The sequence below is a fragment of the Bacillus sp. F2HM genome (assembly GCF_019266135.1).
GTDB lineage: Bacteria > Bacillota > Bacilli > Bacillales > Bacillaceae > Bacillus > Bacillus safensis.
Genome location: NZ_LRMO01000022.1, coordinates 57,672 through 112,464, shown reverse-complemented (window position 1 = coordinate 112,464; position 54,793 = coordinate 57,672). Strand labels below are relative to the sequence as shown.

Annotated in this window: 67 protein-coding genes, 1 tRNA gene and 2 riboswitches (2 of these 70 only partly in view); of the genes, 18 read left to right on the top strand and 50 right to left on the bottom strand. The window is 41.1% G+C overall.

Annotation, left to right across the window (positions count from 1 at the left end; translation table 11 throughout):
* Together mntR and AWT60_RS14580 are read right to left on the bottom strand one after the other, a co-directional pair.
* Window positions 1-196 carry the 5' end (the start) of a transcriptional regulator MntR gene (mntR, locus tag AWT60_RS14585; RefSeq protein WP_024422961.1) on the bottom strand. Its footprint begins 239 nt before the window's first position, so only the first 196 of its 435 coding nucleotides appear in the window; it begins with the start codon at window positions 194-196; its stop codon lies off the left edge, out of view.
* An 85-nt stretch (window positions 197-281) separates the two neighbouring features.
* On the bottom strand, window positions 282-1,118 hold the full coding sequence (locus tag AWT60_RS14580) for a lipoate--protein ligase family protein (protein ID WP_034280239.1): 837 nt from the start codon (window positions 1,116-1,118) through the stop codon (window positions 282-284).
* A gap of 219 nt (window positions 1,119-1,337) precedes the next feature.
* Here AWT60_RS14580 and AWT60_RS14575 point away from each other — a divergent pair, with 219 nt between their 5' ends.
* Window positions 1,338-1,718: a rhodanese-like domain-containing protein gene (locus AWT60_RS14575; protein WP_024422963.1), complete on the top strand. Its 381-nt coding sequence runs from the start codon at window positions 1,338-1,340 to the stop codon at window positions 1,716-1,718.
* Window positions 1,719-1,762: 44 nt separating this feature from the next.
* Here AWT60_RS14575 and gcvPB read toward each other — a convergent pair whose 3' ends face one another.
* From gcvPB to gcvT, 3 genes are read right to left on the bottom strand one after another with little or no spacing between them, the layout of a single operon-like run.
* Entirely contained in the window at window positions 1,763-3,223 is a 1,461-nt protein-coding gene (gene gcvPB / locus AWT60_RS14570; RefSeq protein ID WP_041106844.1) for an aminomethyl-transferring glycine dehydrogenase subunit GcvPB, read from the bottom strand.
* Entirely contained in the window at window positions 3,216-4,562 is a 1,347-nt protein-coding gene (gene gcvPA / locus AWT60_RS14565; RefSeq protein WP_024427996.1) for an aminomethyl-transferring glycine dehydrogenase subunit GcvPA, read from the bottom strand. Before gcvPA ends, gcvPB begins: the two co-directional genes overlap by 8 nt.
* A 16-nt stretch (window positions 4,563-4,578) precedes the next feature.
* A complete protein-coding gene (gene gcvT / locus AWT60_RS14560; protein WP_218677404.1) occupies window positions 4,579-5,676 on the bottom strand; it encodes a glycine cleavage system aminomethyltransferase GcvT in 1,098 nt (365 codons plus the stop codon).
* Window positions 5,677-5,779: 103 nt separating this feature from the next.
* Window positions 5,780-5,874, bottom strand: a riboswitch (glycine riboswitch).
* A gap of 3 nt (window positions 5,875-5,877) precedes the next feature.
* A riboswitch (glycine riboswitch) is annotated at window positions 5,878-5,983 on the bottom strand.
* Between the two features lie 253 nt (window positions 5,984-6,236).
* On the opposite strand from gcvT, the gene AWT60_RS14555 reads away from it, so the two are divergent.
* The 4 genes from AWT60_RS14555 (at window position 6,237) to sinR (ending at window position 9,436) form a co-directional block, all read left to right on the top strand.
* A complete protein-coding gene (locus AWT60_RS14555) occupies window positions 6,237-7,907 on the top strand; it encodes a DEAD/DEAH box helicase (protein WP_218677403.1) in 1,671 nt (556 codons plus the stop codon).
* Between the two features lie 14 nt (window positions 7,908-7,921).
* The gene (locus tag AWT60_RS14550) at window positions 7,922-8,719 is read left to right on the top strand and encodes a YqhG family protein (protein WP_218677402.1); all 798 of its coding nucleotides are present in this window, start codon (window positions 7,922-7,924) and stop codon (window positions 8,717-8,719) included.
* 183 nt (window positions 8,720-8,902) lie between these two features.
* A complete protein-coding gene (locus tag AWT60_RS14545) occupies window positions 8,903-9,067 on the top strand; it encodes an anti-repressor SinI family protein (protein ID WP_075623492.1) in 165 nt (54 codons plus the stop codon).
* A 33-nt stretch (window positions 9,068-9,100) separates the two neighbouring features.
* The gene (gene sinR / locus AWT60_RS14540) at window positions 9,101-9,436 is read left to right on the top strand and encodes a transcriptional regulator SinR (RefSeq protein ID WP_087975811.1); all 336 of its coding nucleotides are present in this window, start codon (window positions 9,101-9,103) and stop codon (window positions 9,434-9,436) included.
* Window positions 9,437-9,503: 67 nt separating this feature from the next.
* Here the strand turns inward: sinR and tasA are convergent, their stop codons facing one another.
* The 3 genes from tasA to tapA are packed head-to-tail and all read right to left on the bottom strand — an operon-like array spanning window position 9,504 to window position 11,514.
* Window positions 9,504-10,304, bottom strand: coding sequence for a biofilm matrix protein TasA (gene tasA, locus AWT60_RS14535; RefSeq protein WP_218677401.1), 801 nt, complete (start codon window positions 10,302-10,304; stop codon window positions 9,504-9,506).
* Window positions 10,305-10,361: 57 nt separating this feature from the next.
* On the bottom strand, window positions 10,362-10,934 hold the full coding sequence (sipW, locus tag AWT60_RS14530; RefSeq protein ID WP_075623494.1) for a signal peptidase I SipW: 573 nt from the start codon (window positions 10,932-10,934) through the stop codon (window positions 10,362-10,364).
* Window positions 10,935-10,986: 52 nt separating this feature from the next.
* Entirely contained in the window at window positions 10,987-11,514 is a 528-nt protein-coding gene (gene tapA / locus AWT60_RS14525; protein ID WP_075623495.1) for an amyloid fiber anchoring/assembly protein TapA, read from the bottom strand.
* A 300-nt stretch (window positions 11,515-11,814) separates the two neighbouring features.
* Here tapA and AWT60_RS14520 point away from each other — a divergent pair, with 300 nt between their 5' ends.
* Window positions 11,815-12,093 (top strand): DUF3889 domain-containing protein, encoded by a 279-nt coding sequence (locus AWT60_RS14520; RefSeq protein WP_226014770.1) that lies wholly within the window; start codon window positions 11,815-11,817, stop codon window positions 12,091-12,093.
* Between the two features lie 34 nt (window positions 12,094-12,127).
* Here AWT60_RS14520 and AWT60_RS14515 read toward each other — a convergent pair whose 3' ends face one another.
* The 9 genes from AWT60_RS14515 to AWT60_RS14480 form a co-directional block, all read right to left on the bottom strand.
* Entirely contained in the window at window positions 12,128-12,322 is a 195-nt protein-coding gene (locus tag AWT60_RS14515) for a YqzE family protein (RefSeq protein ID WP_024718846.1), read from the bottom strand.
* Between the two features lie 63 nt (window positions 12,323-12,385).
* Window positions 12,386-12,766 (bottom strand): competence type IV pilus minor pilin ComGG, encoded by a 381-nt coding sequence (locus AWT60_RS14510; RefSeq protein ID WP_218677400.1) that lies wholly within the window; start codon window positions 12,764-12,766, stop codon window positions 12,386-12,388.
* A complete protein-coding gene (gene comGF, locus AWT60_RS14505) occupies window positions 12,763-13,215 on the bottom strand; it encodes a competence type IV pilus minor pilin ComGF (RefSeq protein ID WP_218677409.1) in 453 nt (150 codons plus the stop codon). The genes AWT60_RS14510 and comGF overlap by 4 nt, the downstream gene beginning before the upstream one ends.
* A complete protein-coding gene (gene comGE, locus AWT60_RS18565; RefSeq protein WP_041106865.1) occupies window positions 13,202-13,516 on the bottom strand; it encodes a competence type IV pilus minor pilin ComGE in 315 nt (104 codons plus the stop codon). The genes comGF and comGE overlap by 14 nt, the downstream gene beginning before the upstream one ends.
* Window positions 13,500-13,946, bottom strand: coding sequence for a competence type IV pilus minor pilin ComGD (gene comGD, locus AWT60_RS14500; RefSeq protein ID WP_075623497.1), 447 nt, complete (start codon window positions 13,944-13,946; stop codon window positions 13,500-13,502). The genes comGE and comGD overlap by 17 nt, the downstream gene beginning before the upstream one ends.
* Window positions 13,939-14,232, bottom strand: coding sequence for a competence type IV pilus major pilin ComGC (comGC, locus tag AWT60_RS14495; RefSeq protein ID WP_218677399.1), 294 nt, complete (start codon window positions 14,230-14,232; stop codon window positions 13,939-13,941). Before comGC ends, comGD begins: the two co-directional genes overlap by 8 nt.
* 16 nt (window positions 14,233-14,248) lie before the next feature.
* Window positions 14,249-15,289, bottom strand: a complete 1,041-nt coding sequence (gene comGB / locus AWT60_RS14490; protein WP_218677398.1) for a competence type IV pilus assembly protein ComGB — start codon at window positions 15,287-15,289, stop codon at window positions 14,249-14,251.
* Window positions 15,270-16,340, bottom strand: a complete 1,071-nt coding sequence (comGA, locus tag AWT60_RS14485; protein WP_087975807.1) for a competence type IV pilus ATPase ComGA — start codon at window positions 16,338-16,340, stop codon at window positions 15,270-15,272. Before comGA ends, comGB begins: the two co-directional genes overlap by 20 nt.
* Before the next feature lie 177 nt (window positions 16,341-16,517).
* A complete protein-coding gene (locus tag AWT60_RS14480; RefSeq protein ID WP_056767330.1) occupies window positions 16,518-17,393 on the bottom strand; it encodes an STAS domain-containing protein in 876 nt (291 codons plus the stop codon).
* A gap of 97 nt (window positions 17,394-17,490) precedes the next feature.
* Here AWT60_RS14480 and AWT60_RS14475 point away from each other — a divergent pair.
* A tRNA-Gln gene (locus AWT60_RS14475) sits at window positions 17,491-17,561 on the top strand.
* Window positions 17,562-17,616: 55 nt separating this feature from the next.
* Here AWT60_RS14475 and AWT60_RS14470 read toward each other — a convergent pair.
* Complete coding sequence (locus AWT60_RS14470) at window positions 17,617-17,997, bottom strand: Spx/MgsR family RNA polymerase-binding regulatory protein (protein ID WP_007501232.1); 381 nt, start codon at window positions 17,995-17,997, stop codon at window positions 17,617-17,619.
* A 212-nt stretch (window positions 17,998-18,209) separates the two neighbouring features.
* On the opposite strand from AWT60_RS14470, the gene AWT60_RS14465 reads away from it, so the two are divergent.
* Window positions 18,210-18,452 (top strand): DUF2626 domain-containing protein, encoded by a 243-nt coding sequence (locus tag AWT60_RS14465; protein WP_003217440.1) that lies wholly within the window; start codon window positions 18,210-18,212, stop codon window positions 18,450-18,452.
* A 46-nt stretch (window positions 18,453-18,498) separates the two neighbouring features.
* Here the strand turns inward: AWT60_RS14465 and AWT60_RS14460 are convergent, their stop codons facing one another.
* Window positions 18,499-19,137 carry an MBL fold metallo-hydrolase gene (locus AWT60_RS14460; RefSeq protein ID WP_076840972.1) on the bottom strand — a complete coding sequence of 213 codons (639 nt, stop codon included), beginning with the start codon at window positions 19,135-19,137 and terminating at the stop codon, window positions 18,499-18,501.
* A gap of 157 nt (window positions 19,138-19,294) precedes the next feature.
* Here AWT60_RS14460 and AWT60_RS14455 point away from each other — a divergent pair, with 157 nt between their 5' ends.
* Window positions 19,295-19,468, top strand: coding sequence for a DUF2759 domain-containing protein (locus AWT60_RS14455; protein WP_003217333.1), 174 nt, complete (start codon window positions 19,295-19,297; stop codon window positions 19,466-19,468).
* 24 nt (window positions 19,469-19,492) lie between these two features.
* Here the strand turns inward: AWT60_RS14455 and AWT60_RS14450 are convergent, their stop codons facing one another.
* The 11 genes from AWT60_RS14450 to rpmG form a co-directional block, all read right to left on the bottom strand.
* Entirely contained in the window at window positions 19,493-19,807 is a 315-nt protein-coding gene (locus AWT60_RS14450) for an MTH1187 family thiamine-binding protein (RefSeq protein ID WP_076841038.1), read from the bottom strand.
* A 76-nt stretch (window positions 19,808-19,883) separates the two neighbouring features.
* Window positions 19,884-21,137 carry an MFS transporter gene (locus AWT60_RS14445; protein WP_163114805.1) on the bottom strand — a complete coding sequence of 418 codons (1,254 nt, stop codon included), beginning with the start codon at window positions 21,135-21,137 and terminating at the stop codon, window positions 19,884-19,886.
* Between the two features lie 156 nt (window positions 21,138-21,293).
* Window positions 21,294-22,418, bottom strand: a complete 1,125-nt coding sequence (locus tag AWT60_RS14440; RefSeq protein ID WP_218677397.1) for a M14 family metallopeptidase — start codon at window positions 22,416-22,418, stop codon at window positions 21,294-21,296.
* Between the two features lie 85 nt (window positions 22,419-22,503).
* Window positions 22,504-24,423 carry an LTA synthase family protein gene (locus AWT60_RS14435; protein ID WP_218677396.1) on the bottom strand — a complete coding sequence of 640 codons (1,920 nt, stop codon included), beginning with the start codon at window positions 24,421-24,423 and terminating at the stop codon, window positions 22,504-22,506.
* Between the two features lie 213 nt (window positions 24,424-24,636).
* Entirely contained in the window at window positions 24,637-25,590 is a 954-nt protein-coding gene (locus AWT60_RS14430) for an ROK family glucokinase (RefSeq protein WP_218677395.1), read from the bottom strand.
* 13 nt (window positions 25,591-25,603) lie between these two features.
* On the bottom strand, window positions 25,604-25,807 hold the full coding sequence (locus AWT60_RS14425; RefSeq protein ID WP_008342322.1) for a YqgQ family protein: 204 nt from the start codon (window positions 25,805-25,807) through the stop codon (window positions 25,604-25,606).
* A 70-nt stretch (window positions 25,808-25,877) separates the two neighbouring features.
* On the bottom strand, window positions 25,878-27,416 hold the full coding sequence (locus AWT60_RS14420) for a rhomboid family intramembrane serine protease (RefSeq protein ID WP_218677394.1): 1,539 nt from the start codon (window positions 27,414-27,416) through the stop codon (window positions 25,878-25,880).
* Between the two features lie 86 nt (window positions 27,417-27,502).
* A complete protein-coding gene (locus tag AWT60_RS14415) occupies window positions 27,503-27,676 on the bottom strand; it encodes a hypothetical protein (protein WP_162176177.1) in 174 nt (57 codons plus the stop codon).
* 381 nt (window positions 27,677-28,057) lie between these two features.
* Window positions 28,058-28,315: a hypothetical protein gene (locus tag AWT60_RS18560; protein WP_241770461.1), complete on the bottom strand. Its 258-nt coding sequence runs from the start codon at window positions 28,313-28,315 to the stop codon at window positions 28,058-28,060.
* A gap of 57 nt (window positions 28,316-28,372) precedes the next feature.
* Complete coding sequence (locus tag AWT60_RS14405) at window positions 28,373-28,933, bottom strand: 5-formyltetrahydrofolate cyclo-ligase (RefSeq protein ID WP_041106883.1); 561 nt, start codon at window positions 28,931-28,933, stop codon at window positions 28,373-28,375.
* Between the two features lie 48 nt (window positions 28,934-28,981).
* The gene (gene rpmG / locus AWT60_RS14400; RefSeq protein ID WP_008360061.1) at window positions 28,982-29,131 is read right to left on the bottom strand and encodes a 50S ribosomal protein L33; all 150 of its coding nucleotides are present in this window, start codon (window positions 29,129-29,131) and stop codon (window positions 28,982-28,984) included.
* A 413-nt stretch (window positions 29,132-29,544) separates the two neighbouring features.
* Here rpmG and AWT60_RS14395 point away from each other — a divergent pair, with 413 nt between their 5' ends.
* Window positions 29,545-29,892 (top strand): hypothetical protein, encoded by a 348-nt coding sequence (locus tag AWT60_RS14395; protein WP_024422989.1) that lies wholly within the window; start codon window positions 29,545-29,547, stop codon window positions 29,890-29,892.
* Window positions 29,889-30,389, top strand: coding sequence for an endolytic transglycosylase MltG (locus tag AWT60_RS14390; RefSeq protein WP_024422990.1), 501 nt, complete (start codon window positions 29,889-29,891; stop codon window positions 30,387-30,389). The genes AWT60_RS14395 and AWT60_RS14390 overlap by 4 nt, the downstream gene beginning before the upstream one ends.
* Before the next feature lie 43 nt (window positions 30,390-30,432).
* On the opposite strand, the gene pstB (AWT60_RS14385) is transcribed toward AWT60_RS14390, so the two are convergent.
* The 9 genes from pstB (AWT60_RS14385) to AWT60_RS14345 form a co-directional block, all read right to left on the bottom strand.
* Window positions 30,433-31,215: a phosphate ABC transporter ATP-binding protein PstB gene (gene pstB, locus AWT60_RS14385; protein WP_041106885.1), complete on the bottom strand. Its 783-nt coding sequence runs from the start codon at window positions 31,213-31,215 to the stop codon at window positions 30,433-30,435.
* 15 nt (window positions 31,216-31,230) lie between these two features.
* Window positions 31,231-32,043 carry a phosphate ABC transporter ATP-binding protein PstB gene (gene pstB / locus AWT60_RS14380; RefSeq protein ID WP_034280171.1) on the bottom strand — a complete coding sequence of 271 codons (813 nt, stop codon included), beginning with the start codon at window positions 32,041-32,043 and terminating at the stop codon, window positions 31,231-31,233.
* Between the two features lie 23 nt (window positions 32,044-32,066).
* Window positions 32,067-32,951 (bottom strand): phosphate ABC transporter permease PstA, encoded by an 885-nt coding sequence (gene pstA / locus AWT60_RS14375; RefSeq protein ID WP_025092964.1) that lies wholly within the window; start codon window positions 32,949-32,951, stop codon window positions 32,067-32,069.
* Window positions 32,951-33,877, bottom strand: a complete 927-nt coding sequence (pstC, locus tag AWT60_RS14370) for a phosphate ABC transporter permease subunit PstC (RefSeq protein ID WP_218677393.1) — start codon at window positions 33,875-33,877, stop codon at window positions 32,951-32,953. Before pstC ends, pstA begins: the two co-directional genes overlap by 1 nt.
* 79 nt (window positions 33,878-33,956) lie before the next feature.
* On the bottom strand, window positions 33,957-34,874 hold the full coding sequence (locus AWT60_RS14365) for a phosphate ABC transporter substrate-binding protein (protein ID WP_075623509.1): 918 nt from the start codon (window positions 34,872-34,874) through the stop codon (window positions 33,957-33,959).
* Window positions 34,875-35,088: 214 nt separating this feature from the next.
* Entirely contained in the window at window positions 35,089-37,224 is a 2,136-nt protein-coding gene (locus tag AWT60_RS14360; RefSeq protein ID WP_041106887.1) for a peptidoglycan D,D-transpeptidase FtsI family protein, read from the bottom strand.
* 122 nt (window positions 37,225-37,346) lie between these two features.
* Window positions 37,347-38,633 carry an MFS transporter gene (locus AWT60_RS14355; protein ID WP_041106889.1) on the bottom strand — a complete coding sequence of 429 codons (1,287 nt, stop codon included), beginning with the start codon at window positions 38,631-38,633 and terminating at the stop codon, window positions 37,347-37,349.
* A 122-nt stretch (window positions 38,634-38,755) separates the two neighbouring features.
* Window positions 38,756-39,364 (bottom strand): superoxide dismutase SodA, encoded by a 609-nt coding sequence (gene sodA / locus AWT60_RS14350; RefSeq protein ID WP_007501264.1) that lies wholly within the window; start codon window positions 39,362-39,364, stop codon window positions 38,756-38,758.
* A gap of 181 nt (window positions 39,365-39,545) precedes the next feature.
* The gene (locus AWT60_RS14345) at window positions 39,546-40,031 is read right to left on the bottom strand and encodes a DUF456 domain-containing protein (RefSeq protein ID WP_024427974.1); all 486 of its coding nucleotides are present in this window, start codon (window positions 40,029-40,031) and stop codon (window positions 39,546-39,548) included.
* 145 nt (window positions 40,032-40,176) lie between these two features.
* On the opposite strand from AWT60_RS14345, the gene AWT60_RS14340 reads away from it, so the two are divergent.
* The gene (locus AWT60_RS14340; protein WP_025092961.1) at window positions 40,177-40,935 is read left to right on the top strand and encodes a DUF1189 domain-containing protein; all 759 of its coding nucleotides are present in this window, start codon (window positions 40,177-40,179) and stop codon (window positions 40,933-40,935) included.
* 56 nt (window positions 40,936-40,991) lie between these two features.
* Here AWT60_RS14340 and AWT60_RS14335 read toward each other — a convergent pair whose 3' ends face one another.
* Window positions 40,992-41,537 (bottom strand): GNAT family N-acetyltransferase, encoded by a 546-nt coding sequence (locus AWT60_RS14335; RefSeq protein ID WP_218677392.1) that lies wholly within the window; start codon window positions 41,535-41,537, stop codon window positions 40,992-40,994.
* A gap of 197 nt (window positions 41,538-41,734) precedes the next feature.
* On the opposite strand from AWT60_RS14335, the gene AWT60_RS14330 reads away from it, so the two are divergent.
* Together AWT60_RS14330 and ispG are read left to right on the top strand one after the other, a co-directional pair.
* On the top strand, window positions 41,735-42,037 hold the full coding sequence (locus AWT60_RS14330; RefSeq protein WP_056767356.1) for a hypothetical protein: 303 nt from the start codon (window positions 41,735-41,737) through the stop codon (window positions 42,035-42,037).
* Between the two features lie 105 nt (window positions 42,038-42,142).
* Window positions 42,143-43,258, top strand: coding sequence for a flavodoxin-dependent (E)-4-hydroxy-3-methylbut-2-enyl-diphosphate synthase (gene ispG / locus AWT60_RS14325; protein WP_024423001.1), 1,116 nt, complete (start codon window positions 42,143-42,145; stop codon window positions 43,256-43,258).
* Window positions 43,259-43,301: 43 nt separating this feature from the next.
* On the opposite strand, the gene AWT60_RS14320 is transcribed toward ispG, so the two are convergent.
* Window positions 43,302-43,664 carry a DUF308 domain-containing protein gene (locus tag AWT60_RS14320; protein ID WP_025092959.1) on the bottom strand — a complete coding sequence of 121 codons (363 nt, stop codon included), beginning with the start codon at window positions 43,662-43,664 and terminating at the stop codon, window positions 43,302-43,304.
* A 139-nt stretch (window positions 43,665-43,803) separates the two neighbouring features.
* Here AWT60_RS14320 and AWT60_RS14315 point away from each other — a divergent pair, with 139 nt between their 5' ends.
* A complete protein-coding gene (locus AWT60_RS14315; RefSeq protein ID WP_056767359.1) occupies window positions 43,804-44,382 on the top strand; it encodes a 5' nucleotidase, NT5C type in 579 nt (192 codons plus the stop codon).
* Between the two features lie 66 nt (window positions 44,383-44,448).
* Here the strand turns inward: AWT60_RS14315 and AWT60_RS14310 are convergent, their stop codons facing one another.
* The 5 genes from AWT60_RS14310 to AWT60_RS14290 form a co-directional block, all read right to left on the bottom strand.
* The gene (locus AWT60_RS14310) at window positions 44,449-45,366 is read right to left on the bottom strand and encodes an ROK family protein (RefSeq protein ID WP_056767362.1); all 918 of its coding nucleotides are present in this window, start codon (window positions 45,364-45,366) and stop codon (window positions 44,449-44,451) included.
* A 119-nt stretch (window positions 45,367-45,485) separates the two neighbouring features.
* On the bottom strand, window positions 45,486-45,914 hold the full coding sequence (gene zur, locus AWT60_RS14305; RefSeq protein ID WP_003217433.1) for a zinc uptake transcriptional repressor Zur: 429 nt from the start codon (window positions 45,912-45,914) through the stop codon (window positions 45,486-45,488).
* Window positions 45,892-46,752: a metal ABC transporter permease gene (locus tag AWT60_RS14300; protein WP_034280150.1), complete on the bottom strand. Its 861-nt coding sequence runs from the start codon at window positions 46,750-46,752 to the stop codon at window positions 45,892-45,894. Before AWT60_RS14300 ends, zur begins: the two co-directional genes overlap by 23 nt.
* On the bottom strand, window positions 46,752-47,528 hold the full coding sequence (locus AWT60_RS14295) for a metal ABC transporter ATP-binding protein (protein WP_024423006.1): 777 nt from the start codon (window positions 47,526-47,528) through the stop codon (window positions 46,752-46,754). The genes AWT60_RS14300 and AWT60_RS14295 overlap by 1 nt, the downstream gene beginning before the upstream one ends.
* Window positions 47,529-47,663: 135 nt before the next feature.
* Window positions 47,664-48,545, bottom strand: coding sequence for a YitT family protein (locus tag AWT60_RS14290; protein ID WP_075623517.1), 882 nt, complete (start codon window positions 48,543-48,545; stop codon window positions 47,664-47,666).
* Window positions 48,546-48,685: 140 nt separating this feature from the next.
* On the opposite strand from AWT60_RS14290, the gene AWT60_RS14285 reads away from it, so the two are divergent.
* A complete protein-coding gene (locus AWT60_RS14285) occupies window positions 48,686-48,940 on the top strand; it encodes a DUF2624 domain-containing protein (protein ID WP_024423008.1) in 255 nt (84 codons plus the stop codon).
* Between the two features lie 48 nt (window positions 48,941-48,988).
* Here AWT60_RS14285 and AWT60_RS14280 read toward each other — a convergent pair whose 3' ends face one another.
* Both AWT60_RS14280 and AWT60_RS14275 read right to left on the bottom strand, forming a co-directional pair.
* Window positions 48,989-49,882: a deoxyribonuclease IV gene (locus AWT60_RS14280; RefSeq protein ID WP_024427965.1), complete on the bottom strand. Its 894-nt coding sequence runs from the start codon at window positions 49,880-49,882 to the stop codon at window positions 48,989-48,991.
* 9 nt (window positions 49,883-49,891) lie between these two features.
* Window positions 49,892-51,211 (bottom strand): DEAD/DEAH box helicase, encoded by a 1,320-nt coding sequence (locus AWT60_RS14275; protein WP_034280145.1) that lies wholly within the window; start codon window positions 51,209-51,211, stop codon window positions 49,892-49,894.
* Window positions 51,212-51,366: 155 nt separating this feature from the next.
* On the opposite strand from AWT60_RS14275, the gene vrrA reads away from it, so the two are divergent.
* Together vrrA and AWT60_RS14265 are read left to right on the top strand one after the other, a co-directional pair.
* Window positions 51,367-52,071: a VrrA/YqfQ family protein gene (gene vrrA, locus AWT60_RS14270; RefSeq protein WP_087975794.1), complete on the top strand. Its 705-nt coding sequence runs from the start codon at window positions 51,367-51,369 to the stop codon at window positions 52,069-52,071.
* Window positions 52,072-52,228: 157 nt separating this feature from the next.
* Entirely contained in the window at window positions 52,229-53,173 is a 945-nt protein-coding gene (locus tag AWT60_RS14265; protein WP_024423011.1) for a 4-hydroxy-3-methylbut-2-enyl diphosphate reductase, read from the top strand.
* A 37-nt stretch (window positions 53,174-53,210) separates the two neighbouring features.
* On the opposite strand, the gene AWT60_RS14260 is transcribed toward AWT60_RS14265, so the two are convergent.
* The gene (locus AWT60_RS14260) at window positions 53,211-54,332 is read right to left on the bottom strand and encodes a Nif3-like dinuclear metal center hexameric protein (protein ID WP_087975793.1); all 1,122 of its coding nucleotides are present in this window, start codon (window positions 54,330-54,332) and stop codon (window positions 53,211-53,213) included.
* Window positions 54,325-54,793, bottom strand: partial view of a tRNA (adenine(22)-N(1))-methyltransferase gene (locus AWT60_RS14255; protein WP_041106903.1) — the 3' portion only. It continues 248 nt past the right edge of the window; only the last 469 of its 717 coding nucleotides appear in the window; its start codon lies beyond the right edge, outside the window; the stop codon is at window positions 54,325-54,327. Before AWT60_RS14255 ends, AWT60_RS14260 begins: the two co-directional genes overlap by 8 nt.

The following is a 54,793-nucleotide window of genomic DNA, read 5'->3' as shown; positions in this document are numbered from 1 at the left end:
CTTTCGGGGTTAAAATTAGACCACGATACTTCTCATAAATGAGGTATTCATCTTTATCTAGCTTCTGAACCATTTTTGTTACAGAGGAGGGATGGACAGCGAGTGCTTCTGCAATATCAGAGACTCTGGCATATCCTTTATCTTCTATCAGCATATAAATTTGTTCAATGTAATCTTCCATACTAGGTGTAGTCATAAAACCCCTCCATAATGCACCTTTACTTAATAATCAACCCAATTCTACACCATCGTTCATTAAAAAACAAGGAGTGTCCTTCGGCTTAACGCTTGTAATTCCAATCATCTGAGGCATATTTCGTTTTTGCGAGATGATGGACAAACGCTAATTCTTCATCTGTCAGCTCATAAGGTTCAAGCTCAATATTTAATCCTTTTTCAAACCCTCTTTTAAACGCAGCACGCGCATCGTCTATTGTACATGTTCGGTCTGAGATTTCATTGATGGCAACCGCTTTGTTTTTAAAGCTTCGCTGCATCCGTTCTCTCACCCGGTCGTTTGGATAAAGGAACAAATCGAACAATTTGTCCTCATCAAGGTCAATTAAAATAGATCCATGCTGGAGAATGACACCTTTTTGTCTCGTCTGAGCACTGCCCGCTACCTTTCTGCCTTCTACAACAAGCTCGTACCAAGAAGGGGCATCAAAGCATACAGATGATCTTGGGTTCTTTAAGCTTTCCTTTTCTTTATCTGTACGAGGAATGGCAAAATACGCATCGAGTCCCAGCTCTTTAAAGCCCTCTAAAATGCCTTCTGAAATAACGCGGTACGCCTCTGTCACCGTCGCTGGCATTTCTGGATGTTCCTCTGACACAATCACGCTGTAGGTCAGCTCCTGGTCATGAAGTACTCCCCGTCCTCCGGTTGGTCTGCGGACAAATCCAAGACCATATCGCTTGACGGCTTCTAGGTTGATTTCTTTTTCAACGTTCTGAAAATACCCAACAGATAATGTCGCCGGATCCCATCCATAAAAACGGATAACAGGCGGGATGAGCTTCTCACTATGCCAATAAAGCAAGGCTTCGTCCATTGCCATGTTAAAGGCAGGGTCTTGGTTTCCTGAATCAATGAAACACCATTTCTCTTTTTGCATATAAAATCCCTTCTCTTTTACGTAGTCAATGTTAGATGATGGTGGTGACCACCGGTTTTCTCTCTTCATCAGTCTATCAAATAGGGACGGAATTGAAAATAATTCTTACCATTTATGATGACAAGTTTCTTATGCTTTACTATAATAGTATTTGTCTAAAACGTACCATCAGACAGGCTACTGTGCTGATGCTCAAGAAGGAGTCGAGTTGTATTGTCAATATTCAACTATATCGTCCTCTCACTTTGTGGACTTTTCGTTCTTTATTCCATCGGCAGCTACATTTATCAGCAGCGCATTATGAAAACGCTGACGGAAGAAGAATTTATTAAAGGTTACCGCAAAGCCCAGCTCATTGATGTGAGAGAGCCAAATGAGTTTGAAGGCGGACATATTTTAGGGGCTAGAAATATTCCCCTTTCCCAGCTAAAGCAGCGCAAAAATGAAATACGTCCTGACAAGCCTGTTTATCTCTATTGTCAAAATAATTTTAGAAGCGGAAAAGCAGCCCAAACTTTACGTAAAAACGGCTGCCGTGAGATTTATAATTTAAAAGGCGGCTTTAAAAAATGGGGCGGCCGCATTAAAACGAAAAACTAACAAAAAAGACTCTGGGAGCATGATTCCCCCTGAGTCTTTTTTCTTTATTTTCTTTCAAAAACGAGAACTGGATTCCGTGCGGCCTTTGTTTCGTCCATACGTTTGACGACCGTTGTATGCGGCGCTTCCTGCACCACTTCAGGATTCTCTTCTGCTTCTTTCGCAATTTGAATCATTGCTTCGATGAATGCATCAAGTGTTTCTTTTGATTCTGTTTCAGTCGGTTCAATCATGATACATTCCTCTACATTGAGCGGGAAGTAAATCGTTGGCGGATGATAGCCAAAATCAAGTAATCGTTTGGCAATATCCAGTGTCCGCACACCTAATTTTTTCTGACGTTTACCTGAAAGGACAAATTCATGCTTACAATGACGATCAAACGGCAAATCATAATGAGCACTTAAGCGGCGCATCATATAATTCGCATTTAACACAGCATTATCGGTTACAGCCTTTAAGCCGTCTGGCCCCATCGAGCGGATGTACGCATAGGCTCTGACGTTAATGCCAAAGTTGCCATAGAATGGCTTCACGCGCCCAATTGATTCTGGACGGTCATGATCAAAGTAAAAACGGCCTTCCTTCTTCACAAGCACCGGCTTTGGCAAATAAGGAATTAATTCCTTTTTAACGCCAACAGGACCTGAGCCAGGACCTCCGCCTCCGTGCGGGCCTGTAAAGGTTTTATGAAGATTTAAGTGGACAACATCAAATCCCATATCTCCTGGTCTTGCTCTGCTTAAAACAGCGTTCAAGTTGGCTCCGTCATAATAAAGCTTACCACCCGCTCCGTGAACGATTTCAGCCATTTCTAAAATATTTTCTTCAAAGAGGCCTAGTGTATTCGGGTTAGTAAGCATTAAAGCAGCTGTTTCTTCATTAACAACGCGGCGTAAATCTTCTAAATCAACAAGCCCGTTTTCGTCAGATGCGACGGTAATGGTTTCAAATCCAGCGACTGTCGCAGATGCCGGGTTCGTTCCATGAGCAGAATCAGGCACAATGACTTTTGTACGCTGATGATCTCCTCTTGCTTCATGGTACGCACGGATCATCATGAGTCCCGTCCACTCGCCGTGTGCTCCTGCCGCAGGCTGTAATGTCACAGCGTCCATTCCCGTAATTTCTTCAAGATGTTCACCTAGATCGTATAGTAATTCTAATGCACCTTGTACAGTGTCTGCCTCTTGTAGCGGATGAACCTGCGAGAACCCTGCAAGGCGTGCAACCTTTTCATTAATCTTTGGATTATATTTCATCGTGCAAGAGCCAAGAGGATAAAATCCGGAATCAACCCCATGATTGCGTCTTGATAATGCTGTATAATGACGCATAATATCAAGCTCAGATACTTCAGGAAGCTCAGCATCCTCATCACGGATGTACGTCTCATCAAATAAAGACGGGATCTCCTGTTCAGGTACATCTAAATCAGGCAGGCTGTACCCTATTCTTCCTTCTTTAGATAATTCAAAAATAAGCGGCTGATCTTGTTTATTCATGGCGATCCCCCAATTCCTTGATAAACGTATCAATTTCTTCTTTTGTTCTTAACTCTGTCACGGCTACAAGCATGTGCTGCTGAAGCTCTGGGTAGTCTAGCCCTAAGTCGTAGCCGCCGATGATTCCTTTTTCAAGCAATCGTTTATTGGCTTCTTTCACAGGCTCCTGTAACTTGATCACAAATTCATTAAAATGAGCTCCTTCTACATCCGCCTGCAGTCCATATTTTTCTGCTTGCGTCTTGGCATAATGGGCTTTTTGCACGTTTTGATAGGCGATGTCTTTTATGCCTGTTTTCCCTAGTGCCGTCATGGCAACAGAAGCAGCTAACGCATTTAATGCTTGGTTTGAGCAAATATTTGACGTCGCTTTATCTCTTCGAATGTGCTGTTCACGCGCTTGAAGGGTCAGAACAAATCCACGAACACCATTTTCATCTTCTGTCTGCCCGACTAAACGACCTGGCACTTTTCTCATCAACTTTTTCGTCACGGCAAAATATCCGCAGTGAGGTCCGCCAAATGCAGCCGGGATGCCGAACGGCTGCGCATCACCAACGACAATATCTGCCCCGAGTTTTCCAGGAGGCGTCAATAGTCCGAGTGCGAGGGGATTGCTAGAGACAATGAATAGGCTTTTTCCTTTATGTGCAATGGGTTCAATGTCTTTTAACGGCTCGACTACACCAAAAAAGTTTGGATATTGCACGAGAACTGCTGCTGTATCATCGCAGACCGCCTTTTCCAATGCAGCTAGATCTGTCTGCCCTTTTTTCGCAGGCACTTCAACAACTTCAATGTTTTGTCCTTTGGCGTATGTTTTCAGCACCGCTCTTGATTCAGGGTGAACCGTTTCAGAAACAACCACTTTTTTCTTCTTTGTGTGTCCCGCAGCGAGCATTGCCGCTTCAGCCAGTGCCGTCCCGCCATCATACATCGAGGAGTTGGCAAGATCCATACCAGTCAGCTCAGCAATCATTGTTTGAAATTCAAAGATTGCTTGCAATTCACCTTGCGAAATCTCAGGTTGATAAGGTGTATACGCTGTATAAAATTCAGAGCGTGAGATGACATGATCGACAATGACAGGCTGGTAATGATCATATACACCAGCTCCAAGAAACGATGCATAGGAAACTGTATCCTTATTCTTTGCAGCTAGTCGGGATAATTCCCTGACAAGTGCTGTTTCAGATGCGGCTTCTTTGATGTTGTATGCTCCTTTGAATCTAACTTTCTCTGGGATATCTGAAAAAAGCTCATCAATCGACTGAACGCCGATGACATCCAGCATTTCTTTTTGATCTTGCTCTGTTTGCGGCAAATACCTGTGCTTCATCCTCTATTCCCCCTCGTTATTTGGCTCTTTTATAAAATGGTGTTGCGACGATTTTGGCTTTTAGACGTTTTTTGCGAACTTGTACCTCCACCTCTGCCCCAAGCTCCGCCACTGAGGTTTCGATCAAAGCAAGCCCGACATTTTTCTTTAATGTTGGGGATTGAGTGCCCGTTGTAACAATCCCAACCTGCTTTTCTCCTGAAAAGACTGGATAATCTGTACGCGGTATCCCTTTATCGATCATTTCAATGCCGACAAGCTTTCGTTTCAGTCCCTCTTCTTTTTGTTTTTTAAGTGCAGCTTTTCCGATAAAATCAGCTTCTTTATCCGTTTTGACAGCAAAACCAATGCCGCCTTCTAATGGAGAGATATCCTTTGTCAGCTCCTGGCCATAAAGCGGAAGTCTTGCTTCAAATCTCAAGGTGTCACGTGCACCGAGTCCGCATGGAATGAGTCCTTTTGGCTGCCCCGCTTCTAATAAAGCTGACCAAAGGTGGACCGCATCTTCTGACTGACAGTAGATTTCAAAGCCGTCTTCCCCTGTGTAGCCTGTTCTGGAAACGAGCACTTCTTTATTTGCGACCTCAGCTTTTGATAAAAACGTAAATGGCTTAAGCGATGTCACCTCTTCATCTGCCACTTCTCTGATGATGTCAGCTGCAAGAGGTCCTTGAAGCGCTAGCAAGGCGGTTTGATCAGAAATATTTTTGATCAATACATCATCCTTCTCTTGGTTCTTCAAAAGCCAATCCACATCTTTTTCGATATTTGATGCATTGATGACAAGTAAATAGTGATTCTTTTCTTTTTGGTAGACGAGCAGGTCATCTACCGTTCCGCCATCTTCATAACACATGGCTGTATACAGTGCCTTACCGTCTGTCAGCTTAGACACATCATTGGTTAATAACCTTTGTAAAAATGGAAGGGCATCTTGACCTTTGACGTCCACCTCACCCATGTGAGACACATCAAAAAGCCCTGCTTTTGTTCGAACAGCTTCATGTTCTTCTTTAATGGAAGAAAATTGGACAGGTAATTCCCAGCCCCCGAAGTCAATGGTTTTTGCGCCAAACGTTTCATACGCATGAAAAAGCGGTGTTCGTTTCAACATCAATCGTTTCCCCCTTTTTTCTTACAGTGCAAATGCAAGCTGAATTTTCAGAAAAAAATCACAGCAAAAAAGGACAGAGCGCTCCCTTTTATCAAAAAGAAGTCTCTGTCCTTGCACCTGAAAGTTTACAGCACAATATCATTGTGCGTTTTCCCCTTTGGTGGTTTGCTAAAACCCTTAAGCAAACACTCTCCAGAGTTGCGTCCGGTAAGAGTACTTTTGCCTGAGAGATTCACTGAATCATTCAGCTTGCTCCTTCGGCGCCTGCCAGTGCAAATAACCGCCAAGTCTCTCCCCATACCATCATCCGCTCATATTTTTCACATTTATTGGACATACTATCAAAATGGGTGACTTATTTTCTAGATCACTTATCAACATCCTACCATTAGAAATGGATGAAGAGCAACAGAAAAATCATTAACATTTTTAAAATAACCTTTCGATATCGTTCGCTTTTATTCATATATCTAGTCTTTTAGAGACCTCTAAAAAAATGAAGCGTTTAAAAACAGAACAATTTTATCAGATCCTACTAGAAAGAAAGGCAGGCGACCACATTGAATATTCAAACGATTTTTGATCAGGAATGGGCAAATGAATTTCAGCAGCGGCTTTCAGCAGACGGCCCCTGGGCGAACTGGGATATGTATCGTTTAGCGACGCAGGTTCAAAAAGTCACAGCCATTGATTCATTCGAGGGGCTGCAAGCTCCCGCGCACCTGCCTGCGTTCACACCTTTAAAGCACCAGCTCGAAGTAGCCAGAAGAGTCGTAGAAGAAATGAATGGGAAAGCCATTCTAGCAGATGAAGTGGGACTTGGAAAAACCGTAGAAGCAGGACTCATTATCAAAGAATACATGATTCGTGGACTTGCCAAAAAGATTCTCATTCTCGTCCCCGCCTCCCTTGTGTCTCAGTGGGTACAGGAGCTGCGGACGAAATTTTATATTGATGCTGTTGAACAAAAAAAGAGCTATGTGTGGGAGCAGTGTGACGTTGTCGTTTCCTCTATTGACACAGCCAAAAGACAGCCGCATCGAGACACGATTTTATCGATTGCCTACGATATGGTCATTATCGATGAAGCACACAAACTGAAAAACAATAAAACGAAAAACTATGAATTTGTGAGAAACCTGAATAAGAAATTCTGCCTGCTGCTGACAGCGACACCTATTCAAAACCGGATCGGAGAAATATTTAATCTTGTTTCCCTTCTGAAGCCAGGACACCTAGGAAATGAACATCAATTTAAAGATATCTTTGCCAAAAAGGACTTGCAGCTTGAAGACCATGACCGATTAAAACAGCTCGTCAATAAAGTGATGATTCGAAACCGAAGACAAGACACAGGCATCGAGTGGACAAAACGGCATGTCAAAACGATTTCCATTGATTTCTCTCCGACAGAACAAGCATTGTATGATGAAATCTGCAAGCTGAAAGAGAATCCGTCTTATACAAAGCATATGTTTTCCATTATGACCTTGGAACGAGAATGCTGTTCAAGCCGTGAAGCAGTTTATATGACGATTAAAAAAATGCAGGAAGAAGAAAAGCATATTCTCGGATCTTCTGCTATAACGCAAATCATGGAGAAAATCAATCAAGTGGAGCAAAACTCAAAGGCGCTTGAAGTCGTCAAACTCATTCAGCAGTTAAATGAGAAGGTCATTATTTTCACCGAATACCGCGCCACACAAATTTATTTACAATGGTTTCTACAGCAAAATGGCATCAGCTCTGTGCCATTTCGAGGCGGCTTTAAGCGGGGCAAAAAAGATTGGATGAAAGATTTATTCAGAGAACGGGCGCAAGTGTTAATTGCGACAGAAGCTGGCGGCGAAGGGATCAATCTTCAGTTTTGTAACCAAATCATTAACTACGACCTCCCGTGGAACCCGATGCGTTTAGAACAGAGAATTGGACGTATCCACCGCCTTGGTCAAGAGCGGGATGTCCACATTTACAATATGTCAACAAACGGAACAGTTGAAGAGCATATTTTAAAGCTTTTATATGAGAAAATTCAGCTGTTTGAAAACGTCATAGGCGATTTAGATGATATTTTAACGAGGATTGATATTGAAGATGTCGAAACAAAGTTGCATCAAATCCTCTTCCAGCATGAACCGGACGGAGACATGAAAAAGAAATTAACCCAGTTTACTTCTTATTTAACTGAAGCACAAACACCACTTTTAGAAAAAAGACAGCAAGGCTCATAAAGGAGAGTTGATCAATGGAGCAGCATGACATTCACACCTTTCTTCTCCGTTTTTTCAAAGCGAATCAATGCAGCATATTAGAAGAAAGTGCAGGACATATGACCGTACAGCTGACAATCGAAATGGATAAATTGATTATGAACCGTCCTTTTTATTGGCACTGGCTTGAAAAAACTGGCGGTGTACCTGAACCGCGGCAATTGACATTCATCACAGATCAAAAAAAAGCGGGTGATACGACCAATGGTGAATTTATCCATTTCGGCTCCCCCCGGTTATTTCAAATATTTGAGGCGGTCAAACAACAGGGCCGTTTTATCCGGCTTTATGAACGAGTCAGCCCGCTCACGAACAACCAGATCGCCCTTGAGCCATGGCTTGGTCTCAATGTAAAAATTTCTTATCTTGCAGACCGGAAGAAGGATAAGCTTTTATCATTAGGCCTTCATCTCATTCGCGGAGAAGTCATTGAACAATTTCAAGAAAAGCTGGAAGCTCGTGAGCTGTCGTCTCAAATTCCCGATTATTGCTTTACAATGAGTACAATGATTAAGCCTGAAAGCGGAATCAAACGGCTCTACAGCCTCATGGAGCGTTATGCCCATGAGGAGCCGGACGACTGGGCAGTGCGAGCCGTTCAAAAATGGAAGGAAGACTTCGAACTTTTAAACCAATTTTATGAAGGGACTTCAGACACATCTGTAGAATATGAAATAGAAAGACAAGCACTTAAAACTTTATATGAACCAAAAATCAGTCTTACGATTGAAAATGGCGGACTTTTTTACTTACAGCAAAAAAGAGGAGGTTGACTCATGGTCCCCCTCCCCTTTTATGTGACATACAATTTTCGATCAGTCTAAAGCTAAGTTTGTCTGTTTGTATTGGGCGGAAACATGACGCAAGCAAACTATGAGGTCTTACCACCTATGTCTTTCCATTTCATGCGTTAAGTGCCTGAAATACATGATTCAGTATTTTAGGAGGGTATTTGTATGGAAAAGAAAACGAACAAATTAGACAGTGAATGGATTCAATTATTACGCGAAGCTCGCAAGGCAGGACTAACAGTTGAAGAAGTCCGTCATTTCCTCAAATCAAATGAAAAGTCCTCTGAGTCTCCCCCTCTGGTAAGAAGTCATTCTATCAAACCTTTCTGAATGTGCTATAATATCGAAAGGAAGGTGATGACATTGATTGGCCAGCGTATTAAACAATACCGCAATGAAAAAGGCTACTCACTATCAGAACTGGCCGAAAAGGCTGGGGTAGCGAAGTCTTATTTAAGCTCAATAGAAAGAAACTTGCAAACAAACCCCTCCATTCAATTTCTTGAAAAAATCTCCGCTGTTCTGGACGTCTCGGTTCATACACTTTTAAACGAAAAAGATGAAACCGAATACGATGGTCAATTAGATAGTGAATGGGAAAAACTAGTTCGAGATGCAATGACATCAGGGGTTTCGAAAAAGCAATTTCGTGAATTTTTAGATTATCAAATCTGGAGAAAAAAGCAAGAAGAGGAGTAAAGCGCACGTTTTAGCGCATACTCCTCCAATTGCTATGCAGACCTTGATATCAGCCTAAAGACTGGCTTTATTTTTTATCTTCGCTGTGTGCTTTTTCGTTTTCTTTCACGTAGCCTTTTTCATCCGTATGCTTTTTTGGATTGATCGTTAAACCATTCCACTGAGTCGCTTCGAAGGAAAGATCAATTTGAATCGCATCGCCTTGGTATTTATTTTGGATATAGTGACCAGCTTTATCCTTCGTCTGGTCATTGATAAATTCAATGATCATTTCCACTTTATCGTAATCAAACGGATTCTTTGGAATGCCGTCATACTCTGGAGCCACTGTTCCATCAACAGTTGCTACATTAATTTTCCCACTTTCATGTAAAAACTTCTCATCGACGGCATGACGAAGCTTTTCAAATGCGGTCTGATCCTGTTTTGACGTTAATTGATGCAAGTCAAGCAGGTTTGCATGGTTTAAAATAATATTTTTCGGATAACCATTTCCACCTTCGGCTCCAACCGTAAGAACACTCACCTGAAACTGGCTGAGAAATTCTTCAGCTGTATTTTTACCGCCATTCTTCGCGGAAGATCCATCAGTAAACTGGCTATAATCAAGACTCATCAGCACTTGGTTTATCGCTAGTGATCCCTTATTATCAAAATGAAATTCTTTCTTGATCCGATCACCAGGTTTTAAGTTCGAAAGGTTGATGGCGCCGGAGTTCTCTTTAGCAGATAAATCCAGCTCTCCTGTCGAGTAGACCGCGTTTGCCTTTTCAATATCATTAAACGCCGCCCATGTTCCCCCGCCAATTAATGCAAGACCTAAAGCCCCTGATAATACACCTAAACGAATTGATTTCTTCATTGCCATGAATAATAAACCCCCTAATTTATTGTTTTATTGAAACCTGATTAGGTTACAAACGATTTAAGCTTGTTCCTCTTTCATATGTACATCAGCCGTGTGTCTACGATGTTTCGCTGCGCCCACAAAATGAATGGTTGAATAAACGAGCAGCATGACACCTGGTATGATAAGGAGCAAAGCAGTTCCAGCAGATGTCCCTGCATACGAAAGAAGCTTTCCTGCATAAGGGATGCTTACTCCCATATACTGCGCAGTTACCTGATCCGCTTTTACCAGCGTGCCGTCCTGATACATATTATTGTCACCCTTCGTCTCAAACGCTTTATTTTCACCCTTTCCCTTCACCCCAACAATTCGGTGGGTCACAAAGGACTGATCCTGCTTTGTTTGAAACGTAACAATATCTCCTTTTTTGAGCGTCTCAGGTGAGGCGACCTGCTTTACAACAATCAGTGACCCAGCTGAAAATTCTGGTTCCATCGAACCTGATAATACTTGCTTCAATTGATAACCGAAGATCTGAGGTTCTCCTCCTGTTGTTCTTGATGACAACACGACAATAATAGAGGCTATCATCACCGTGAACACCATCACATAAAGAATACTCCCAGACATCTTCATCCATTTTTTCATAACCCCTTCTCCCCTTCGCCTATCATTTTTTCACTTTAAAAGACAGCTCCATTTAGGACGCCTTTTCTTGACACTTTGAGAGCACCATCGGTTTAGACCAAAAGTACGCCTGATCAGATGCGCCAAACCCTTTAGGATAATAGATTTTAAATGCATAGCTGCCATTTGTTTTTGCTTTATCTGTCGTGACAGTCGCTGTTTCTTGCGACAACAGGGACTTTATGAAGCCCTTTTCAAGAATATGACCATCTTGTAATGGCTTCTGACCATTTCCTATTTTATGTAATTCCCACTTCCATTCAGAGTACGCAATAGGCTGTCCACTATTTTTTAGTGTCATGCTCAGCTTTTGAGGTGCGCAGACTGTTCCTTCGATCATCGTTTGATCGATAAGCTCCAATTGACTTTGATCCCATTTTTTAGGCTGACAATGCTGATCTGTCTGTTCAAAATTTTCACATGTTTTCATGACAAAGCTTTTGTGCTCGACATCGTTAAAAGAAGCATTTGTTGGTGTCATAATGGAAGATGTCAAAATCAAACAAATGGCACAAAAGAGTACAAAGAGCGACTGTTTCATTCATTCCTTCAACTCCTTGAACTTTTGTTCTTTAAAAAGAACGATTATATACAGTATAAGGAAATACCTATAAAACCCAAAACGTCAAATTAGTCCATTTTGTTCTTAAACAAGAACCATTACGAGAAAATTCTCCCATTTTCTCATTTTTTCACCATATTCAATATTTTTTTGTGTGACATTTGTACTTCTTAAAACTTACATAAAAATGCAGGATTTGGTCAGGATATGAAGAAGGTGAGGTGATGTTAAGTGAAATATGGAAAAAGCATAATCATGCTCAGTTTACTGCTGAGTCCTATGATTCTAGAGGACAAACCCGTTGATGCGAGAGGTTTGACTGCCGCCGCAGATCAATGGGAAACGCGTGCAGTCAAAGAAGCAAAAAAAAGATACCCGCTAACGCAAGTCTTATTTAAACAAAAAGTATGGGACCGCCACCGCGACAAGGAATCTGTGAAACAGTATCATATTACGTTAAAAGACCATACAAAGGAATTTGGGGTGTTCGTCACCATTTCCTATAACCCTTACTCAAACAAGGTGAATAAAGTGATTGTTGTGGAGGAATACAGCTAAAGTGGCATAAAAAAACCGCCTGCTGGGCGGCTTTTTACTTTCGTCGATGGCGCTGGCGTTTTTTAAGCATCATGGAGAAGCCAAACGGCAAAACCCCAAATAAACGCTGTGAAAACGGCGGTTTCGTTTCCATTTTTTCTTGTTTGTGTTCCTTCCGTTCGTCACGTGGTGTATTCATATATTTAATGATTTCCTGCGTCATATATTTTACATAGTCATTTGTTTTCAAGCACATTCACCTCTTCTTCCTTCAAGTGTTACCAGGAAGAGTATGATTTTATACACTGGCTAATCAGGATTTGCCCATCTCATTGATTTCACCGGTCTTCCAATCCAGCATCAGTTCACGCTCATCGGATAAACCATCTTTTGTTTTCACCTTCACCAAAACAAGGACAAGTTCTTTCTTTAGATCGCATTTCATCCGCTTCAGTGTCACACGGCCTTCCTCAGTATCAATATGGGTTTTCTGTTTCTCACAAATATGTTCTACTGTGCTGGCAGCTTCACTCACACCCACCCTAAAAAGCTGCTGTTTTTTATAAAAAGAAATCGTCAGCTCTGCACTTTTCAGTTCTTTTTGAACCCCCATCGTTACCGCCCCTAGGATCAAGAGAAAAAATAAAATTGCCGCAAGTACATGCGGATAGATAAACCCTTCCTCTCTTTTCACGATTTACGAACCACTCCTTTATATGTGAAAAAAACGGCTTCATACACTTTACCAGATCCATCTGTGACTTTAAGAATCGCTCTATGCTGACTCGTTCTCACGTGAAATTGTTTCACATTATGCAATAAAGGAAGATGTCCAGCTTGATCCGTTCGTTTTCGAAGCATCTCTTGGTATGGCTCAATCGTTACCACTCGCCCTTGATCGGAAATATACTCTAACACTTTTCCTCCTTTCACCGATTTGACAGCAGCTGCACGACTTAATTCCTCATCTAATTGCAGGACAGTCTGTTTCCACTCCATTTGGGAAAATCGATTGATGTCTTCAAATGGACGAGCTTTCTCAGCTGCTGAAAAGATCAGCACACAGCCAAAAGAAAGAAATAGAAATAGCTGCAATTGCCACAAAGCTTGTAGAAGGGTAAAAGCTTGGTCATCGCTCCACATGCCGAAAGCATATGGTCTCTTTTTTTTGTACTTTGTATGAAACACATCCCTTCTGTTTACGCCAATTGAAAACATACGTGATCTCGCCTCTCTTCTTTTTGATGGAAGATGTTGTCCCATTTATGAACGCTTCATTCATCTGTTCATGTAAAACCTGATAAGCTTCAAGCTTGGCTCTCACTTCCTTTTTCCCCATCATGAGTTTTTCATAGGCTGGCATGAGCACTAGGGCAGCAAATAGAAAGAGATGACAAGCAAACAGCGTTTCAAACGTACTAAATCCTCTATTGTTTTTGAACATGGATTCGCCCGCTTCCTAAATAAATCGTGAGTTTATACGTTTGACTACCAAATTCGACAATGAGAGATCCACCGCTGCTTGGATGTCCGTTTGCATTAAAATAGATACCTTGCGAGAATGTAGAAGTTTTAATGCTGCCCTTTTTATGTTGATAAGAAGCAATGACTTCGTTACTCTTTTGATCTATTACCTGATAAGATACATGCGGCGGATGGATCTCAACATGTACACGTGTTTTTTTGATAAATGCAGTATATGATGCCAATTGAAGATCTTGTTTCATGATGTTTACTTGTCTTTTGGCTTCAGCGCTCTCTATTATATTTGGGATTTTCCCTCCCATGATCGACAATACAATCGATAAAACAAGTAAGATCATCAGCTGTTCAATCAGGGTAAAACCCTTCTCATGTAAAAATAATTTATTCATGCTTCACGTTGCCGTTTTGAATGACAATCGCTTTTCCATTAGGACAAGTTAATCCCTTTTTGACATAACCTTCTTTTTCTAATTCATCTAAAGATGGCGTCTTCCCATCATGCTCCAATTCATATGCCATCACTTGTGTGCTGACCATTGATTTAAGCCCTTCACAGCCCTTTGCCTGAATAGCTTGGTGATGACGTGTGATATTTGGTAAGGTAATGAGTAAAAGAATGGATATTACGAGCATGACTATTAACATTTCTAACAGGGTAAATCCTTTATCATTCATGTCTCTGTCCTCCTTCTTACACTTGCTCCATTAGTTGATACATTGGTAAAAGAATAGATAAATACACGATGAGTATAAGAAGTGCTGTTACCCCATAAATAACTGGCTGCAGCCAAGAAATCCATTTTTCAATTTTTAGCTCTGCATTCTCTAATAGAAATTGGCTGTACGTGTACATTTCTCTCGCAAGCATTCCGCTGGCTTCACCATGCTTGATAATGGCTGCAAAATGTTTTTCGAAAAAAGGAGACACGCTTACTTGATGGGCCATGCTTTCTCCTTTTCTTAACTCTCCCATCATTTGTTCACCTATTTCTTGAAGAAAAGGCAGGTAGCTTTGCTGTTTAAAAGCTTGCAAACCTTCGTACATCGATAACCCAGCCTGAAGCAGTCCACTTAGCTGAAGAGAAAAAAGGTACGTATGCATCAGCTGCATCCCTTTATATAAAAAAGGCAGCTTACTCATCACCCTCAGTTTCTCAAGGGTCGACTTTTTCCTAAAAAAAACAGCATAATATCCAATAAGACAGATACACAGACAACTAGTGATGAGCAGAAAAGCATGAAGGAATTGAAATAGTCCAAACATCCCTTGAATCAGCCAAGACATGCGGGTATCCATCGATGAGTACAAAACAGAAAATTGAGGAATGATCATTTGCTGAACGAGTACCAGCACGACCAAAACCGTGAAGATGAGGAAAAGCGGGTAACGTAACATACGTTTAAACGTGTCTAACTGTTTGATTTTTTTCTCTAAAAAACGGGCGCTTTGTTCTAAAGCACGTGCTAGACTGCCATGCTTCTCAGAAAAACATAGTATAGCGATGACTTCCCGCTGAAAATGGAGTCTTTCAAGCACTACATAAAAAGGCTCGCCTTCGTGCAGCCACTGAATACCTAGTTTTAATTGCTGCCGCTGTTGTTTCGATAACTGGATATTCACCATCACTAATGCCTCAATCAATGTATATCCAGCCTGAATCAATTGAGCCAGTTTTGATAGGCATTCAGCTTGATCCTTTTTAGACCATACTTTAGAGGCTCGCTTCTTCATAAACCCAGCGGTGATATGTGTTTTTCGATAAATAGCCTAGTGCCACTCCTTTACGAATTAATTTTTGCAATGTTTCATATGACGAATGAGCATATTCTCCTTTCGCCTCTTTCATACACTCACCAAGCTCTTTTCCGAAAAGCAATTCAAATACATTTGTTCGTCTGAAAGGCCGATTTAATTTGCAGTAAAGCTGACATGTTTCTCCGCAAAAAGGACATATGAGCTCAATTAATCGCTGGGCAGCAATCGCAACCATGGTTTGTTCGAGTTCATTCATCGTGACACCAAATTCAAGCATGCGGTAAAGGGCTCCTTTTGCATTTTTTGCATGGAGCGTACTCAATACTAAATGGCCTGTCAGTGCTGCTCTAATCGCCGTTCTGGCCGTTTCAGCATCTCTTATTTCTCCTAGCACAATCACATCTGGATCATGTCTTAAAATAGCGCGTAATCCAGCGGCATACGTGATGCCGGCTTTTTCATTCACTTGAACCTGCAGCACTTCTTCATTCCTTGTTTCGACAGGATCTTCAAGAGTAATAATATTTCGGTTAAAATTCTTTTTTGCAAACTGGATCAATGAATATAGTGTTGTCGTTTTCCCTGAATTTGTTGGCCCAGTAAATAAAATGAGTCCATGCGAGTGGTTTAAAAAGGATAATAATCTGGCTGAGGCTTTCGGAAATAATGATAGATGTTTTATTTTCGGAACATGATCCTGCGGTAAAATTCTGATCACTAAGCTCTCATCATTCACTGTCGGCAAGGTAGACATCCGAATAAACACTTGACCGTTTCTTAGCATCACAGCTAGTGAGCCATTTTGCGGCCTCCTTTTTTCCCCGATATCCATAGAAGATAAAAACTTAAAATGTGCAATAAGCCTCTCTCCGCTTTTTTTATCAATCGTTCGCTGCTGGATTAAATCTGAATCAACACGAAATGACACCGAAGCTTCCTTTTCTTTTGGCACAATATGCACATCAGAAGCCCTCATGCGGCATGCTTCTTCTAGCAGCTCTTGCCTTAAATATTCAATTCCATACAAGTGGATCACTCCTTTCTCTGATCACATTGTAGAATGGCGGAACGTGATTGACAAAAGAGCAATTTATCATTTTCATGACTAATAAATGATGAAAACCCTCAACTCACGATGCATTACATCATTTTTTAGAAAAGAGCATATAAAAAAACCTGACTTTTACAAGTACAGGTTTTTTGGTCATGATGTGGCTTCTTGCGGCTGCTCTTCAAAGATACGAAATCCTCTTTTTTCTAACGCTTTTGCAAGGCTATGCTCAGTATTTACTTTTGAGAAATCAATGCCCAGTTTCACTACAGTTTGAGCGATCTCTGGGCGGATGCCTGAAATAATCGTCTCAATTCCTAGCAGCTTCGCACTATCGACCACTTTAAACAGCTGATAGGCCACCATCGTATCAACAACGGGAACACCAGAAATATCAATAAATAAGTGCGTTAGACGCAATCTTGAAGCCTGTTCTAGTACGGATTCCAGAATGATTTTGGCCCGGTACGTATCGATCTCTCCAATCAGCGGCAAAATCCCAATTTCCTTTGATACTGGAATAACAGGTGCACTCAGTTCTTGAATCATCTCTCTTTGTGCATTCAGCTGACTGATTGTCACGCGGTCATATTCTTCTGATAAGCGCTCAATCATGTCATCAAATGTGGCGTGAAAGTGCTGATTCCACTGACACACATCTTGCAGCGTCACTTCAAGCTCTGTTTCTTGGGTGAATGTCTCAATTCTCGAACAGAAAATGTGGCGGAAGATCTTAAATTGTCCAATGATTTCATATAACGGCACCTCGTGCACTGCTCGATCACGTGCAATATCAACAGACCACTTTTTCAAATGGTTTTCTACTTTGTCAGACAGTGTCACAAGCGTGGCTGCAATGGTTTGAATAAACGCTGTGTTCTGTTCCTTCAGCTTCTTTTCCGTTTCCTCTGAAGCATGTTTAGAATATAATGAGCCTTCTTCTGTTCTTGTTTTTAGCCATTCTTCGGTCATGACAGGGGCTTCTTTTAGGATAAATTCGTATAATTGCTTTGATTTTTCATTTTTCATTTATTTCTTTCGCTCCTTTTTCACTAAAACTCGTGACATACAACTTTTATGTATAAATGACCGCAGATGGTGAACAATATCATTACACGTTTGATATTGGGCTATAGCCAAGTGGTAAGGCAATGGACTTTGACTCCGTGATCGTTGGTTCGAACCCAGCTAGCCCAGTTCAGCACAAAAACGAAGACGGCTGAAGCATGTTTCAGCTGATCTTCGTTTTTTATTAGGAAACTGATTGATGAATCGCTTTCTTTTTTGATATTTTCATGAGTTCTCCTGGATTATAACCTACTACCAATTTATTTCCATCAATAATGATTGGTCTCCGGAGCAGCTTTGGTTTTTCAATGAGAAGCTGCAAAACCTCGTTTACTTTTAAGTCATTAATATTTAAATTTAAGCTTTTAAAAGCCTGACTTCGTGTGGCTAAAATTTCATCCATTCCTTCTGTTGTTAAAGAAAGAATCTTTTTTAATTCATCTAGTGTTGGCGTTTCTCTGAAAAGGTGACGCTCTTTAAAATCAATTTGATTCGCCTTTAACCAATGTTTTGTTTTGCGGCAAGACGTGCAGCTCGGGTATGAATAAAAAGTAATGTCACTCATTAGTCTTCCTCCTTAGGTCGTTAACCTTTTCTCTTATGGAGTAAGTACCCTCATGTTTTTCGGCATAAACACTTTTTCATCATTTTTTCAAAAAAATTTTTTCTACATTCAAAATAAATTGTTCACATGATGTCAAAAATGTAAATGTTTACATAACAAGTGATGATCAGCTATAATATGAATCAAAGGGGTTTTTAAGGGGAGGGAAAGAAATGAATCGCATGTTCCGCGTGCTTGGCTTTTGGACGGGTATTTTTGCTGTCATGTTCTATTTAGGACATATGAAAGATGCATCGCTGCTGTTCTTCGGTCAAACCGTTCTTTTTGTATTTTTATCCTACTTGAATTTATCCGAAAGAATGTATATTTACATTTTCGGAGCGTACTTGACGATTTTCTTTGCCGGATTTACATATTATTCGATTTTCATCATGGTTCCCGGTACCGGACATTAATTGAAAAAAGCATCTCTTTAGAAGAGATGCTTTTTCATGCCTGCAATTAAAGAGAAAATCCATTAATAAACGGATTTTGCTCCTGCTCCGTCAGCACAGTCGTTTCCCTGCCATGTCCGCTTAAAACAAGAGTTGATTCTGGCAATGACAATAATTTATGATGGATTGATTGTAGCAGCACTTCCTGACTGCCGCCTACTAAATCTGTTCTCCCGATGCCGCCTTCAAATAGCGTGTCACCAGAAATAACAAAGCCCTCTTCCGCCGAATAGTAAGACACACTGCCTGGTGAATGCCCTGGTGTATGGAACATTTCTAATGTAAAAGATCCAATTTGAAGCGTTCCTTCTGACGTAATCAATTTTTCAGCTTCTTTGACCGTAATTCCATTCCCAATCAATCGAGCTGAACCGTTTAATTCAGCATTCGTGAGCCATTCTTTTTCATTTTCGTGTACATACAGCGGCACTCCCCACTCTTCGCGCACCTCATCTGCCGCGCCAATATGATCAAAATGAGCATGTGTCAATAAGACAGCAAGCGGTGTGAGCTGTTTTTCTTTTACATAAGCAATCAGCTTTTGCGCTTCACCGCCTGGATCAAAAATTAAGCACTCTCCCTGCTCATTTTTCCAAATATATGCGTTCGCTTGTACATAGCCTAGTGGCATTCTTCTCCAATTCATTTTCATCACCTACTTTATTCATTCTTTTTTATTATGAAGGCTATTCAATAAAAATTCAAACAATCGTCAACTGGAATCTACTCGACAAGCTTTATGAAAACGGTTAAAATGAAAAGAAAGGAAATCAAGGGGATTGATGACAAAGGGGGACTTTCACATGATGCTCGTCATTATTTTTGGTCTAGTCACGATTTTAGCTGCGCTCGGCATCTATCGCTCACTAAAAAAAGTGAACGTACTTGCCATCGCTTTTGCAGGCGCTACATTTTTGGTTTTTGGATGGTTCACTGTCATGACCATCATCTATAGCGGTTATCCAACTGCACATTAAAAGCCTGCTTATAGCAGGCTTTTTTTATGGATTTAAATGCTTATTCACGCTTTCTAATTTGCTTGTAAGTGTTGTGGTTTGATCCCGTCTGTCATCGATGCGAATATTGGTCGCTACTCGGTGCAATCCCTTCTCAAAAGGGGCTTCATGAATTCGCTGAATGACCTCAAATAAAACGGATAATTCGCCTTCAATTAACGTATTCATCGGTGTTAATTGATATTTGATTTTCCCTTCTTGTTGAAAGCCTTCTAAAATTCTTTGTACATCTGCTACGTAAGCACTGACACTTGGTGTTTCAGTGCCTATTGGAATGATGGTGACGTCTGCTATAGCCATAATTTTTCCCCTTTCAATTAAATTCTCATGTTTTCTCGTCCTCATTGTAACCTATCCTCATTCAATCATGCCATGCTTACGTTGCGTTTACGGCAGGTTTGTCTCGTTCTATCGTCAAATCTGCTCTCTCTACCTTCCCGATCTTTGTAAACAGAAGCAGGCATATACCTGAAACAGCTTCAATGATGCCGCCGGCCGCAATGACATACCCAGACCCAAACAGGGTTGCCATATAACCGCCAATGAGGGCGCCTAACGGAATCATCAAGTAGGAAATCATGTTGATGATCGCATACACTTGCGGCTGATCCTCTGCCTTTACTGACAATTGAATCATCGTATGTTCGGGTACGTTAACTGCACTAATGGCTGCTCCTAAAGCAAAAGCTGATATAAACACAAGTGGTAACAATGCGTTCATACCTGTGATAAAGAAGGCGATTCCATCAACAATCCCAGCACCTATAAACAGCAATCCATACCGATTCACTTTTATCTTTGTCAAAACAAACCCCATCAAAAATGCCCCTAGTGCGGTTGTGACTTTGATGAATGAATAGACGACCGGTCCACTATGTAAGTCTTCCGTTAAATAAATAACAGACAATGCTTCCCATGGTGCCGCAGCAAAGTTTGAGCAGACACAAAAAATCGCTAATGGAAACAAAATATGGTGGCTTCTAACAAGTGAAAAACCTCGAATTAATCTTTTGCCGTAAGATAACCCTTTTTTGGCTTTATCGATGATGGCTTCTGTTTGATATGAAATCATGAACACCAATAAAGCGGACAAAAGGTAAAGAGGAATGATCACAAGCATTGTATAACCTACACCTACAAATGCAATCATGACACCACAAATCGTGACCGTCACAAGTCTTACTACATGACTTGCTGATTGGATCGTTGCATTCGCTTTTTGTATGAGGTCCTCATGGACAAGCTTTGGAATAATCGATACAGATGCCGGTTCATAGGAGCCTCCTGTCGCCGAATGCAGCAGCATACAGCCAATGATGAGGACTAATGGTGTGAAACCATAAAAGTAACTAACCACGATCACAAGGATAATTGCTCCTCGTGTTAAATCAGCAAAACACATCCAAAATTTCAATTGATGCGGCTTCATCATAGGCGTAATAAATGGTCCAACAATCGCTTGAGGAACAAAGCTGACTGCAATAAAAAAAGCTGTCCCTATGGCCCCTTTCCCTCCTAGTACTAAAAGCCACAAGATGGTGTTGAAAGATAAACTATCAGCCGTAATTTTGCACATTTTAGAAACAAATAAATAAGTAAAATTTCTTTTCCACAGGCTTTGAGCACTCAATAGTCGACATCTCCCTAAATCATATCCTTTTTTTTACATCCATATCTTTCACAATAGCTTACAAGGAGGCCTTCGTCAATTGCTTCAACATTGTTTTTATTGACCATAAGCAATTGATTGTTTCTCAAAATATGAAAAAGCACCAGACAGGTGCTTTTAACACTTACACGCTTCCCACAAAAGCCGCTTTGTTTTTTCATAGATCGAATCAAATTGATCTATGGAAAGAGGATTTTTCCCTAGACCAAGCTCGACTGTATAGCCCTCACTATGAAATTGATAAATAAACCAATCGCGATAGCCTGCATAGCTGTCGAGATATTGGATCGGTTTGTAGCCGCTTACTAGTTCGAATCGTTTGACCGTTTCTTTTGAGATGGCTGGCTCATGGCCAAGAAACCCCCAATAGATCTCTTCTCCTTGTGTATGAAGGGCGATCAGCCGGTCAAATCGTTTTCGCAACGCAAGATTTGCCATCGCTTTCGCTTCTGGTTCTGTTAATGGCTCGCGCCCTGGATAATCCCGGTAGGACGGTGCCTTCGACTGATGACGATAGTACTCGATCTCCCAATAAGCAGGAAATTGATTGTTTAAATCCACCCCTCGAATATTTGCTTTCCATTCCCGGTAATCGGAATATCCATCGTTTAGCAGTGTGAATTCTTCACGATGAAGACCTAGTGACTCCGGTCCATTACGAACCAAATCCACTCCATCTGGATTGACCATTGGCACGATGGATAAAGCGGTGGTCTGCAGGATATGAACCGCTTCATAATGTCTTGCCTGCACCGGGTCAGACGCTGCTAAGCAAAGCGATTTCAACCATTTTAATAAAACAGACGTCGTGATCCATTCATTTGCATGAAATGAGGCATTGAGATGAATAGAATGTAAATGCTGAACAGGCTCTGTTCGGATCTCATAAATAGGTGTATCAAGCACTGAATGGCCAATGACGCTAATATGAAGAAAAGGAAATACGGCTTTCAAGCGGCTCAGCTCTTCTTCTAATTGAGCGCTATCATATTCAAATGTTCCATTAATCCAATCATCGGATTGCTGCAGTCTGTAAGGTGCAATAAATCTCTGCACATCACCAATAGAATTAAATACATGGACTCCTTCTGGAAGTCTATATCCCGGCAAAAGAAGGTTATCAGTGCTTGTATGATTAGATAAATGAAAAGCAGCTTTGCCAATACCAAGCTGCTTTGCCACAGCATCCCTCCCTGCTTCATCCAGCTGCCATTCAATTTTTCCAAACGACGTTGTCTTCATTTACATCCCTCCTCTCATACTATATGAGCCGTCAGACAAAAAAAGAAAACCTCTGCTTCTAAAATAGCAGAGGTTTTTTCATCTATTAGGACGCCTTTTTCAGCTCCGTTTCACCTTCTTTTTTGGATGGTGAATGGTCCGGGCTGTTTCGATCATAAAATCTAAGGAGATCTCCGTAGATGATTTGATCAGAGAATTGAAGCTCCTGCTTCGCTTTCTCTTCATAAGACTGACACACATTTTTATCTTCTGCTGGCTCGCCTGTCTCTTTATTGTAGCAAACACCATCTGTAAAAATGCTGTCCTTCGTTATAAAGCTTCCATCACGGAGTACTGTAAAGTCATTCTTATCTTTTGATAAAAGGTCATGACCAAATTGAATTTGTTTACTTGTATCAATCCCTAGAAGATTGAGTACAGTTGGACGGATATCGACCTGACCGCCTACCGTATCAATTTCTTTTGGATGTTGATCCGTTACCCCTGGAATGTGTACAACAAACGGGACTTTTTGAAGCTGCACTTCTTCAAATGGCGTAATCTCTTTATTTAAGAATTGTCCCATGGCTTCGTTATGGTTTTCAGAAATTCCGTAGTGATCCCCATACAAAACAAAAATGGAGTTATCGTATAACCCAGCTTCCTTCATCTTTTTAAAGAAAAGCTTAAGGGCTTCATCTTGATAACGCACTGTAGGGAAGTACTTGTTCAGTGTTTTGCTCTTTGAATCATATTCATCAATGAGCTTATCTTCTTCGTCTAAATCAAAAGGGAAATGGTTCGTTAATGTAATCAATCTCGTATAGAAAGGCTGCGGGATCGATTTCATTAATTCAGCGGACTGCTCAAAGAACGGACCATCTTTCAGTCCCCAGCCAACTGAGTTTTCTTCATTCACATCAAATGATTTAATATCAAAGAACTTATCGTAGCCAAAGCTATCGTAGATAAGGTCACGATTCCAGAAGCTTTTGTTATTCGCATGAATAACAGAAGAGTGGTAGCCCTCATCCTTTAACAGCTCAGGTGTCGCTGTATACTCATTACTTGGATTTGTGAAGAACACAGCCCCTCTTCCAAGTGGATAAAGAGAATTATCTACAATAAACTCTGAATCAGATGTTTTCCCTTGACCTGTTTGGTGATAAAAATTAGTAAAGTTATAGCTCTTCTTGATCAATTTGTTTAAAAACGGAGTAATTTCTTTCCCGTTTAATTTTTCATTGATCACGAAACTCTGTGTAGATTCAAGTGATACAAGAATGACATTTCGTCCTTTTGCTTGACCAAATGTCTTTTCATTACGGTCCGTTTGATTTGCGCTTACATAGTTTTCAATTTCAGTTAAGCTATTGCTGTCAGCAAGGGCTCGTTGAGCGGACTGCTTCGATTGCAATACCCCGTCATAAATATGGAAGTTATATAAGCTGATATTTTTCACCAGCATCTCACGGTCAAATGAGCGAGTAAGCAGTTCTGGTCTTTCTGTTTCAGCTAAACCAAGGTTAAAGAAAAATGTAGCTGCCACAAATAAGTAATATGCTGCTCGTTCTTTTCGTGAAACTGTGACATCTGTTCTAAAGGAAGGCTGTTTTTTATAGAGCCAAATTAAAATGATAATATCAACAAACATCAGTAAATCGACTGGTTCAATTAAAGAGGTAATACTGGACCCGAGGTCACCCATATTGTTTGTTTGAAATAGGACGGGGATGGTTAGAAAATCACTATAGAATCGATAAAACACAATGTTGGCTAACAAAACAAATGTTAGGATAAAGCTTGTCACGATGATATATCGATTGCGATTTTTTTCTTTGAAAAATAAACCGATACCGAAGATAAACAAGAGAAAGCTAAGCGGATTAATAAACAGGATAAACTCCTGCATGAAATTTTCAATTTTAATATTGAAGCTAGATTTATAGATAACATAGGTTTTGACCCACATCAGCAATGTCGCAATCAGTAAAAATGAAATCGCCTTTAATCTATTCTTTCGCATTGTAACCTCCTTATGCTAAGCGCGCACCCAGGCTCTAGATATACCCTAATTATTGGTGCTTCTAGAAAAATAACTAAAGTATATCTTATCCTGTATATGATGGAAAATCAATGTCTTTTTCCTCATGACAAACTTATGAATATGCTAAACATCCAATTTCATGCCTATCTATCGCTTTTTTTAATAAAAATGACATCATTATGACTTTTTTGTTCAAGACAGCCATTTGGTTTTTGCTATCCATGCACCGCCGATAACACCCGCATCGTTTCCGAGTGATGCAATTACCACTTCAACATCGTCAGCGCAAGGCGGGAAAGCATGTTGTTTCACAATGCGCTCTACTTTACTGCGAAGAAGCTCACCTGCTTTTGAAACACCGCCGCCAATTACAATTTTTGTTGGGTTTAAAGCACTAGCAAGATTCGCTAGGACAAGTCCAAGATGTGTCGTCACTTCTTCTACGACACGCATTGCAAGATCATCTCCATTTTCTGCCGCTTCAAATACATTCTTTGCCGATAGCGAAGCGAGCTTGCCAAGTGAAGATGTATGCTGCTCGGTTTCTAATTTATCCTTTGCAATCCGGACGATGCCAGTTGCAGATGCGATCGTTTCAATACAGCCTGTTCTTCCGCAGTTACACGGTGCTCCTTGAAATGGAACGGCACAAATATGGCCAATTTCTCCGCCAGCACCTGTCTCCCCTTGAACAACTTCACCGTTGACGATGATGCCGCCGCCAACCCCTGTTCCAAGTGTGACCATCAGGATATTTTTTGCGCCATCGCCTGCACCCTTCCACATTTCACCGAGTGCAGCAATATTCGCATCATTTTCAATGACAGATGGAAGTCCCGTCTCTGCCTCTAGGTGATCTTTCAAGGGGTAGTTTGTCCAGCCCAGATTCGTTGTTTTATAGACGATGCCAGATACTTTATCTACAGGTCCAGGAGCACCCATTCCGATCCCAATAAGTGCTGATTTCGGCATACTGATCTCAACCAGTTTATGGTCAATTGATTTGGCAATATCGACTGTGATCGTCTGCCCGGATTTATCCGTAGGAATCTCCCACTTATGCTGAATTTCACCATATAGATTAATGAACGCAAGCTTAATTGTCGTACCGCCAAGATCAATACCTACAAACCAATCCCCTGTCATATGCCCTCCACCTTCACATTGTTTTTCGATTTAATTTGGCTAGCTCCATTTGAAGAATCGTCATTGCGTTTGACCATTCGGTCCGGTCAATGATACCCGATGTATACATTTCCTTCAATTCGTCTGCCATAAATTCTAATTCTACTTCACGATCTCCGAAATACACATAATTTCCAAATCTCATGAGCAGCTGCTGTACATCATATAACGTTTTCATTGTTTCCACCATTTCTTTTCATCAACAGATAGGATAAGCGTATTCATAAATGCGCTTTCAGTCAAGTCATTCAACGTGTTTGACTATTTTCGATATATTGTTTCAGCTTTAAAAATTGATCATTTTGAGGATCTTGTTTTAACGCTTTCGCTAATAGATCCTCTGCTTTCGCTGTCTCTCCTTTTTCTACGTATAAAAGCGATAAATGATACTGTTTATTTGGATCATCTGGATCTTTTTCAAGCGACTTTTGTAAAAATTGAATAGCCTTATCAAGTTGGCCCTGCTGCGCTTCCGATAGTGCATAGATATGAAGTGCCTCAGCTGATGCATCTTTATCGTGCACATATTCCTCTAGTCGTTCACTTGCTTCGCTATACTTTTTCTCATCAAATAAACTTGCTGCCTCACTTGTTGCCGCTGCTTCCTTTTGATCGTCAGAATGAAACCCTGTATACAATCCAAAACCGCCAATAAAGAGCAAAGCAGCACTCGCAAGAAGCATTTTGACAGGCTGGATCTGTTTAGGCAGACGGACAGCTAATGCCGTGAAAAAACCACCAACCAAGCCGCCAAGATGCCCTGCATTATCAATACCTGATACAGTGAAGCCTATTCCTAGGTTGATGAGGATAATGACAATAATATTTGTCCCCATCGTCCGAAAGAAAAGCTTTCGGTTTGAGATGGCTAAATATAACAGTGCGCCTAAGCAGCCAAAGATCGCGCCAGATGCGCCGGCTGCAATTGCCGTATTAAACACAAAGCTCGCTATAGAACCAAATATGCCGGAAATGAAATAGATGAGCAAAAATCTTCCCGACCCATAAATTCTCTCAACAGCCGCTCCAACGGACCAAAGAGCAAAAGTATTAAAGAGTAAGTGCGTCAAGCCAATATGTAAAAACATTGGTGTAATCAGGCGCCACCATTCACCCTCTAAAATCAGCACATTATTTTTAGCACCAAATGCTGTTAAAGTTGCGGTATTGGTACTTCCGCCTGACAGCTCAAGTAAAAGAAACATCACCACTTGGACAGCGATCAGCAAGTAGGTAAAAATGGGTCTGCCATTTTGAAACACGGCCCGTTCTCGTTCTCGCTGTTTTTCCTGATCATCAAATGCCTGAAGCACGTTCCTTTTCAGCTGCATTGCACCCTCAGCTGTGTCTCTCTTCGCTTCTTCTACATTTACTGCAAGCGATGTATTCAGCCATTTTTGCAGTTCGTTTACATCGTTTTGAAGCGTGTCTGCATTGAGTAATACAGGAGTAACTGTCACCTTATTCTCTTTTTGCGGCTGACCGTTTAGGTCTTCCCAATCATCTACTGGAACATCAGTTGTAAATTGCAGCTGCAGGAGATGAAGAGATCGTTTACGCATAGCTTCTCTCAGCTGATTGATCCGATATGTTTGCTCCTCGATATCTCGAACGATCTCCTGCCTGAAATTCACATCTTTTCTATATAGACGGATGAGATCATAACCTGAGTTTCGTGGTGCTTCAAAAAATATTTCATCTTCTGGGTACGGACTTTGAATCATCTCGTATCCTTTTTGTCTTAGTTCATCAACAACTCGCCAAAATAAACTATCTATGACATTCATACATTCGCGCTCCATTTTTTACATTATTATAGCAAGAATCGTTCTTATCCGCATTTCTAAACAAAAAAATCCCGGCTTTTGCGGGATTAGAATGCTTGGCGAATAAATTTCGTCCGAAAATATGGGATTTTCATCAGCCATTTAATCAAAAAGTGTCGGACTTGATTTTGCCCTAAAACCAAATTCATGAGCCGATAACGATTTTGCACGAGAACGAATGCAAACAGTGTGAACACAATGCTCCAAATCATTTTATTCATCATATTCCCTCCTATGTTCGTATCGTGGCTTAAATAGGATTTGTTTATGCATGAACCATCGTTTTTATCGCTTAAAAGGTTCCTTTCATAAGCAGGCCTTCACAATCTAATCCCTTGTTCTTTTGATTGAATATAATAGACCTCTCCGCACTCTGATTGATCATAAGAAACATCAAATTGATGAAGGTCGATTAAATCCTTGAAAGTATGAGGCAGCTTACAATTCCGCTCTAACTCCTCCACCTTATGCGGGAAGTAACTGTCGTATGGATTTGGTGTATGAACATATACAGCGTCTTAACCAGGGTCATGTTCGTGAATACACATCCAAGTTTGGTATGGCTTTTCAAAGCTTTCAAGCTGTTTTAGCAGCCTATGATATCAAGCGATATGAGCTTTGATATGCTCTCTTCTTATTTTTAAACTATTTTCCCCGACTCCAAAAAAATCAAGGTGCGTATGCCAAAAATAAAACCATGAATCACGATCAAGTTTTAAGTCACAAGTATTTACTTCCTCCCACATATGACGGAAGTATCTTTTCTTTCCACGACATTTTTTCAAAACATATCCTCCGTCAGCTAAAATGCCTTTTAATGAAGACTGTTGATCGCTATCGTTCATGTGACTTTTGATCATAAGCAAGCACCTTCGCTCAACACAAAAAGCCCGTTCTTACGTATAAGCAGCGGACTTTTATTTTGGATATATGGTACCTTTCTCACTGACCATGATTGAGACTGGGATGTCGTGCGTTTCAGCCGGAATATGCTCGGTTTGCTGTACTGTCAAGCAAAGGGCAAGCGTTTCGCCGTGATAGTCAGCTAAGTAGCGGTCATAATAGCCGCCCCCATATCCGATACGGTAGCCTTTTCGATCGAAGCACACACCAGGCACAATGATCAAATCGATTGATTCTTTAGATGCAGCGGCCGACGTCAGAGGGTCTGGCTCTATTAGCCCAAAGTAGCGGGAGATCATTTTCGTTTCCGGTGTATATTCATAAAACGTCATCTCTTTTGTTTCCGGAAAACAGGTGGGTACACATACTGTTTTCCCCTCCTGCCAGGCTTTTTCAATGAGAGGCATTGTCGGTACCTCTTTTCCTCTAGACATGGTGAGTGCAATCGTATTCGCTTGTTTCCATGATGACAGTTGAAACAAGTGCTCATGAAGTAAAGCGGTGCTTCGCTTGAATTCCTCAGCACTCATCTGGTCCAGCTTGGCTAATGTTTGAAGACGAAGCTCTTTTTTCACACAGATCATCTCCCATCATAAAAAAACAGCAGGAAAATTCCCTGCTGCTTACTTTGTTTCACGATGTAAAGTTTGTTTTTTATCACGTGAGCAATACTTTTTGAATTCAACGCGATCTGGATTGTTTCGCTTATTCTTTTTAGTAATATAGTTACGCTCACCGCATTCAGTGCAAGCTAGAGTAATATTTACGCGCATGTTTTTCCCTCCAAACTAAAATCAATTCACATTCAGACCTAACTATAATACCACTTCTAGCTTAGGAATGCTAGAATGTTTTTTCACCAATTTGAATTTCAGTCAATCCCGTCCGCGTTCTGATCCATATCACACCGTCATTTCATGAAAAATGGCCTGCTCCCCTATAAAACCTCAATCTTTGTCGTACTGTATACATGAGGAACCCTCTTTTATTTTGACAGCGAGCAAGATTTTCATACTCGTTTTTCATATAAAAAGAAAAAAGATGAAAAAAAGGTGATTTTTTCAGCAATTCCTTTTGAAACTAGCTTTTTTATGGTATAAAAAAGAAGGGTCGAAAACTGTCTGAAACGATCATGAAAGCCTTTTATGGCTTTCAGCATTAAAATATGAATAAAAGGTGATGAAACATGGAAATTGCAATTATCGGATTGCTTGTTGTCAGTATCGTACTGATCGCATTCTCATATTTTCAAAGAGAGCCGATTAAAGAAGTCGAGCAGGAACTTGAAACGCTTCAACTATCTGCAATGCAAGAAATCTATAAACTGAAAAAGAAAATGAAGGTTCTTGAAGAAGAATTGCTTGAAACAAACATTGTCGTCCGCAAACATTCAGAAATTGATCCATCTATCGCAAGACAAATCATTTCAAAGCATCAAAATGGCATGTCTCCTGAGGCCATTGCGCGCGCTGAGCATGTATCTGTAGATGAGGTCAACATGATCATTAAAGACAATGAGAAGGTGCTTGTATGACGAAAAAAAGCATCCAAACGTTTGCGGCAGGTATGATTCTTGCAACTGGTGTTCTGGCGATCGTTTTTTTCCTCACTGGAAAAGATGAAGCGGCGGCTGATACAACCACAAAAGAAACGCTCGCAGCGAAAGTAACAGACACCGACGTGAAAAACTATTTAGACTCTAAAAAAGAAGTCTCTGTCAGCCGTGAAACATATCAGCAGCTTCTTGATTATAAAGAAAAAGCACTGAAGGCAAATGAAGACGGCGATTCGAAAAATGATAAAGAAACATCAGACAAGCCTAAAGGCAAATCGGTCAAATTTGTTATTAAAAACGGGATGAGCACAAGTGATGTTTCAGACATGCTTGAAAAGGACGGAATCATCAACTCGTCTAAAGATTTTAATGATTACGTGATTGACGCCGGCTACCATAAAGAAATTCGTGCAGGCAAGTTCAATTTAAAAACAGGGATGACGTTTAAACAAATCGTCAAAGCCTTAACAAAATAACAACAAAAACCCCCTGGCGGCGCTGACCTCCAGGGGGTTTTTATTAACCAAATCGACCAGATATATAATCATTTGTTCTTTGATCATTTGGCTCAGAGAACATCACATTCGTATCATTGACCTCAACAAGCTCTCCCATTAAAAAGAAGGCTGTTCTATCTGATACCCTCGCCGCTTGCTGCATGTTATGCGTCACAATGGCAATCGTGTATTTCTCTTTTAATTTCATAATCAATTCTTCAATCTTTAATGTTGAGACAGGATCAAGCGCTGATGTTGGTTCATCCATTAGTAAAATGTCTGGGCTTGTGGCAATAGCTCTTGCGATACAAAGACGCTGCTGCTGACCGCCGGAAAGACCTAATGCAGGTGCACTTAATCGATCTTTCACTTCATCCCAAAGGGCAACATCACGAAGCGCTTTTTCAGCGATTTCTTTCAATTGCTGCTTGCTCTTCACGCCGTGAATTCTTGGTCCGTAGACGACATTATCAAAGATAGACTGAGGGAATGGGTTTCCTTTTTGAAAGACCATCCCGACGTTTTTACGCAGTTCCACTAGATCAACGCGGCCTTTTAAAATATTGTCGCCGTTATACATCATATCTCCGGTGATTTTCACACCTGGCACTGTTTTGACCATAAGATTTAAGGTCTTAATAAACGTTGACTTTCCGCAGCCGGACGGACCGATAATTGCTGTGACTTCATGCTCTCTAATGTCTAAATCAATATGCTTCAGTGCGTGATGCTGTCCGTACCAAAGGTTCATATCATTCACACGAAACACTTCTTTTTTTGCTGTTTCAGTTGCTACTGCATTCATCAAAATCCACCCGCCTTATCCAAATCGACCATTGATATAGTCTTCTGTTTTTTGCTGCGCAGGACGTGTAAAGATACGTTCAGTGGCATCATATTCTACTAGATCACCGTTCAGGAAAAAGGCCGTATGATCAGATACACGTAACGCTTGCTGCATGTTGTGTGTCACAATGACGATCGAATAATCATTTTTCAATTCTGATAATAGCTCTTCAATTTTTGCATTTGAGATCGGGTCTAGGGCAGAAGCGGGTTCATCTAACAAAAGAACGCTGGGCTTCATCGCAAGCGTACGCGCAATACAAAGGCGCTGCTGCTGACCGCCGGATAATGACAAAGCCGAGCGGTGCAGACGATCTTTGACTTCATCCCACAGCGCCGCTTTTGTTAAGCTTTCCTCTACCGCATCATCAAGCACTGATTTTCTTTTTTCACCCGCATACTTTAACGCATGGGTAATGTTATTGTAGATCGATTTAGGAAATGGGTTTGGTTTTTGGAAAACCATGCCGATTTCTCTTCGTAAATTCACCACATTAATGCGGTCATCCAAAATATTGAGCCCTTCGTACATGATCGCACCTTCACTTCTCGCACCTGGGATCAAGTCGTTCATGCGGTTAATGCTGCGTAAAAAGGTTGATTTCCCGCACCCAGATGGGCCGATTAATGCGGTAATTGCGTTCTTCTCAATTTCAAATGAAATGTGATTGACCGCTCTTTTTTCACCATAATAAATGCTTAAATCCTGCACCTGTAAAATCTGTTCCGCTTGAAGTGGAGCCTTTTTTGCTGCAATCTCTTTTTTTTCTGCTAGCATTTGAACCATATCCCCTTCACACCTCTCTCGCATTATTTTGACGTAAGCTTTTTATGAATAAATGAACCAAGCCATCTAGCTGCTAAGTTGAATACTAAAACTGAAAGCACAAGTACGGCTGATGCACCATTTGCAATGGCCTCTGCATCTGGAATGATTCCTTGTGTATTGACGTTCCATATATGAACGGCTAATGTTTCTGCCGGTCTAAAAATATTCAGCGGTGACGTATCAGAAAATGGACTCCAGTTTGTAAAGTCAAGACGCGGTGTGGTGAGACCTGCTGTGAAAAGAAGCGCTGCTGCCTCCCCAAAGACTCTTCCTGATGCTAAAATCGCACCGGTAATAATAGAAGGAATCGCACCAGGAATCAGGACTGTCTTCACTGTATGCCATTTCGTCACACCGAGCGCAAGTGATGCTTCCTTTTGATCCTTCGGTACAGAGCGAAGCGCGTCTTCTGTCACCCTGACCATGACTGGCAGGTTAAACACCGTGAGCGCAAGAGCTCCTCCGATGATCGTATAGCCCCAGCCTGTTAAATTGACAAACATGAGTAAACCAAACATACCAATGACAATAGAAGGAAGTGAAGACAGCACTTCAATACATGTGCGAATAAAATCAGTGACTTTGTTTTGAGGCGCATATTCAGCCATGTACACTCCGCCGCCGACACCAAGTGGTACTGTGATCAGCATTGTTATAAACAAAATGTAAAACGAGTTAAACAGCTGATCCCTAATACCGCCGCCAGAGCCAATTGCACTTGAGCGGGTTGTCAAAAAGTCAAAATTTAATTCTTTTGCACCGTTGAAGATGATATAAGAAAACAAACCAACTAGGATCGCCGTAATAATGGCGGCACATAATCCAAAAACAAACGTGGCAAAACGATCGGTCATTTTGCTATTCATTAAATCTTCCTCCTAGACGACAAGTATCTGATAATGAGTATGAACATAAACGATACAACTAGAAGGACAAGCCCCATTGACCAAAGTGTATTGTTTTCAACACTTCCATACGTTGTGTGACCCATGTTTAACGTAATAATGGTTGTTAATGTACCAGCTGTATCCATAATGCTCTCTGGTAAATTACGCGTGTTTCCAATGACCATCTGAACGGCAAGGGCTTCACCAAATGCTCTTGCCATTCCAAGAACGACTGCTGTCATTAATGTTGGAAGAGCTGCCGGTACAAGCACACGTCTAATCGTTTGCCATCTTGTAGCGCCAAGTGCATAGGATCCCTCACGTAAGCTTTTTGGAAGGGAAGCCATTGCATCAGTTGCAATAGAAGTAACGGTTGGCAGAATCATAATAGAAAGGACAATCGTTCCTGCTAACACGCTGTGCCCTGAGCCGCTTGACTTGAAATGTCCGATAAACGGCACCAATACTGTAAGACCTATGAATCCGTAAACAACGGATGGAATCCCTACAAGCAATTCGATGACTGGCTGGAGAATTTTCCGGCCCCATGCAGGTGCAATTTCTGTCATAAAGATCGCTCCTGCGATGCCTAGCGGCGCTGCAATAAGTGCCGATAGAAGCGTGACGGCGATCGATCCAAAGATAAAAGGAAATGCACCGTACACCGGGTTTTCTGCTGTTGGGTTCCAATTGATACTGGTTAAGAACTCAATTGGGCTTACACCATTTACGATGAAAGATTGTAAACCCTTAATGCCAAGGAATATTGTGATGGCGATGGATACTGCAATCATTAAGAATGCGCAGAATTTCACCAAAATACTTCCTCTTACTTCATCCATTTGCCTATTTTTCTTCGAGCTGATCAGCCGATCGCTCGCTTCTGTATGTTCTATCTGCTTCATCTTTTTCTACACTCCTATGAATGTCATAAAAGGAAAAGTGAAATGCTCCACTTTTCCTTCATCAGCAATTCAAGACCTCTTACTTATCCGATTGTTTGCCTGTTGCGTCTCTTTCTACTTTCATATTAGAGACTGAGATGTAGCCTTGGTCTTTGACGATTTCTTTTTGTACTTCGTCACTCATAAGGTAATCTAAGAATTGTTTTGCTAGACCTTCCGGCTCACCTTTTGTATAAGAGTGCTCGTATGCCCAAATTGTATATTTCCCGCTTTCTACATTGCTTTCTTCTGGTTTCACACCATCAATGCTAAGCGGTGTAATTTTGTCATCTGTTAAATAAGAGAATGCTAGGTATCCAATCGCACCTGGTGTTTCTGCAATCAGCTTTTTCACTGTGTTTGAAGAATCTTCTGTGATTCCTTCTGCAGGTGTTGCACCATCAAGTGCATATTTCACAAATGTTGCACGTGTTCCTGAAGAATCAGGTCTGTTGACAAGCGTGATTTTTTGGTCCTTCCCGCCAAGCTCTTTCCAGTTTTTGATTTTACCAGTGAAGATTTTTTTCAATTCGTCCTTTGTGATGTCTTTGACACCCACTTCAGGGTTTACAGCTGCGGCCATTCCAACAACTGCTACTTTGTGGTCTTTTAAAGCTTTTGCGTCGATTCCGTCTTTCTCTTCAGCGAATACATCTGAGTTTCCAATTTGTACAGATCCTTCTGAAACTTGAGAAAGTCCTGTTCCTGAACCGCCGGCTTGTACTTGAATATCGGCTTTTGGATGTTTATCCATGAATTTTTCTGCTGCCGCAAGAACTAAAGGCTGCATCGCAGATGATCCTGAGATGGTAATGGAACCTGATGCCTCATCTTTGTTTGAAGCATTTCCTTTACTGTCTTTTGAATCTCCGCTTGAGCTGCTGTTTCCGCATGCTGTGACGAATGCTAACAATGCGATAGTAAGGAAAGTAAGCAGCCATAATTTGTTCTTTTTCATTTCAAGAATACCCCCTGAATAATTTGTCCTACGAGTAATACATTAAAGGTTCTTTATTAATTTCGTTTAAATGGAATGTTAAGGTTTTGTAAATGTCGAAGTTTTGTAGAGAAATTGCGGCGTTTTTTATGAATTTTGTCAATTTATATCGGAATTTTTGAAGAAAACGTAAAAAAACGCCCACAAAAAGTGAGCGTTTTTACCTATGAAAGGTCTAGTTATTTGTTTCTGCTTCATTTTCAATTTTGTTTTTGTTTTTCGCCTGTGTATCATTGCTTTCCTGTTTTGATTTCAGTTCAAAGTACTTATCTAATACTTGTTCACCAATATCATTTGTAATTGGATAGCGCTGGTTGTAGTCTTGATACACCCATGGCACGACAACGGAAATAGCCACTTCTGGATTATCAGCTGGCGCATACGCAACAAGAGTTGTGTTATACGTCGATGTACCGCGCTTGCTTTTAATTGGACCGTCATAGAATGATTGAGCGGTTCCTGTTTTGCCAGCTGGATTATACTTTTTGTTGCCAAAGTTTGAATAGGCTGTCCCTCTTGGGTTCTGCATGACAAGCTTGAAGCCTTGCTGAACGCGTTTGATCTCATCACTTGTCATGTCTAGCTTATTCAATACATCCGGTTTGACGGATTCCGTCACAGCTCCAATGCCTCGCTGCGGGTCTGACTCTCTCACTTCTTTGACAAGCTGCGGACGTAAACGATACCCGCCATTTGCAATGGTTGAAACGTATTGCGCCATTTGCAGCGGTGTAAACGTATCATACTGTCCAATCGCATAGTCAAGTAAGAGCCCCGATTGTGTAGACGTTCCTCTGTAGCCCGTTGCTTCGTTTGGCAGGTCAATACCGGTTTTGACGCCAAGGCCAAATTTACTGAAATTGTAGCGGAACGTATCAAATGCTTTCGGATCAATTGGGAGCGGCTGCTTTTTACGATATTCGCTTTTCCCAATGGCGATCGCTGTTTTGAACATATATACGTTTGATGAACGCTCTAGTGCTGTTAAATCATTAATAAGTCCCATATTTTGATAGGATTTCTTCGGCGGTGAATTGGCGATATAGAGAGGTTCATCGTATTGGGTACTTCCAATATGAATAGCGCCTGTTTTATATCCAGTCAGTACCGTTGCCCCTTTTACGGCTGATCCCATCGCATATGAGGATGTCATCGTTCCTAATGCGTAGTCATCGAATTTGTATTTTCCGTTTTTGTTTGAAATCTGCTTACCCGCAACAGAGAGAACCTCTCCATTTCTCGGATCCATCATGACAACAAATGCGCGGTCAAGAAGCTCAGTTCCCCCTCTTTGTTTCGCACTTTTCAAGTTCTTTTCAATAATTTTTTCAACCGCTTTTTGCAGCTGAATATCAATGGTAAGCACAAGGTCTTTCCCGCTCTTACCTTCTGTTAAGACTTTAGAGCTTGTGACATTGCCCTGTTTATCAGTTGTACTCTGTTCTTTTTCCTTTTGGCCCTGCAGGACATCTTCATATTGATATTCGAGATAGCTTTTTCCTACACGGTCATTTCGGCTGTAGCCGAGTGATAGATAATGCTCAAGAAGTGACTGCGGAAGACCTTCATCACTCGAAGACACACTGCCGAGCATACTGCGGAGCAGTCCTTTATACGGATAGCTGCGTGACCAGTCTGTCGTCACATCAACACCTGGCAGCTCGTCCAAATGCTCAGAGACGTAAGCAATTTCGCTTGGCTTTACATCTTCATTTTTAATAAATTGAGGCGTAAGTGCATAGCCTCCATCCATCTGCCTTTTAATGGCAAGCACTTGTAAATCTTTTTTCGTCAGTTGATTTAATTCCTTGTCTGTGATGCGTTTTAGCTGAAGCTCATATAGTTTATCATCAGAGACCTTATCGTCACCCTTTAATTCTGATTCCTTTTGAACAAGCTTTTTCGCTTCATTCGGATGCGTTAAGATCCAGAAATCTTTTTTGTCACGATCTGTGATTTTTTTCGTACTCACATGAATCATATCCGCTAATTTCGATGCCACTTTGAGCCGCTCTTCTTGTGAAGTCGTCGAGGTTCTCGTATATGTAATGGCATTCAGCGCTTTATTGCTGACAATCGTATTGTAGTTTCGATCATAAATTTTTCCGCGCGGAGCAGATGAGCTGACATTCACATCCTCTTGTTTTTCTGCCTGCTTTTTATAATCTTCTCCATTGACAATTTGCACAAATCCGAGCCTAACGACAACGCCGGTAAAAATAATAAAGGCAGCTAAAAATAATAAATTCAGCCGGATCGGAAGTGTTTTGCGCCCTTCCTTCGCGTCTTTTTTGTTTTTCTTGTTTCTCATCACATCACCTTTTCTATCAAGAAAGAAATGGCACCCCTTTTTGTGTATAAAAGGTGCCATCATCATTTTAGCGGTTTTTCTATCATTTATCTAGAAATTTGATGTTCCATAGGTAAGAAATTTTACCTTTCTCCCTTAATAAGGTTCGTTTGAGAAACTGGCTTTTGACCGTCAGCCTCTTTCATATCAGCTGTTTTTTCTTTCAAATGAATATCTTTTACAAAGTAATAAATAAGAGTGTGTCCCGCTCCGAGCACAACAAGTGATGCAGGGATTCCGAGCTCATCACCTAGTAAGGTGACAGACAGCAGGAACAAAACAATCGAACAAATACGGCCGGCATTTAAAAATAGCTCTCTGACCACAATATATTCAATTCGGGCCTTTCTGGCGTACCTTGCATGGCCAATGACATCATATGTTAAGGATACATAAGGAACAAGCAGGAGCGGATATCCTATTGCAATGGCTACCGCATACATCAGAAGTGATACATAGGACAAGTGGAAAACGATTAAAAACAAGGCGCCGTATAAAATCAGCCCGCCAAGCATGATGGCCTTCTTCCGCCACTTTTTCTTAATCAAACGTGTAGCGAAGAAATAAGCAAAAAAGGCAACACCTGAATTCACTAAACCAAACGTCCCGAGAGCAAGCTCACTGTTTGTTGCAATAAACACAAAGACACTGATTAAGAAGACAAAGACCCCTTCACGAAGCCCTTGAAAAAAGTGAGCTGTTGTAATCCTACGCCAATTCTCGTCTGCATGACGTTCTTTCCAAATTTGTTTGATCATAAATTTGCCTTTAGACTGCCTTCTTTTGAGGAAAAAGCTCATCACAACCGCTAGTGAAAACAAAAAAAGCGATAATGTGAAAATGACTGTGTAGCCTGTATCATCCTTTAACTGAGAAATGACAATCCCCGCAATGAGAGGACCGATCATGCCGGCAGTTGAGGAAAGCACACCGAGAAATCCATTAAAGAAGTCTCTTGTTTCAGGCTCGGTGATCTCAAAGGTGAGTACGTTAAAAGCAAGCCAGTAAAAACCATAGCCGATCCCAAGGACACTTCCCAACAAAACAAGCCGTGCGGCCGCTTGTTCTCCTGCCATTAAGACAATTAAATAAAAAGCGGCTAAAAAGATGACACCGAAACGAAGGACAAACGCCCGGTCTATTTTTTTTGCGAGCCGGCCAGCGAATAAAAACGTAATGGGCTGAAGCACCACAATGGCCAAGTTATAAATCGCAAGATCCGTGAATTTCCCAGACTGTTTCCATAAGTACACATTTACAAACGTATTCGAAAGCGCAATGGCAAGTGCGTATAACCCGCCAATCGTGAGGAGGAGCAATAAATCTTTTGTAACATCCATGTCCCCGAACATTTTCTTTAATCTGCTCATACCATTCATTCTCCTTTTCTACACAATAGTCTGTCTCATCAAAAGGCAGATATGTAAAAAAAGGAGGGAAAATATAAAAAGACCTGCTTCTCTAAAGAGCAGGTCTTTTCAAATCAAATGATTTATTTAGCTTCGCTGTAAAGGCGAGCTACTTCATCCCAGTTCACAACATTCCAGAATGCTGAAATGTAATCAGGACGACGGTTTTGGTAGTTTAGGTAGTAAGCATGCTCCCAAACGTCTAGTCCTAGAATTGGCGTTTTTCCTTCAGTTAAAGGAGAATCTTGGTTTGGCGTGCTTGTGATTTCAAGTTTTCCGTTGTTCACAACAAGCCATGCCCAACCAGAACCAAAGCGTCCTGCAGCTGCTGCAGCGAAATCAGATTTGAATTTTTCAAATCCGCCTAATTCTTTTTCGATTGCATCTGCAAGTTCACCAGTTGGTGCGCCGCCACCGTTTGGTGAAAGAAGCGTCCAGAATAATGAGTGGTTCGCATGTCCTCCGCCATTGTTACGTACAGCTGTACGAATGTTTTCAGGCACTGAGTTTAAGTTAGCCACTAGCTCTTCAATTGATTGATCTTCAAGAGCTGATACACCTTCGATTGCTTTGTTTAAGTTTGTTACATATGTGTTGTGGTGTTTTGTGTGGTGAATCGTCATTGTTTCCTTGTCGATATGTGGTTCTAATGCATCGTAAGCATATGGTAATTCTGGAAGTTTAAAAGCCATGGTTAAATTCCTCCTTAAAATGTATGTACTGAAATGCTTCCTCTGTAAGTCAGCAATTCACCCTACTCAAAGAGTATCAAAAGAAACAGCTTGTTTCAACGTTATTGCTCATGTTCTGAAACATTTCAGTGTTTATTTTGTATTTAGCCCTTTTGAAAAAGTTTTAAACACCCTTTTTCACTTAGCGAAGGACATAAAATAAAAAGATCCCCAGCATCAGCGCTTGAATCAATCCTTTTGCAAAAACACCTGATACAAAACCAATTAATGAGCCTAATCCGACTTTCACACTCGTTTTCAGATCTTTTTGATGAACAAGTAGCTCTGCAATGACACTCCCAAGAAATGGACCAATAATAATTCCTGCAATGGGTATCACAAAAGGACCAGCTAATAACCCAATGGTGCTTCCCCAAATAGCTGCCTTGCTGCCGCCAAAGCGCTTTACCCCAATAAGGTTTGAGACATAGTCTGCCGCAAATAAGACGGCAGTAAACATGGCTTGAATGAGCCAGAACGTCAGGGTAAGCGGCTCGAAGCTAAAGAAGAAGCCATATAGAATAAATCCGAGAACCATAAAGACCACACTCGGGATAATTGGATAAACCAGTCCAACAAACGCAATGATAAATGCACAGCCAATCAGTATCCAATACAGAATGTCCAAGACCCTGCCGCCTCCTTTTTATATGCTGTATACATTATGCCTCATTCCCTCTATCTTAACCAGTAATGAAGGCCATACTTGTACTTGATGGATAGACATTGATACAATATGAGAAATAGAAAAGAATGTAGGAAGTGAATAGGTATTGAACGTATTTAATCTATTGTTAAAAGGAATTTATTCACCAAAAGATATTGCGAAAGCCCGTTTTACAGGGATCGGTAAAGCCATTTTATTCATTTTTATCCTCTCAATTATCGCAGCAGTTCCTCAGGGGTATCATATGAGCCAAGAGATCTCGAATGCGATGTCAGGATTTCAGCATGTGATCAAAAAAGATTTACCCGACTTTTCAATCGAAAAAGGAAAGCTTCAAGCGGATCAAAGTGAACCAATAGAAAAAGAAGAAAACGGCATCACGATCATCTTTGATCCTGCTGAAAAAATAAAAGCAAGTGAGCTTGAATCAAAGCAAACGGCTATCGCTTTGTTAAAGGAAAAAGCAGTGATTGCCATTGATGGACAAATGACAGATATTCCATACCAGCTCCTTGGTGGAACGCTGACAAAAGATGAACTCGCCCGCGTCACAAATCAGAACCAAGCGATTATCATCCCTGTCATCTGTGTACTGCTATATCTATCAACTGCGGCTCTCATGTTTATCAGCGCAACATTCCTTGCGATGCTTGGTACATTTATTAAACGAATGCAGCAAAAAGAGCTGTCCTTCCAAATGCTTTGGAAGCTCTCTGCTTATTCACTCACATTAACAACGGTCTTTTTCGCCATCATGAGTGCATTAAACACGCCTGTTGCAAACTCATTTTTATTAAATTGGGTCATTAACTTTATCTTTTTATATCTTGTTGTTAAAGAAATTCCTGCAAAAAAAAGCAAATGATCCATCCAACAATGAAAGCTCCCCCGGCTCGGAGGAGCTTTTTATGTATATTCATGCTAGGACTCATCTGGATGGATGATCGCAAACAAATAGTGATCCTCCCACACTCCATTAATCTTTACTTTTTTACGATTTAGTCCCTCATTTTCAAAACCTGTCTTTTCAAGTACACGAATGGAACCTTTATTACTTGGCTTTACTCCAGTCTCAATACGATGGAGATTCAACTCAAAAAAGGCATAGTCAATGATTAAACGAATGGCTTCTGTCATATATCCATTTCCGCCCTGCCTTTGATCGAGTACATACCCAAGCCAAGCACCTTCTATCGGACCTCTTACGACAGAACTTAATGAGATCGTCCCAATTAAAGCATCGGTTTCATTTAAGAAAATACCATGCATGTAAGATTCATCTTGTGCAATTCTTTGCCTACTCCGCTGAATTCGTTCAATTTGACGAGGTAACGTGAAGAAATCATCTTTGACCAAAGGTGTAAATTCCTGAAAATATGAGCGATTCTCAAGCTCTAATGTTAAAAGTGATTCTGCATCATTTTCTGTTAGTGTTCTTACATATATATGCTGACTAACTTTCTTCATTAAATCTCCCCCTTTCTTATTTTATCATAACCGTCATATGAGCTTGCTCTCCTATTTACACCAACGACCCAAGCAGTTTTATTACAAGACATACTAGAACGAACTAGAACCACCCTTTCCAGCTTTTCTCCTCTTTTTGGTTCTATCATTTCAGGACATGCATAGACTGAAGTAAACTCTTAAAAGCGGTGAGTAAAATGCGGCGAATTCTTTTTTTACTAATCAGTTTGTTTGTCCTCTTTATTATCTTTTTTGATTTGAAAAATGGAACCATCCCTGTTGAGGAAAACCCAGCTGTCCCAGCAAGTGCGTTTCAAACAGCTGAGAAAAAGGCTTATAAGAATGTCACTGTTAAACAAGGTGAAACAGTCCTCTCCATCGTACATACAAGCAAGCCACTTGATGATGTCATTAAGGATTTCGAGGAGCTGAATCAAGGTGTTAAAGCGAACGAAATCAGGGCAGGCAGCACGTATAAGTTTCCTGTCTATAAGAGATAAAACGTTAATTCCTTGTCATTCATACAAAGAGACTGTTACAATATGAACTGTAAAACACGACGTACACGGCAAAGAATTGCTTGTACACTAAGGAGCGATTGACAAGTGAGTGAAGTCACACATCGTACTAAAACGCGTCCCGTCAAAGTGGGACCTTTAACTATAGGTGGAAATAATGAGGTTGTCATTCAAAGTATGGCAACAACCAAAACACATGATGTCGAAGCGACAGTCGCTGAAATTAAACGTTTAGAAGAGGCAGGCTGTCAAATCGTGCGTGTCGCATGTCCAGATGAGCGTGCAGCAAATGCAATTGCGGACATTAAAAAACAAATTAACATCCCGCTTGTTGTGGATATTCATTTTGACTACAAGCTTGCACTGAAAGCGATTGAAGCAGGCGCAGACAAAATCCGAATCAATCCAGGAAACATCGGAAGAAGAGAAAAAGTCGAAGCTGTTGTCAAAGCAGCAAAAGAAAAAGGCATTCCAATCCGTATTGGCGTAAACGCTGGTTCATTAGAGAAAAAAATTCTCGATAAATACGGCTATCCAACAGCAGATGGTATGGTCGAAAGTGCACTGCATCACATTAAAATTCTAGAAGACCTAGACTTTCATGACATCATCGTCAGTATGAAAGCATCTGATGTAAACCTTGCAATTGAAGCATACGAAAAAGCGGCTAAAGCCTTTGATTATCCTCTTCACCTTGGGATTACAGAATCAGGTACGTTATTTGCAGGTACAGTCAAAAGTGCAGCTGGACTTGGCGCTATTTTGAATATGGGGATTGGGAACACCCTCCGTATTTCATTAAGTGCTGACCCAGTTGAGGAAGTAAAAGTAGCACGTGAATTGTTGAAATCATTTGGTCTTGCATCAAATGCAGCAACACTGATCTCCTGCCCAACTTGTGGACGAATTGAAATTGACCTCATCAGCATTGCAAATGAAGTCGAAGAATATATTTCTAAAATCAAAGCACCGATTAAAGTAGCAGTTCTCGGCTGCGCTGTAAACGGTCCAGGTGAAGCGCGTGAAGCGGACATCGGAATCGCAGGCGCTAGAGGCGAAGGCTTATTGTTCCGTAAAGGTGAAATTGTTCGTAAAGTACCGGAAGAAACAATGGTCGAAGAACTGAAAAAAGAAATCGATAAAATCGCTGAAGAACATTATGCGAAAATGGAAGCTGAAAAAGAAAAACAAGCGAATGCCTAACAAAAAACGCCTGACGTCATAGTCAGGCGTTTTTCTGTTCTTATTAAAAGAACGGGGTGATAAATATGCCTAGGATGACGGAAACAATTCCGATCCCAATTGACCACGCGCCAAGCGCATGTGCTCCTTTTCTTCTTGCAATATAACCAACGACGATTGCCGCTACCCCTAATAGCACCGGCAAGACAAATAATGAGATAATCGCAATCGCGAGTGCTGTATAGCCTATCCCTTTACTGCCTGATTCGTCACCTGCTTGGTCACGTCCTCGTCTATCTTCTCGATCTCTTGAAGCTTGATATGGCTCTGCAATTTCAGCAGCTGTTTCCTCTAAATAGCCATCATCATTACTAAAGTGTGTGTCGATTTCACGATCATTTCTTCTGAAATCCTCGTCTCTTTCCATGATCAATTCCCCCTTTTGGTTAATAGAAAGGAGCTTTTTTAGTATGAGCAAAAATGTCTGTTTCATGATTGCTAAAACTTGCTGGAATTGTGAATTGATTATGTTACACTTTAAGAGTATAAAAATGAGGAGTGTGGGCATGTTACGTTTAGGAATTGATATTGATGGTACAGTGACGGCACAGGACACCTTTGTTCCCTACTTAAATGAGTCGTTCCAATGTGCCATGACACTAGATGATATGACAGAGTATGATTTGACGAAGCTTTTAAAAATTTCTCAAGAAGAATTTTGGGGCTGGATGGATCAGCACGAGCCTCTTATTTATAAACAGGCAAAGCCTGCTGAGGGTGCAAAAGAGATCCTCGACGAAATGAAGCAGCAGCACAGACTGATTTATATTACCGCAAGAAGGCAGCAGCATTCGGATATCACCTACAAGTGGTTTCAAGAACATGATGTGCACTATGATGCTATTGAGCTGGTTGGCGGTCATCATAAGCTGGAAGCCGTTCAAAAGCACAAAATTGATGTATTTTTTGAAGACCATCATGGCAATGCCACAATGATTGCAAAAGAGGCTGACATCCCGGTTATACTTTTTAACTCCCCTTATAACCAGATGCCAATTGACGACAGAATTATACGCGTAAACAACTGGCAGGAAGCATCTAAGTGGATCAAACAATATGAGCAGCATCTGCAAACTGCTTATTAATGTAACTGAGCGAGCACCGAAGCGGAACAAACACGAGGATTTGTCTACACGCTGAAGCCGATACATTTAATGTATCGGCTTTTTTGATGGAGCAAGCTGCCCTTCTTTCATGAGGAAATGGTAAAGTGCCCCCTTCATGCCTGCCTGATTTAAGTAGTAGCAAGTTTCCAGCTTCACCTGAATGTTCTTCCACGCATGCAGTGTATGTAAATGTTTTTCAATATTTTGTAATAAATTTGGTCTTGCACTTACGCCTCCGCCAATGAGGATTTTCTCCGGGTTAAGAACAGTCGCTACATTGTAAACGCCAATGGCTATTCGCTTGTACCATTGATCTACCAGCTTCTCAATGGCCGGATCATGCTTCGCCTTTTCAAAAATTTCTTGACCGTCTATTTGAGTACTTTGCGGTATTCCTTGCTTTTCTTTATAGCTCCGAATTAATCCAGCCGTTGAAGCGCTGCTGTTAAGAGTTGTAAACTGGCCATTTTCCGTCTCTGTCAGCATCATGCCGAATTCACCACCGCGGAAGGATGCACCGCGCACAAGCTGACCATTAGCAAAAATACCTCCGCCGACACCAGTGCCAATTGTCATACAAATAAAGCTGTCACAATCTTTCGCATGACCGCTGTATTTTTCTGCGAGAGCTGCACAGTTCGCATCATTTTCCACTTCTACACGAAGAGACGTTTTCTCTTCTAAAAGTGTTTTTACATTTTGACCATTTAAGGCGATGATGGCGCCTGCAAATTCTGTATAACCTGATTCACTGTCCACAAAGCCTGGTAGACTGATGGCGATACCGCTGACATTCGTCACCCTTTGATATTCCTTGACCACATCTGCCATGGCTTTTAAAAACGGTTCAAGCTGCCGGCAGTTCGTCTGATAGTCACCGCTAGAGACCAGCTTTCCATCCTGATCCATTAATCCATGTTTCGTTCTCGTCCCGCCTACATCAAACACGACGTAATAGGCCACTTTTACCCCTCCCTTTACTTCAAAATGTAGTACCTTGATCTCATTTTAATGAAACAGCCTCCCTTTGTAAAACGTTTTCAAAAGAGAAAACAAAAAAGCCAGCTCCATGGCTGGCTTTTTTATGAGTGAACTTCCTTCGGTTCGCAGGAAGGACACGTTCCATATATTTCAAATTTATGTCCGCTAATATGATAATCCTCTAAATCGGCGTCGAGCTTGTCCATAGGGCAGGCATCGATCTCTTTTGTTTTCCCGCATGTAAGACAAATAAAGTGATGGTGATGATGGGAAAATGAACATTTAAAACGGAATAGTTTCTCCCCTGACAATTCCGTTGTTTCTAATATACCAAGGTCTTCATATAGTGACAAGTTTCGATAAATCGTATCAAAGCTGAGACCCGGGTAGTCTTCACTTAGTGCCGTCAGCACATTTTTAGCGGTCAAGTATTTATCAGAATCAGAAAACAATTGAAGCATGTCTTCACGTTTGCTTGTATATTTGTAACCTTTTTCCTTTAATAAATCAAGCGCTTCTTGTACGTTCATGTTGATTCCCCCTTCTGAATTTCCCAATACTAATACACCCGATTAAAATCAAGATCGACAGCATCACTATGGTTCCGCCTGGCGCTAAATCAAGATAATAGCTTAAAATCAATCCGGCCAATACAGACAATTCACCAAATAAGATCGAAAGGAAAATCGCCTGTTTGAATCCTTTGGCAATGCGGATACTTGCCGCAACAGGAAGCGTCATGAGCGCCGACACAAGCAGTGTACCGACGATACGCATCGATGCCGCAATGACAAGTGCAACGACTAAGATAAAAATAAAATGAATCCATTTTGCTGAAATACCAGAAGCCTTTGCATGCTCTTCATCAAAAGAAAGCAGAAACAATTCTTTATATAAAAGCACAACAACTAACACAACAACGAGTGAGATTCCTACAATAATCCAAAGATCAAGTCTTGAAACCGCACTAACACTTCCGAATAAATAACTAAACAAATCTGTATTAAAACCATTCGCTAGTGAAATGAAAATGACGGAGATCCCAATACCCCCTGATAAAATAATGGGAATGGCAAGCTCCTGATAATGTTTATACACGGAGCGCAGGCGTTCAATAAACAATGAACCTGCAACAGAAAAAGCCATCCCTAAGTAGAGCGGGCTTACCCCTGTCAAAAGGCCAAACTTTTTATCAAGAAATAGACTTGCGGCAATACCGGCAAGTGATACGTGACTGAGGGCATCTGCAATAAGCGAGAGCCTTCTTACGACAATAAATACACCAAGTAAGGGCGCAATAAAACCAATCAGTATACCTGCGATAAACGCATTTTGTAAAAATTCATAATGAAAAAATGGAAATAGCATTATTCATGTCCCCCATGATGGTGATGGTCGTGATGAATCACTTGAATGTCATGCCCGTAAAATTGGGATAGCGCCTGATCATCCATTGAATCAAACGCTTCTGCATCCCCGTGGAAATGCAGTGTCTGATTTAAACAAGCCACATGGGTGACTTTATCAGAAACGGTGCCAACATCGTGTGTGACGAGAATTAAAGACATTCCTTTTTCTTTGTTCAATGTTTCGAGCAGCTGATAAAAGCCTTCTACTGTCCGCTGGTCGACCCCAACCGTAGGCTCATCCAAAATGAGCAGCTTCGGCTGACTGACAAGCGCACGGGCAATAAATGCACGCTGCTGCTGCCCGCCAGAAAGCTCACCGATGTTTTGATGCTTTAAATCCTGTATGCCAACTGAGCGAATGGCATCTTCCACTTGCCATTTATCCTGTTTGCTCATTCGTTTAAACAAACCAATTTTTGCGGTCAGTCCGCTTGCGACGACCTCATATACAGAAGCAGGGAAACCTGTATTAAAGCTATTCGCCTTTTGAGAAACAAATCCGATTTGATCCCAGTCTCTAAATTTTGAGACAGGCGTGCCAAATAGCTTTAATTCACCCTGCTGCGGTTTAATGAGCCCAAGCAGACATTTTAATAAGGTTGTTTTACCAGAACCATTCGGTCCAACAAGTGCTAGAAAGTTTCCTTCCTCTACTGTTAAATGAATGTGATCAATGACATTTCGCTGTCCATACGAGTACGAAATGTCTTTCATTTCAATAATTGGCTTTGCCATGAATCTTTCCACCTTTAATCAATATAAAAAGAATGATTACGATTTATACAACAAAAAGAAAATGGCTTTTGCCATTTTCTTTGTCCATACATACATTTCATTATATAAAAGAAAGATAAAAAAGTAAAATAAAAGCTAATGAATGGCTGTTTTGAACTTACCGCCTTTTGTTTCATGCGTATCCATAATCGTGATAAATGCTTGGTCATCAATTTCAAATACAATGGATTTCAGCTTTGTAATTTCAAGCCTTGTGACAACAGCGTAGATAACATCTTTTTCTTCATCTGTATAGCCGCCTTTTCCTCTCAGCTTTGTCGTTCCCCTGCCGAGTCGATGCAGAATCGCATCTGAAATTTCATCATAATGGTCTGATACGATAATCACAGCTTTTGTTTCATCAAGCCCTTGAATGACAGCATCAATTGTTTTCATTGCCAAATAATATGTCATGACAGAATACATAGCCTGCTCTGGTCCGAAAACAAAGCCCGCCCAAATAAAAATGAACACATTGACGATCATGACAAACTCACCGACGGAGAAAGGAATTTTTTTCGTCAGAAGAATTCCCAAGATCTCTGTTCCATCCATTGAACCTCCATTACGGATGACAAGTCCAACACCAAATCCAAGTAATAGCCCGCCAAATACAGTGGCTAAGATCGGCTGTGTTGTAAATGCCTCCACATGATGAAGTGAAGATTCAATGACGGCTAAGCTGACAATCCCAATCACAGTGGAAATGAGAAAGGTTTTCCCAATATGCTTGTATCCTGATATCATAAATGGAATATTTAAAATGACAACAATCGTCGCAAAATTAATAAACGGGTTATCTGTAAAGAGATAATCCAAAATAAGCGAAATGCCGATGATGCCCCCATCAATAATATTGTTTGGCACTAAAAATAATTCAATGCTGACTGCTGCACATGCAGCTCCTACTAGAATCAGAAAAATTCTCAAAATAAAATGAGGCACTGATTCCTTTTTGTGCTGTTTACTATTTGCCATACGTTCTCCCTTCTACACATGTTAAATTTTCAATGAACATTTTATCCACTTTACTATTTTATCATTTCACAGAATAAAATAAAATTTTTTGCACATTTTCCGTTTTCGCCCATACATTGTTACAGAGGGGAGGAATGGAATTGATTTTAATTCAAAAAATTGTCCTGCAGCGGCTCAATCAGATCACAGCAAATGATCTGTTAAGGTATGCGAAACAGTATGGCGTCAGTTTAACGTCTCATCAAGCTGCTGAGGTGGCCAAACTCATGAACGGGAAAAACATCAATATTTTTAATGACTCAGAGCGTAACCGGCTCCTTAAACAAGTGGAAGCGATTACTTCTAAACAGACAGCACAGACTGTGAATGATTTGTTTAACCAGTTTACAAGTTAAGCAAAAAAGGGCCGCATTTAGCGGCACCTCAACATGTTGCATCCTTTTTTACTGACCCGTAATTTTATCTAGTAAGCCTTCATCAAATTGCTTTTCTTTCAGCATGGCAATTTCGAATTTGTAAGGTGGTTTTTTGTTCTTTTTATCTTCACCTACATAAGGCGTTTCTAGAATTTTCGGCACATCTTGAAGCTGCGGATGATGCACAATATAGCTCAGTGCATCGAAACCAATTTCACCAAAACCGATATTTTCATGTCGGTCTTTTCTTGCGCCTTGTACGTTTTTACTGTCATTAATATGAAGAACTTTGATTCGGTCAATACCAACAATTCGATCAAATTCTTCTAATACACCATCAAAGTCACTCACAATCGGGTAACCAGCATCGTGCGTGTGACACGTATCAAAGCAGACAGAAAGAGCTTCGTTATGTGTCACTCCGTCGATAATTTGGGCAAGCTCTTCAAAGCTTCTTCCGCATTCTGATCCTTTTCCCGCCATTGTTTCAAGTGCAATTTGAACCTCTTGACCTTTCACAATGACTTCGTTTAAACCTTCAATGATTTTTTGAATCCCTGCCTCTGCCCCTGCTCCTACATGCGCACCCGGGTGGAGAACAATTTGTCTTGCTCCCAGCGCTTCCGTACGCTCAATCTCAGAGCGAAGGAAGTCTACACCAAGCTCAAATGTCGCTGGATTCACTGTATTTCCAATATTGATAATATACGGAGCATGCACGACGATATCCGTCATGCCATGCTCTTTCATATGCGCTTGTCCAGCTTCAATATTGAGGTCTTCAATTTTTTTACGGCGCGTATTTTGCGGTGCACCAGTATAAATCATAAACGTATTCGAACCATAAGAGGCAGCTTCCTCACTCGCTGCAAGAAGCATATGTTTTCCGCTCATGGATACATGTGAACCAATCTTTAACAATGTTTCCCCCTACTTTCCATTACGCTTTGACTTTCTACGTTCCTGTCTTTTGATTTTATCCATCTCACGTGTCATTTTCTTTTTATATCCAGGTTTGACGGCTTTCGGTTTTCTCACAAGACGTTTTGCTTTTTCTTCAATTTCATTTGGTGCTTTTTTACGTCTTTGACGCTTCAGACGGTCATCTGCATCTCGCCATTCGCCATGAACAATGGTTTTGTTTTCAAACACAACGCCCATTTTCTCAATTTGAATGAGTGCATCCTCATCAGCCAGCTCATAAATGGTCATGGCAATTCCAGATGAACCAGCACGAGCTGTTCTTCCAACACGGTGCACATAAAAATCAAGATCAGATGGAAGTTCATAGTTAATCACGTGGCTGACGCCTTTAATGTCAATCCCGCGAGCTGCAAGATCAGATGCCACAATATAAGTGAACTCCAAATCTTCTATTTGTTTCATGACTTTTTTACGTTCGCGCGGCGTCAACCCGCCATGGAGCACACCGATTTTCATTCCTTTTTCTTGTAAAAATGCTGCGATTTCATCAACAGTTGTTTTTGTATTGGCAAAAATGATCCCTAAATATGGCTGTACATTCGTCACCATCTCATGGAGCAATTTTAATTTATCACGCTGTTTAGAAGGAACTAAAATGTGCTGAATGTTTTCAGCTGTAATCCGTTTTGGTTCAACATGCGCATACTTTGGATTGTCCATATATTTTTTCAGGAAAGGCTTTAGTTTTTCTGGAATGGTTGCAGAGAACACAAGCATTTGCAGCTGTTCTGGCATTTGTGCACCAATACGGTCCACATCTTCTAAAAATCCCATATCCAGCATTAAATCCGCTTCATCAATAACAAGAGAGGTCGCTTTATAAACATTCAGCGCCTGCTCATGAATGAGGTCAGCAATACGTCCAGGTGTACCGACCACCAAATGCGGCTGGTTTTTTAGCTTTTGAATTGATTTCTGCTTGTCCGTTCCGCCAATGTAAAGCTTTGCTTTGATCTCTTCTTCTGGAGAAGCATTCTTTAAAATCGTTTGAGCTTCTTTGAAAATTTGATTGGCTAATTCTCTTGTAGGTGCAGTAATCACTACTTGTACCTGTTCTTTGCTTGGATCAATTGAATGAATCAGCGGCAGTAAGTACGCATGAGTTTTTCCTGTTCCGGTTTGTGACTGGCCAATCACGCTTTCTCCTTTTAAAACAGCAGGGATGATTCTTTTTTGAATATCAGTCGGCTCATAAAAGCCTAGTTCATGAATAGCATCTATAATAAAAGGCTTTAATTCATATGTCGTAAATTTCGTTTCTTTCATGTTTTCACTCCTTAAGGCAATGCCTTTTTGCTCATCTCCTCATTATAGCTGATTTTCAGTAAAAAAACCATGTCCGCTTTTCCTACAGGAAACCAATTGGTGCTTCCTTGCATAACCTATGAAGAGAAAGAGAATGCAGTAAGGGAGGTACAAGTATGTTAGGGCAAAGGCCTATGGGCGATTTTCAGCCGCGCCGTCCCTCACGCCGGCACCTTGGAAATGGCGGACAGCCCGGAATGTTTCAAAGAAGGCAGCAGCCTCCTATCCAACAGCCTTTTCAAGGGCAGGGCAATCCATTTCAGCAAATGATGCCTCGCTCCCCGTCTGTACAGGGAGGCGGTTTACCCGGGATGGGCGGAATTCCAGGAGGTGAGAGCCGTGCACTAGGCGGCGGAGCAGGAATTAAAGGCATGCTCTCTAAATTTCTTCCTGGCGCAGGAGGAGCTGGAGTCTCTGGAGGTGGTGCGGGATTACAAGGAATCCAGAGCTTCACAAATCCTGCGACCCTCTCAAGCATGTTAGGAAATGTTCAAAAAGTGCTCGGGATGGCGCAGCAATTTACGCCAATGATTCAGCAATACGGTCCTTTAGTGAGAAATTTGCCTGCGATGATTAAACTGTACAGCCAGCTTGGCAGTGCGGATGATGATGAAGAAAGTGCAAATGATGCTGATGCAGAATCAACGGAGACTAGCGCGGAAACAGAAGTGCACGAGGAAGAAGCACAAACTGACGAAATAGAAAAAAATAAAGAACCAGAAGACATCCTCGTCAAAAAAACAGCACCTCACACTTCACCTGCTCCTGAAGCAAAACCGAAAAAAAGATCTGGCAGCTCTGTTCCAAAACTATATGTCTAGTGATCTTTTAACGGCGAAGTGTTCACTGCGTATAACAATCTTTGATATATACGCTTACTTTGGCTATAATGGAAGCAAGAGAATGATAAAAAGCCGTTTTTTACGGCTTTTTATATTGTTCTTCTCTAGCAGCACTTCCCTACAGGAGGACGAATAAATGAATGTAATTAAAATATCGCCGCGTGGCTATTGCTATGGCGTTGTGGATGCAATGGTCATTGCTAAAAATGCCGCACTTGATAAGAACTTGCCACGCCCAATTTATATATTAGGTATGATTGTGCACAACAAACATGTCACTGATGCCTTCGAAGAAGACGGTATTTACACACTGGACGGACCAAACCGCTTAGACATTTTAAAGCAGGTTGAAAGTGGAACAGTCATTTTCACAGCTCACGGCGTTTCTCCTGAGGTTCGTCAAATCGCAGAAGAAAAAGGCCTTGTCGCCATTGATGCGACCTGTCCCGATGTAACGAAAACTCACGAACTCATTTCAGAGAAAACAGCCGATGGCTATGACATTATTTATATTGGGAAAAAGGGTCATCCCGAGCCAGAAGGAGCTGTCGGAGTAGCCCCTGACAAGGTACATCTTGTCGAAACAGAAGCTGACATTGAGGCACTCGATTTAACATCAGAAAAACTGCTCATCACGAACCAAACGACGATGTCTCAATGGGATGTCCACGACCTGATGGAGCTGATTAAAGAGAAATACCCTCACGTCGAGTATCATCAAGAAATTTGCCTTGCGACACAGGTGCGTCAGGAAGCTGTATCGCAGCAAGCTGGCCAAGCCGATTTAACCATTGTTGTCGGCGATCCAAAAAGTAATAACTCTAACCGTCTCGCACAAGTGTCAATGGAGATTGCCGGAACGCAGGCTTACCGTATTGGCGACTTAAGTGAACTCAAGCTGGAATGGCTGCAGGGCGTCAAAACCGTTGCCGTTACTGCTGGTGCTTCAACACCAACACCTATTACAAAGGAAGTCATTCGTTTCTTAGAAAACTATGAACCAGATGATGAAACAACTTGGAAGATTGAACGAACCGTTCCTCTTTCTAAAATTTTACCTCGCGTCAAAACAAAGAAATAAGAAAACGTCAGAGCGGATATGCTCTGACGTTTTTTGTTTACATAAATTGAAATGGGTTTGTGTTTGATTCAGAAACAAAGAGCTGTACGTCATACTTTTTATCCGCACATAGCGATTGGAGCTTCGCCTTTACGCCCTCTTTCATAATCTTTTCAGCATAATGTCCTGGGTCCACAACGTTCAGCCCTAGCATCATGGCATCGTGCGCAACATGGAAATAAAGGTCTCCTGTCACATACACATCGGCACCCATTCTTTTCGCTTGATGGATATATTTATTTCCGTCTCCGCCAAGCACCGCCACTTTTTTCACAACAGCATCTTGGTCTCCTACAAAACGAGCACCATTCACATCCAGCTTCGTTTTCACAAATTGCGTGAAATCTCTCAGTGTCATTGGCTCATTTAGCTCTCCAATACGGCCAAGCCCTTTTTGAATAGGAGGAAGATCTGTCGTGTGTACACTATAGGCGACTTCTTCATAAGGATGTACTTTGATCATTTCGCGAATCACTTGTTTTTCTATACTTGCTGGGAAAATGGTTTCAATCCGCACTTCTTTCACAAATTCTAATTGACCCGACTCACCAATAAACGGCTCAGCTTCTTCTGATGGCAAAAAGCTGCCTGTCCCTTCATTTGAAAACGCACAATGGCTGTAGTTGCCGATATGGCCGGCGCCCGCATTTCCTAAAGCTGTCCGGATGGCCTCTTCAAATTCCTCTGGGACATACAGAGCAAGCTGTTTGATTGGATCTTCGTATGTCGGCACTAACACTCTTGTTTCTTCAAGCTCTAAGGCCTCAGCAAGCAAGTCATTGACTCCGCCATCAGCTACGTCTAAATTCGTATGTGCCACATATACTGCAATATCATGTTTGATGCATTTTTCAATGATACGTCCAGCCGGCTGATCCGTCGCTACATGTTTTAATGGTCGAAAAATCGGCGGATGGTGAGCAATAATAAGATCCACTTTTCGCTCGATCGCCTCATCTACTACATTCTCTAATACATCCAAGGTGATCATCACATTGGTTACTTTTTTATTTAATGTCCCAATCTGAAGACCAATTTTATCCCCTTCCATGGCGTATGCCTTTGGTGAAAATTGTTCAAACAATTGGATGATTTCATGCCCGTTTACTGTTTTAGCCAACAGTCAAAACCTCCTTTAGCATCTTTATTTTCGCATTCAGCTCTTCAAGGCGTTCTTTATTTTCTTCTGTCCGCGCCGCCTGCTGAATTTGACTTTCTATCTTCTCCATATGCTGTAGCTCTTGCATCCACTTGCGCTGGAAAACGTCATTTTGCTCTTTCGCAAGAAACGGGCCAACTAGCATGCCTGCTTCAAGTGACATTCCTTCATAAGCTTTATCTTTATCACCTTTTTCTGCGATGATGATTTCGTATATTTTGCCATCCTCTTCTAAAATGACTTCATCTATCAATTCATACCCCTCTTGATAAAGCCATAAACGAATATGGTGGGCATGGATATTCGGCTGAAGAATGAGCCGCTCATTGCCTGCGAGCTTATGCCTTCCTTCATTTAGTATGCTTGCGATGAGTGCCCCGCCCATACCTGCAATCGTCACTGCATTCACTTCGCCTTTTTCA

Coding starts and splice junctions, on each gene's coding strand:
- AWT60_RS14580 (WP_034280239.1), bottom strand. CDS start 1,118: ATGCAAAAAGAGAAATGGTGTTTCATTGATTCAGGAAACCAAGACCCT.
- gcvPB (WP_041106844.1), bottom strand. CDS start 3,223: ATGAATAAACAAGATCAGCCGCTTATTTTTGAATTATCTAAAGAAGGA.
- gcvPA (WP_024427996.1), bottom strand. CDS start 4,562: ATGAAGCACAGGTATTTGCCGCAAACAGAGCAAGATCAAAAAGAAATG.
- gcvT (WP_218677404.1), bottom strand. CDS start 5,676: ATGTTGAAACGAACACCGCTTTTTCATGCGTATGAAACGTTTGGCGCA.
- AWT60_RS14550 (WP_218677402.1), top strand. CDS start 7,922: ATGGAGCAGCATGACATTCACACCTTTCTTCTCCGTTTTTTCAAAGCG.
- AWT60_RS14545 (WP_075623492.1), top strand. CDS start 8,903: ATGGAAAAGAAAACGAACAAATTAGACAGTGAATGGATTCAATTATTA.
- tasA (WP_218677401.1), bottom strand. CDS start 10,304: ATGGCAATGAAGAAATCAATTCGTTTAGGTGTATTATCAGGGGCTTTA.
- sipW (WP_075623494.1), bottom strand. CDS start 10,934: ATGAAAAAATGGATGAAGATGTCTGGGAGTATTCTTTATGTGATGGTG.
- tapA (WP_075623495.1), bottom strand. CDS start 11,514: ATGAAACAGTCGCTCTTTGTACTCTTTTGTGCCATTTGTTTGATTTTG.
- AWT60_RS14520 (WP_226014770.1), top strand. CDS start 11,815: ATGATTCTAGAGGACAAACCCGTTGATGCGAGAGGTTTGACTGCCGCC.
- comGF (WP_218677409.1), bottom strand. CDS start 13,215: ATGTGGAGCGATGACCAAGCTTTTACCCTTCTACAAGCTTTGTGGCAA.
- comGE (WP_041106865.1), bottom strand. CDS start 13,516: ATGTTCAAAAACAATAGAGGATTTAGTACGTTTGAAACGCTGTTTGCT.
- comGD (WP_075623497.1), bottom strand. CDS start 13,946: ATGAATAAATTATTTTTACATGAGAAGGGTTTTACCCTGATTGAACAG.
- comGC (WP_218677399.1), bottom strand. CDS start 14,232: ATGAATGATAAAGGATTTACCCTGTTAGAAATGTTAATAGTCATGCTC.
- comGB (WP_218677398.1), bottom strand. CDS start 15,289: ATGAAGAAGCGAGCCTCTAAAGTATGGTCTAAAAAGGATCAAGCTGAA.
- AWT60_RS14480 (WP_056767330.1), bottom strand. CDS start 17,393: ATGAAAAATGAAAAATCAAAGCAATTATACGAATTTATCCTAAAAGAA.
- AWT60_RS14470 (WP_007501232.1), bottom strand. CDS start 17,997: ATGAGTGACATTACTTTTTATTCATACCCGAGCTGCACGTCTTGCCGC.
- AWT60_RS14465 (WP_003217440.1), top strand. CDS start 18,210: ATGAATCGCATGTTCCGCGTGCTTGGCTTTTGGACGGGTATTTTTGCT.
- AWT60_RS14460 (WP_076840972.1), bottom strand. CDS start 19,137: ATGAATTGGAGAAGAATGCCACTAGGCTATGTACAAGCGAACGCATAT.
- AWT60_RS14455 (WP_003217333.1), top strand. CDS start 19,295: ATGATGCTCGTCATTATTTTTGGTCTAGTCACGATTTTAGCTGCGCTC.
- AWT60_RS14450 (WP_076841038.1), bottom strand. CDS start 19,807: ATGGCTATAGCAGACGTCACCATCATTCCAATAGGCACTGAAACACCA.
- AWT60_RS14440 (WP_218677397.1), bottom strand. CDS start 22,418: ATGAAGACAACGTCGTTTGGAAAAATTGAATGGCAGCTGGATGAAGCA.
- AWT60_RS14435 (WP_218677396.1), bottom strand. CDS start 24,423: ATGCGAAAGAATAGATTAAAGGCGATTTCATTTTTACTGATTGCGACA.
- AWT60_RS14430 (WP_218677395.1), bottom strand. CDS start 25,590: ATGACAGGGGATTGGTTTGTAGGTATTGATCTTGGCGGTACGACAATT.
- AWT60_RS14425 (WP_008342322.1), bottom strand. CDS start 25,807: ATGAAAACGTTATATGATGTACAGCAGCTGCTCATGAGATTTGGAAAT.
- AWT60_RS14420 (WP_218677394.1), bottom strand. CDS start 27,416: ATGAATGTCATAGATAGTTTATTTTGGCGAGTTGTTGATGAACTAAGA.
- AWT60_RS14415 (WP_162176177.1), bottom strand. CDS start 27,676: ATGAATAAAATGATTTGGAGCATTGTGTTCACACTGTTTGCATTCGTT.
- AWT60_RS18560 (WP_241770461.1), bottom strand. CDS start 28,315: ATGATCAAAAGTCACATGAACGATAGCGATCAACAGTCTTCATTAAAA.
- rpmG (WP_008360061.1), bottom strand. CDS start 29,131: ATGCGCGTAAATATTACTCTAGCTTGCACTGAATGCGGTGAGCGTAAC.
- AWT60_RS14395 (WP_024422989.1), top strand. CDS start 29,545: ATGGAAATTGCAATTATCGGATTGCTTGTTGTCAGTATCGTACTGATC.
- AWT60_RS14390 (WP_024422990.1), top strand. CDS start 29,889: ATGACGAAAAAAAGCATCCAAACGTTTGCGGCAGGTATGATTCTTGCA.
- pstB (WP_041106885.1), bottom strand. CDS start 31,215: ATGAATGCAGTAGCAACTGAAACAGCAAAAAAAGAAGTGTTTCGTGTG.
- pstB (WP_034280171.1), bottom strand. CDS start 32,043: ATGGTTCAAATGCTAGCAGAAAAAAAAGAGATTGCAGCAAAAAAGGCT.
- pstA (WP_025092964.1), bottom strand. CDS start 32,951: ATGAATAGCAAAATGACCGATCGTTTTGCCACGTTTGTTTTTGGATTA.
- pstC (WP_218677393.1), bottom strand. CDS start 33,877: ATGAAGCAGATAGAACATACAGAAGCGAGCGATCGGCTGATCAGCTCG.
- AWT60_RS14365 (WP_075623509.1), bottom strand. CDS start 34,874: ATGAAAAAGAACAAATTATGGCTGCTTACTTTCCTTACTATCGCATTG.
- AWT60_RS14360 (WP_041106887.1), bottom strand. CDS start 37,224: ATGAGAAACAAGAAAAACAAAAAAGACGCGAAGGAAGGGCGCAAAACA.
- AWT60_RS14355 (WP_041106889.1), bottom strand. CDS start 38,633: ATGAGCAGATTAAAGAAAATGTTCGGGGACATGGATGTTACAAAAGAT.
- sodA (WP_007501264.1), bottom strand. CDS start 39,364: ATGGCTTTTAAACTTCCAGAATTACCATATGCTTACGATGCATTAGAA.
- AWT60_RS14335 (WP_218677392.1), bottom strand. CDS start 41,537: ATGAAGAAAGTTAGTCAGCATATATATGTAAGAACACTAACAGAAAAT.
- AWT60_RS14330 (WP_056767356.1), top strand. CDS start 41,735: ATGCGGCGAATTCTTTTTTTACTAATCAGTTTGTTTGTCCTCTTTATT.
- AWT60_RS14320 (WP_025092959.1), bottom strand. CDS start 43,664: ATGGAAAGAGACGAGGATTTCAGAAGAAATGATCGTGAAATCGACACA.
- AWT60_RS14315 (WP_056767359.1), top strand. CDS start 43,804: ATGTTACGTTTAGGAATTGATATTGATGGTACAGTGACGGCACAGGAC.
- zur (WP_003217433.1), bottom strand. CDS start 45,914: ATGAACGTACAAGAAGCGCTTGATTTATTAAAGGAAAAAGGTTACAAA.
- AWT60_RS14300 (WP_034280150.1), bottom strand. CDS start 46,752: ATGCTATTTCCATTTTTTCATTATGAATTTTTACAAAATGCGTTTATC.
- AWT60_RS14295 (WP_024423006.1), bottom strand. CDS start 47,528: ATGGCAAAGCCAATTATTGAAATGAAAGACATTTCGTACTCGTATGGA.
- AWT60_RS14290 (WP_075623517.1), bottom strand. CDS start 48,545: ATGGCAAATAGTAAACAGCACAAAAAGGAATCAGTGCCTCATTTTATT.
- AWT60_RS14275 (WP_034280145.1), bottom strand. CDS start 51,211: ATGAAAGAAACGAAATTTACGACATATGAATTAAAGCCTTTTATTATA.
- vrrA (WP_087975794.1), top strand. CDS start 51,367: ATGTTAGGGCAAAGGCCTATGGGCGATTTTCAGCCGCGCCGTCCCTCA.
- AWT60_RS14265 (WP_024423011.1), top strand. CDS start 52,229: ATGAATGTAATTAAAATATCGCCGCGTGGCTATTGCTATGGCGTTGTG.